Origin of the sequence: Glutamicibacter sp. FBE19 (assembly GCF_015524875.1) — a bacterium.
In the GTDB taxonomy this organism is placed as follows: Bacteria; Actinomycetota; Actinomycetes; order Actinomycetales; family Micrococcaceae; genus Glutamicibacter; species Glutamicibacter halophytocola.
Genome location: NZ_JACKQN010000003.1, coordinates 173,014 through 226,151 on the forward strand (window position 1 = coordinate 173,014; position 53,138 = coordinate 226,151).

The 53,138-nt window shown below is 58.0% G+C and carries 77 protein-coding genes, 1 tRNA gene and 1 pseudogene (2 of these 79 only partly in view); 68 read left to right on the top strand and 11 right to left on the bottom strand.

Annotated elements, in window-relative coordinates; translation table 11 throughout:
- On the bottom strand, nt 1-383 hold the 5' end (the start) of the coding sequence (gene efeU, locus H6F58_RS06560) for an iron uptake transporter permease EfeU (protein ID WP_171919177.1). It extends 457 nt beyond the left edge of the window; only the first 383 of its 840 coding nucleotides appear in the window; it begins with the start codon at nt 381-383; its stop codon lies off the left edge, out of view.
- A gap of 344 nt (nt 384-727) precedes the next feature.
- Nucleotides 728-1,354 (bottom strand): annotated as a pseudogene (locus H6F58_RS06565) (transposase); the annotation flags it as partial.
- Between the two features lie 372 nt (nt 1,355-1,726).
- On the opposite strand from H6F58_RS06565, the gene H6F58_RS06570 reads away from it, so the two are divergent.
- From H6F58_RS06570 to H6F58_RS06685, 25 genes are all read left to right on the top strand, one after another.
- Nucleotides 1,727-2,101 (top strand): hypothetical protein, encoded by a 375-nt coding sequence (locus H6F58_RS06570; protein WP_171919176.1) that lies wholly within the window; start codon nt 1,727-1,729, stop codon nt 2,099-2,101.
- 444 nt (nt 2,102-2,545) lie between these two features.
- Nucleotides 2,546-3,079, top strand: coding sequence for an HAD domain-containing protein (locus H6F58_RS06575; RefSeq protein ID WP_206693518.1), 534 nt, complete (start codon nt 2,546-2,548; stop codon nt 3,077-3,079).
- Between the two features lie 4 nt (nt 3,080-3,083).
- Nucleotides 3,084-3,284: a hypothetical protein gene (locus H6F58_RS06580; protein ID WP_195181388.1), complete on the top strand. Its 201-nt coding sequence runs from the start codon at nt 3,084-3,086 to the stop codon at nt 3,282-3,284.
- A gap of 96 nt (nt 3,285-3,380) precedes the next feature.
- Nucleotides 3,381-4,046, top strand: coding sequence for a hypothetical protein (locus H6F58_RS06585; protein WP_206693519.1), 666 nt, complete (start codon nt 3,381-3,383; stop codon nt 4,044-4,046).
- 63 nt (nt 4,047-4,109) lie between these two features.
- Complete coding sequence (locus tag H6F58_RS06590; RefSeq protein ID WP_146275041.1) at nt 4,110-4,502, top strand: hypothetical protein; 393 nt, start codon at nt 4,110-4,112, stop codon at nt 4,500-4,502.
- 236 nt (nt 4,503-4,738) lie between these two features.
- Nucleotides 4,739-4,894, top strand: a complete 156-nt coding sequence (locus H6F58_RS17945; RefSeq protein ID WP_146275042.1) for a DUF2797 domain-containing protein — start codon at nt 4,739-4,741, stop codon at nt 4,892-4,894.
- The gene (locus H6F58_RS06595) at nt 4,891-5,430 is read left to right on the top strand and encodes a DDE-type integrase/transposase/recombinase (protein ID WP_146275043.1); all 540 of its coding nucleotides are present in this window, start codon (nt 4,891-4,893) and stop codon (nt 5,428-5,430) included. Before H6F58_RS17945 ends, H6F58_RS06595 begins: the two co-directional genes overlap by 4 nt.
- A gap of 78 nt (nt 5,431-5,508) precedes the next feature.
- Nucleotides 5,509-5,907, top strand: coding sequence for a hypothetical protein (locus H6F58_RS06600; RefSeq protein ID WP_195181390.1), 399 nt, complete (start codon nt 5,509-5,511; stop codon nt 5,905-5,907).
- Nucleotides 5,908-6,242: 335 nt separating this feature from the next.
- Nucleotides 6,243-6,653, top strand: coding sequence for a 30S ribosomal protein S16 (gene rpsP / locus H6F58_RS06605; RefSeq protein WP_060701493.1), 411 nt, complete (start codon nt 6,243-6,245; stop codon nt 6,651-6,653).
- A gap of 2 nt (nt 6,654-6,655) precedes the next feature.
- A complete protein-coding gene (locus H6F58_RS06610; RefSeq protein WP_060701494.1) occupies nt 6,656-6,898 on the top strand; it encodes an RNA-binding protein in 243 nt (80 codons plus the stop codon).
- A 114-nt stretch (nt 6,899-7,012) separates the two neighbouring features.
- A complete protein-coding gene (rimM, locus tag H6F58_RS06615; RefSeq protein ID WP_060703369.1) occupies nt 7,013-7,546 on the top strand; it encodes a ribosome maturation factor RimM in 534 nt (177 codons plus the stop codon).
- Nucleotides 7,547-7,549: 3 nt separating this feature from the next.
- Complete coding sequence (gene trmD / locus H6F58_RS06620; protein WP_146275046.1) at nt 7,550-8,383, top strand: tRNA (guanosine(37)-N1)-methyltransferase TrmD; 834 nt, start codon at nt 7,550-7,552, stop codon at nt 8,381-8,383.
- A gap of 276 nt (nt 8,384-8,659) precedes the next feature.
- Nucleotides 8,660-9,019: a 50S ribosomal protein L19 gene (gene rplS / locus H6F58_RS06625; protein WP_060701496.1), complete on the top strand. Its 360-nt coding sequence runs from the start codon at nt 8,660-8,662 to the stop codon at nt 9,017-9,019.
- A gap of 13 nt (nt 9,020-9,032) precedes the next feature.
- Nucleotides 9,033-9,680, top strand: coding sequence for a signal peptidase I (gene lepB / locus H6F58_RS06630; RefSeq protein WP_195181563.1), 648 nt, complete (start codon nt 9,033-9,035; stop codon nt 9,678-9,680).
- A 423-nt stretch (nt 9,681-10,103) separates the two neighbouring features.
- Nucleotides 10,104-12,311, top strand: a complete 2,208-nt coding sequence (locus tag H6F58_RS06635; protein WP_195181391.1) for a S1 family peptidase — start codon at nt 10,104-10,106, stop codon at nt 12,309-12,311.
- Between the two features lie 171 nt (nt 12,312-12,482).
- A complete protein-coding gene (locus tag H6F58_RS06640; RefSeq protein ID WP_195181392.1) occupies nt 12,483-13,067 on the top strand; it encodes a hypothetical protein in 585 nt (194 codons plus the stop codon).
- Between the two features lie 185 nt (nt 13,068-13,252).
- Nucleotides 13,253-13,957 (top strand): signal peptidase I, encoded by a 705-nt coding sequence (lepB, locus tag H6F58_RS06645; protein ID WP_348536380.1) that lies wholly within the window; start codon nt 13,253-13,255, stop codon nt 13,955-13,957.
- A gap of 13 nt (nt 13,958-13,970) precedes the next feature.
- The gene (locus tag H6F58_RS06650; RefSeq protein WP_195181394.1) at nt 13,971-14,696 is read left to right on the top strand and encodes a ribonuclease HII; all 726 of its coding nucleotides are present in this window, start codon (nt 13,971-13,973) and stop codon (nt 14,694-14,696) included.
- Nucleotides 14,696-15,016: a DUF2469 domain-containing protein gene (locus H6F58_RS06655; protein ID WP_022876618.1), complete on the top strand. Its 321-nt coding sequence runs from the start codon at nt 14,696-14,698 to the stop codon at nt 15,014-15,016. Before H6F58_RS06650 ends, H6F58_RS06655 begins: the two co-directional genes overlap by 1 nt.
- Before the next feature lie 96 nt (nt 15,017-15,112).
- Nucleotides 15,113-15,475, top strand: coding sequence for a YraN family protein (locus H6F58_RS06660; protein WP_195181395.1), 363 nt, complete (start codon nt 15,113-15,115; stop codon nt 15,473-15,475).
- On the top strand, nt 15,472-17,025 hold the full coding sequence (locus H6F58_RS06665; RefSeq protein ID WP_195181396.1) for a YifB family Mg chelatase-like AAA ATPase: 1,554 nt from the start codon (nt 15,472-15,474) through the stop codon (nt 17,023-17,025). The genes H6F58_RS06660 and H6F58_RS06665 overlap by 4 nt, the downstream gene beginning before the upstream one ends.
- A 77-nt stretch (nt 17,026-17,102) precedes the next feature.
- Nucleotides 17,103-18,278 carry a DNA-processing protein DprA gene (gene dprA, locus H6F58_RS06670; RefSeq protein WP_195181397.1) on the top strand — a complete coding sequence of 392 codons (1,176 nt, stop codon included), beginning with the start codon at nt 17,103-17,105 and terminating at the stop codon, nt 18,276-18,278.
- 25 nt (nt 18,279-18,303) lie between these two features.
- Entirely contained in the window at nt 18,304-19,302 is a 999-nt protein-coding gene (locus H6F58_RS06675) for a tyrosine recombinase XerC (protein WP_206693520.1), read from the top strand.
- 142 nt (nt 19,303-19,444) lie between these two features.
- Nucleotides 19,445-19,948 carry a DUF3145 domain-containing protein gene (locus tag H6F58_RS06680; RefSeq protein WP_060701508.1) on the top strand — a complete coding sequence of 168 codons (504 nt, stop codon included), beginning with the start codon at nt 19,445-19,447 and terminating at the stop codon, nt 19,946-19,948.
- Nucleotides 19,949-20,242: 294 nt separating this feature from the next.
- On the top strand, nt 20,243-20,623 hold the full coding sequence (locus tag H6F58_RS06685) for a VOC family protein (RefSeq protein ID WP_195181398.1): 381 nt from the start codon (nt 20,243-20,245) through the stop codon (nt 20,621-20,623).
- Nucleotides 20,624-20,625: 2 nt separating this feature from the next.
- Here the strand turns inward: H6F58_RS06685 and H6F58_RS06690 are convergent, their stop codons facing one another.
- The 6 genes from H6F58_RS06690 to aceE form a co-directional block, all read right to left on the bottom strand.
- Nucleotides 20,626-21,201, bottom strand: a complete 576-nt coding sequence (locus H6F58_RS06690; RefSeq protein ID WP_102597712.1) for a dihydrofolate reductase family protein — start codon at nt 21,199-21,201, stop codon at nt 20,626-20,628.
- A 191-nt stretch (nt 21,202-21,392) separates the two neighbouring features.
- Nucleotides 21,393-22,640, bottom strand: coding sequence for a beta-ketoacyl-[acyl-carrier-protein] synthase II (locus tag H6F58_RS06695; protein WP_195181564.1), 1,248 nt, complete (start codon nt 22,638-22,640; stop codon nt 21,393-21,395).
- A 107-nt stretch (nt 22,641-22,747) separates the two neighbouring features.
- Nucleotides 22,748-22,993: an acyl carrier protein gene (locus H6F58_RS06700; protein ID WP_060701512.1), complete on the bottom strand. Its 246-nt coding sequence runs from the start codon at nt 22,991-22,993 to the stop codon at nt 22,748-22,750.
- A gap of 213 nt (nt 22,994-23,206) precedes the next feature.
- The gene (locus H6F58_RS06705; protein WP_146275056.1) at nt 23,207-24,130 is read right to left on the bottom strand and encodes an ACP S-malonyltransferase; all 924 of its coding nucleotides are present in this window, start codon (nt 24,128-24,130) and stop codon (nt 23,207-23,209) included.
- Between the two features lie 176 nt (nt 24,131-24,306).
- Complete coding sequence (locus H6F58_RS06710; RefSeq protein ID WP_060701514.1) at nt 24,307-25,515, bottom strand: helix-turn-helix domain-containing protein; 1,209 nt, start codon at nt 25,513-25,515, stop codon at nt 24,307-24,309.
- Between the two features lie 131 nt (nt 25,516-25,646).
- Nucleotides 25,647-28,391 carry a pyruvate dehydrogenase (acetyl-transferring), homodimeric type gene (gene aceE, locus H6F58_RS06715; protein WP_060703371.1) on the bottom strand — a complete coding sequence of 915 codons (2,745 nt, stop codon included), beginning with the start codon at nt 28,389-28,391 and terminating at the stop codon, nt 25,647-25,649.
- Nucleotides 28,392-28,795: 404 nt separating this feature from the next.
- Between aceE and H6F58_RS06720 the strand changes: the two genes are divergently transcribed.
- The 3 genes from H6F58_RS06720 to H6F58_RS06730 all read left to right on the top strand — a co-directional run bounded on the left by H6F58_RS06720 (nt 28,796) and on the right by H6F58_RS06730 (nt 29,811).
- Nucleotides 28,796-29,170 (top strand): DUF3052 domain-containing protein, encoded by a 375-nt coding sequence (locus H6F58_RS06720; RefSeq protein ID WP_098945548.1) that lies wholly within the window; start codon nt 28,796-28,798, stop codon nt 29,168-29,170.
- Complete coding sequence (locus H6F58_RS06725) at nt 29,170-29,619, top strand: redoxin domain-containing protein (RefSeq protein ID WP_195181399.1); 450 nt, start codon at nt 29,170-29,172, stop codon at nt 29,617-29,619. The genes H6F58_RS06720 and H6F58_RS06725 overlap by 1 nt, the downstream gene beginning before the upstream one ends.
- A 116-nt stretch (nt 29,620-29,735) precedes the next feature.
- Nucleotides 29,736-29,811 (top strand) — tRNA-Val (locus H6F58_RS06730).
- 170 nt (nt 29,812-29,981) lie between these two features.
- On the opposite strand, the gene H6F58_RS06735 is transcribed toward H6F58_RS06730, so the two are convergent.
- Both H6F58_RS06735 and H6F58_RS06745 read right to left on the bottom strand, forming a co-directional pair.
- Nucleotides 29,982-31,169, bottom strand: a complete 1,188-nt coding sequence (locus H6F58_RS06735; protein ID WP_195181400.1) for a site-specific integrase — start codon at nt 31,167-31,169, stop codon at nt 29,982-29,984.
- 441 nt (nt 31,170-31,610) lie between these two features.
- On the bottom strand, nt 31,611-32,114 hold the full coding sequence (locus H6F58_RS06745; RefSeq protein WP_195181402.1) for a hypothetical protein: 504 nt from the start codon (nt 32,112-32,114) through the stop codon (nt 31,611-31,613).
- A gap of 231 nt (nt 32,115-32,345) precedes the next feature.
- Between H6F58_RS06745 and H6F58_RS06750 the strand changes: the two genes are divergently transcribed.
- The 24 genes from H6F58_RS06750 to H6F58_RS06860 all read left to right on the top strand — a co-directional run bounded on the left by H6F58_RS06750 (nt 32,346) and on the right by H6F58_RS06860 (nt 46,588).
- Nucleotides 32,346-32,675 (top strand): helix-turn-helix transcriptional regulator, encoded by a 330-nt coding sequence (locus H6F58_RS06750; protein ID WP_195181403.1) that lies wholly within the window; start codon nt 32,346-32,348, stop codon nt 32,673-32,675.
- Between the two features lie 33 nt (nt 32,676-32,708).
- Nucleotides 32,709-32,894, top strand: a complete 186-nt coding sequence (locus H6F58_RS06755; protein WP_244652440.1) for a helix-turn-helix domain-containing protein — start codon at nt 32,709-32,711, stop codon at nt 32,892-32,894.
- 8 nt (nt 32,895-32,902) lie between these two features.
- Nucleotides 32,903-33,037, top strand: coding sequence for a hypothetical protein (locus H6F58_RS18315; protein WP_280521027.1), 135 nt, complete (start codon nt 32,903-32,905; stop codon nt 33,035-33,037).
- 2 nt (nt 33,038-33,039) lie between these two features.
- Nucleotides 33,040-33,885, top strand: a complete 846-nt coding sequence (locus tag H6F58_RS06760; RefSeq protein ID WP_195181405.1) for a hypothetical protein — start codon at nt 33,040-33,042, stop codon at nt 33,883-33,885.
- Nucleotides 33,882-34,121, top strand: a complete 240-nt coding sequence (locus H6F58_RS06765) for a hypothetical protein (protein ID WP_195181406.1) — start codon at nt 33,882-33,884, stop codon at nt 34,119-34,121. Before H6F58_RS06760 ends, H6F58_RS06765 begins: the two co-directional genes overlap by 4 nt.
- 18 nt (nt 34,122-34,139) lie before the next feature.
- Nucleotides 34,140-35,096: a hypothetical protein gene (locus tag H6F58_RS06770; protein ID WP_195181407.1), complete on the top strand. Its 957-nt coding sequence runs from the start codon at nt 34,140-34,142 to the stop codon at nt 35,094-35,096.
- 73 nt (nt 35,097-35,169) lie between these two features.
- Nucleotides 35,170-36,381 (top strand): AAA family ATPase, encoded by a 1,212-nt coding sequence (locus H6F58_RS06775; RefSeq protein ID WP_195181408.1) that lies wholly within the window; start codon nt 35,170-35,172, stop codon nt 36,379-36,381.
- A gap of 2 nt (nt 36,382-36,383) precedes the next feature.
- On the top strand, nt 36,384-36,641 hold the full coding sequence (locus H6F58_RS06780) for a hypothetical protein (protein WP_195181409.1): 258 nt from the start codon (nt 36,384-36,386) through the stop codon (nt 36,639-36,641).
- Nucleotides 36,642-36,643: 2 nt separating this feature from the next.
- Complete coding sequence (locus tag H6F58_RS06785; protein WP_195181410.1) at nt 36,644-37,138, top strand: single-stranded DNA-binding protein; 495 nt, start codon at nt 36,644-36,646, stop codon at nt 37,136-37,138.
- A 195-nt stretch (nt 37,139-37,333) separates the two neighbouring features.
- On the top strand, nt 37,334-37,627 hold the full coding sequence (locus H6F58_RS06790) for a glutaredoxin family protein (RefSeq protein WP_195181411.1): 294 nt from the start codon (nt 37,334-37,336) through the stop codon (nt 37,625-37,627).
- Nucleotides 37,624-38,049: a hypothetical protein gene (locus H6F58_RS06795; RefSeq protein ID WP_195181412.1), complete on the top strand. Its 426-nt coding sequence runs from the start codon at nt 37,624-37,626 to the stop codon at nt 38,047-38,049. The genes H6F58_RS06790 and H6F58_RS06795 overlap by 4 nt, the downstream gene beginning before the upstream one ends.
- A gap of 169 nt (nt 38,050-38,218) precedes the next feature.
- Nucleotides 38,219-39,790: a DNA cytosine methyltransferase gene (locus tag H6F58_RS06800; protein ID WP_348536381.1), complete on the top strand. Its 1,572-nt coding sequence runs from the start codon at nt 38,219-38,221 to the stop codon at nt 39,788-39,790.
- Nucleotides 39,787-40,398: a DUF6349 family protein gene (locus H6F58_RS06805; protein WP_195181413.1), complete on the top strand. Its 612-nt coding sequence runs from the start codon at nt 39,787-39,789 to the stop codon at nt 40,396-40,398. Before H6F58_RS06800 ends, H6F58_RS06805 begins: the two co-directional genes overlap by 4 nt.
- Before the next feature lie 537 nt (nt 40,399-40,935).
- Nucleotides 40,936-41,259, top strand: coding sequence for a hypothetical protein (locus H6F58_RS06810; protein ID WP_195181414.1), 324 nt, complete (start codon nt 40,936-40,938; stop codon nt 41,257-41,259).
- Nucleotides 41,259-41,552 (top strand): hypothetical protein, encoded by a 294-nt coding sequence (locus H6F58_RS06815; protein WP_195181415.1) that lies wholly within the window; start codon nt 41,259-41,261, stop codon nt 41,550-41,552. The genes H6F58_RS06810 and H6F58_RS06815 overlap by 1 nt, the downstream gene beginning before the upstream one ends.
- A 322-nt stretch (nt 41,553-41,874) precedes the next feature.
- Nucleotides 41,875-42,120: a hypothetical protein gene (locus H6F58_RS06820; RefSeq protein ID WP_195181416.1), complete on the top strand. Its 246-nt coding sequence runs from the start codon at nt 41,875-41,877 to the stop codon at nt 42,118-42,120.
- Nucleotides 42,117-42,455: a hypothetical protein gene (locus tag H6F58_RS06825; protein WP_195181417.1), complete on the top strand. Its 339-nt coding sequence runs from the start codon at nt 42,117-42,119 to the stop codon at nt 42,453-42,455. The genes H6F58_RS06820 and H6F58_RS06825 overlap by 4 nt, the downstream gene beginning before the upstream one ends.
- Before the next feature lie 235 nt (nt 42,456-42,690).
- Nucleotides 42,691-43,005, top strand: a complete 315-nt coding sequence (locus tag H6F58_RS06830; RefSeq protein WP_195181418.1) for a hypothetical protein — start codon at nt 42,691-42,693, stop codon at nt 43,003-43,005.
- A complete protein-coding gene (locus H6F58_RS06835; protein ID WP_195181419.1) occupies nt 43,002-43,655 on the top strand; it encodes a phosphoprotein phosphatase in 654 nt (217 codons plus the stop codon). Before H6F58_RS06830 ends, H6F58_RS06835 begins: the two co-directional genes overlap by 4 nt.
- Nucleotides 43,652-44,134, top strand: coding sequence for a 3'-5' exoribonuclease (locus H6F58_RS06840; RefSeq protein WP_195181420.1), 483 nt, complete (start codon nt 43,652-43,654; stop codon nt 44,132-44,134). The genes H6F58_RS06835 and H6F58_RS06840 overlap by 4 nt, the downstream gene beginning before the upstream one ends.
- Nucleotides 44,135-44,145: 11 nt before the next feature.
- On the top strand, nt 44,146-44,649 hold the full coding sequence (locus H6F58_RS06845) for a class I SAM-dependent methyltransferase (protein WP_195181421.1): 504 nt from the start codon (nt 44,146-44,148) through the stop codon (nt 44,647-44,649).
- A 2-nt stretch (nt 44,650-44,651) separates the two neighbouring features.
- On the top strand, nt 44,652-45,200 hold the full coding sequence (locus H6F58_RS06850) for a hypothetical protein (RefSeq protein ID WP_195181422.1): 549 nt from the start codon (nt 44,652-44,654) through the stop codon (nt 45,198-45,200).
- 292 nt (nt 45,201-45,492) lie between these two features.
- Nucleotides 45,493-45,915: a hypothetical protein gene (locus H6F58_RS06855; protein ID WP_195181423.1), complete on the top strand. Its 423-nt coding sequence runs from the start codon at nt 45,493-45,495 to the stop codon at nt 45,913-45,915.
- 49 nt (nt 45,916-45,964) lie between these two features.
- Nucleotides 45,965-46,588 (top strand): RusA family crossover junction endodeoxyribonuclease, encoded by a 624-nt coding sequence (locus H6F58_RS06860; protein ID WP_206693521.1) that lies wholly within the window; start codon nt 45,965-45,967, stop codon nt 46,586-46,588.
- 109 nt (nt 46,589-46,697) lie between these two features.
- Here the strand turns inward: H6F58_RS06860 and H6F58_RS06865 are convergent, their stop codons facing one another.
- Nucleotides 46,698-46,850, bottom strand: coding sequence for a hypothetical protein (locus H6F58_RS06865; RefSeq protein ID WP_195181425.1), 153 nt, complete (start codon nt 46,848-46,850; stop codon nt 46,698-46,700).
- Here H6F58_RS06865 and H6F58_RS06870 point away from each other — a divergent pair.
- The 16 genes from H6F58_RS06870 to H6F58_RS06935 form a co-directional block, all read left to right on the top strand.
- The gene (locus tag H6F58_RS06870) at nt 46,849-47,043 is read left to right on the top strand and encodes a hypothetical protein (RefSeq protein WP_195181426.1); all 195 of its coding nucleotides are present in this window, start codon (nt 46,849-46,851) and stop codon (nt 47,041-47,043) included. The two genes, H6F58_RS06865 and H6F58_RS06870, sit on opposite strands and share 2 nt — an antisense overlap.
- A complete protein-coding gene (locus H6F58_RS06875) occupies nt 47,040-47,420 on the top strand; it encodes a hypothetical protein (RefSeq protein WP_195181427.1) in 381 nt (126 codons plus the stop codon). The genes H6F58_RS06870 and H6F58_RS06875 overlap by 4 nt, the downstream gene beginning before the upstream one ends.
- Before the next feature lie 173 nt (nt 47,421-47,593).
- A complete protein-coding gene (locus H6F58_RS06880; RefSeq protein ID WP_195181428.1) occupies nt 47,594-47,857 on the top strand; it encodes a hypothetical protein in 264 nt (87 codons plus the stop codon).
- 97 nt (nt 47,858-47,954) lie between these two features.
- Nucleotides 47,955-48,329, top strand: a complete 375-nt coding sequence (locus tag H6F58_RS06885; protein ID WP_195181429.1) for a hypothetical protein — start codon at nt 47,955-47,957, stop codon at nt 48,327-48,329.
- On the top strand, nt 48,322-48,645 hold the full coding sequence (locus H6F58_RS06890) for a hypothetical protein (RefSeq protein WP_195181430.1): 324 nt from the start codon (nt 48,322-48,324) through the stop codon (nt 48,643-48,645). The genes H6F58_RS06885 and H6F58_RS06890 overlap by 8 nt, the downstream gene beginning before the upstream one ends.
- Nucleotides 48,642-48,944, top strand: a complete 303-nt coding sequence (locus H6F58_RS06895; protein ID WP_195181431.1) for a hypothetical protein — start codon at nt 48,642-48,644, stop codon at nt 48,942-48,944. Before H6F58_RS06890 ends, H6F58_RS06895 begins: the two co-directional genes overlap by 4 nt.
- 67 nt (nt 48,945-49,011) lie before the next feature.
- A complete protein-coding gene (locus H6F58_RS17950; protein ID WP_206693522.1) occupies nt 49,012-49,308 on the top strand; it encodes a hypothetical protein in 297 nt (98 codons plus the stop codon).
- Nucleotides 49,308-49,625, top strand: coding sequence for a hypothetical protein (locus H6F58_RS06900; protein ID WP_195181432.1), 318 nt, complete (start codon nt 49,308-49,310; stop codon nt 49,623-49,625). The genes H6F58_RS17950 and H6F58_RS06900 overlap by 1 nt, the downstream gene beginning before the upstream one ends.
- Entirely contained in the window at nt 49,622-50,089 is a 468-nt protein-coding gene (locus H6F58_RS06905) for a hypothetical protein (RefSeq protein WP_195181433.1), read from the top strand. The genes H6F58_RS06900 and H6F58_RS06905 overlap by 4 nt, the downstream gene beginning before the upstream one ends.
- Complete coding sequence (locus tag H6F58_RS06910; RefSeq protein WP_195181434.1) at nt 50,086-50,262, top strand: hypothetical protein; 177 nt, start codon at nt 50,086-50,088, stop codon at nt 50,260-50,262. The genes H6F58_RS06905 and H6F58_RS06910 overlap by 4 nt, the downstream gene beginning before the upstream one ends.
- Nucleotides 50,255-50,707 (top strand): hypothetical protein, encoded by a 453-nt coding sequence (locus tag H6F58_RS06915; protein ID WP_195181435.1) that lies wholly within the window; start codon nt 50,255-50,257, stop codon nt 50,705-50,707. Before H6F58_RS06910 ends, H6F58_RS06915 begins: the two co-directional genes overlap by 8 nt.
- A 189-nt stretch (nt 50,708-50,896) precedes the next feature.
- On the top strand, nt 50,897-51,202 hold the full coding sequence (locus H6F58_RS06920; RefSeq protein WP_195181436.1) for a hypothetical protein: 306 nt from the start codon (nt 50,897-50,899) through the stop codon (nt 51,200-51,202).
- A gap of 116 nt (nt 51,203-51,318) precedes the next feature.
- On the top strand, nt 51,319-51,687 hold the full coding sequence (locus H6F58_RS06925; RefSeq protein WP_195181437.1) for a hypothetical protein: 369 nt from the start codon (nt 51,319-51,321) through the stop codon (nt 51,685-51,687).
- Nucleotides 51,688-51,790: 103 nt separating this feature from the next.
- Complete coding sequence (locus H6F58_RS17955; RefSeq protein ID WP_206693523.1) at nt 51,791-51,997, top strand: hypothetical protein; 207 nt, start codon at nt 51,791-51,793, stop codon at nt 51,995-51,997.
- Nucleotides 51,998-52,409: 412 nt separating this feature from the next.
- On the top strand, nt 52,410-53,099 hold the full coding sequence (locus tag H6F58_RS06930) for a hypothetical protein (RefSeq protein WP_195181438.1): 690 nt from the start codon (nt 52,410-52,412) through the stop codon (nt 53,097-53,099).
- Nucleotides 53,100-53,102: 3 nt separating this feature from the next.
- Nucleotides 53,103-53,138 carry the beginning of a hypothetical protein gene (locus H6F58_RS06935; RefSeq protein WP_195181439.1) on the top strand. It continues 672 nt past the right edge of the window, so 36 of the gene's 708 nt are visible here — the first part of the coding sequence; it begins with the start codon at nt 53,103-53,105; its stop codon lies beyond the right edge, outside the window.

Here is a 53,138-nt window from a genome sequence, read left to right on the forward strand (position 1 = left end):
CCTTCGCGGCCGACCGACAGCGCGCCGACCATGACCAGTCCCCATGCTGAACCGGTCGCCGCCTTGTCGACCTGGTTTTTCAGATCCTGATTGAGCGTTTTAGAGGCGCCGGCCATCCAGAAGATCATCCAGGTCACCAGGCCGGCGGCGATAATCGACAACCCGCCGCCAATGATTTCCTGCGCCTGGAAGGTCAGTCCGCGAGGCCCGAACGTCAGCAATGCACCAAAGCCCAATGACACGATGACCGCAAACGCCACGCCAGCCCAAATACGCGGAAGCAGATTGCGCCGATCCGTTTTGGTCAGGTAGGCGATGAGCAGGACGACGATGAGGACGGCTTCAAGTCCCTCGCGCAGGCCGATCAGGAAGTTTCCGAGCATGGTGTGGTGCTTTCTCGAAAGTGTGGAGACCGCGAAGAGGCGTTCCCTTCATGGCAGTTCTTGCACTGCGCGCGCATCCCTTGATGATGCAGCGGGCACGCACTCGAACCTCAATAAGGTTAGCCTAAACCAACGCGTGTCAATACCGGCCTGTCGGTATTGGCTTAAGTATTTCGGGCTTGGTTAGCCTCGTCATACAGAGACTCCCTGCGGAGGACTAAAAAACAGCTAGACAAGTGCGATCTTTTTCCCACAAGCAGCTTGTGAAGAAGAAACGCGGTTACGCGAAATTTCCTGCCTCCGTGTTGCGGCGAACCCAAGTGGGGGTGCCCCTATGTTGTTTGTCAAGCATTCGCAGGCACCGGATCATCGTAAAAAGTTCCATCACGAAGCATCGCGAACAGGACCACTAATTGGCGGTGGGCCAACGCAATCAACGCCTGGTTATGCCGTTTGCCTTGGGCACATTTCCCGTCGTAATAAGCTCTGCTGACGGGGTCAAAACGAATCGAGGCGAATACTGAGAGGAATAGTGCCTGTTTCAGTCGTTTGTTGCCTGCACGACTGACTCGTTCAGACTTGATCGCGGTTCCTGACTGGCGCGTGGTTGGTGCTAATCCTGCGTAGGAAGCCAGCGCGGCAGCGCTGGTAAATCCCTTGCGGGAGATCTCGGCAATCACGATCGCGGCAGTCCTGACGGCGACCCCTGGCATTGATGTCAGGACTGGGAAAAGAGGGTGGGCCTCCACCAGATTTTCCAGATGACCGGCGACGTCCGCTCGTTGGGCGTGCAACGCGATCAGCTGCCGGGCAAGGTGAGGGATCACTAGGCCGGCGGCGTCAGTGCCGGCAACCAGCACGTGCTGGGTTGCCAGGGCGTCGAATAAAATGGCGGTCCAGGCGGTGTGGCGACGCGCCCCGTGCTTCTTCGGCTTGGCATCTACACGTGATTCGGCTGGTCTCAAGGTAGCGACACCGGCGGCTTTGAACTACGACATCTATTCGAAGTGGAAGGACAACAAAGCCAAGACGACAGTCATCAGGTGGGGGACGCCAACATGGGGTTGGCGCCATGTTCAGAAGCACAATGTGTCGCTCAGAAGGATTCGGAAAACGACTCAGTTTCCCCAATGACGTACGGTTACCGGAAACACCGTCGTTTACCGAACCCCGGCCAACAAATATACGTGCTGGGTTGTGTGCGTAATTGAGAAAACAATCATGGTTCGTGAAGTTGTCAGCAATAACAGATTGAACGATGGATATCACAGAGGCGTCATTACGACTTATTGTGAAGGTGTTTCTGTTTGTCCTAATTGGGTTCGAGAAGTCGCGTAGGAGACATGAAAGAATTCACAGATAAAGAACTGCAGCAACGCATCAACGAATTTCTGCAAAGTTCAGGAACTGCCGATGAGTTAGGTCCAATTACTGCAGAGGTTGATGGCCCTGTGCTAGTGGTCAGATACACAGGAACTGGCGAACGTACTGGAAAGTTCAAATCACTGGTCAAGATTCCATCGAAAATAGGTGACGACATCTGGAATGAGTACGTCGAAGAAAGCACCGAAATCGATTATTGGACGGAGTACGCGGTGATAGTTCCTGTCGTCGAAGCATACTGGACCAACGATCTCGACCGGCCTGCTGATTCCGATGGATTCACGTTGATGCCGGTTACAGAGGCACAGGTTCATAGAAGAGCACACTACAGATAAGGGTCGAAGGTGGAAGCTTTTCCAACGTTGTATGAACGGCTGAAATTTCATCTGAGTGGACTGGGACAACTGTCGGTTCATCCCTTCAATGAGCATGGCGCGGTTTTCCTGAAGTACGCGGAGACCGGAGTTCTTTTTGCATTCGACAGGGATTTTGCCGGTGTCATGGAAATGGTCATGGTCACAGACGGGGAAAGCCTTTGGCCCGACATGGATCCTCTCCGAGCCCAGATGTCATTGTTCTCTGTGCATGTCTTTGAAACTGTGGACTTGGCTGCTGACGGGGACTGCATCCTTTATTGGGGCACCAGGGGGTTGCGATCCAAACCGGGTAGTCTACCTCGCGCAGTGATATCTGAATCGACTGATGGGGAATGACCCTGGATAAAGGTTGAATAGCCCGGTTCCCACATGGGGGCAGGGCTTTCCTGCACCATACTTCCCATGACTCAGCCATCCGCGCATAGTGACGGCTCTTGCAACTTTCTATTCTTGGATATTGACGGCGTACTGAACGCCTGCGGGGCACTCCTGGGCGATGTGCGCAAACATCAGGCTTGGCCGGGCTACGAGTTGGTGGCAGGTGAGCGCTGGGGTGAGACAGTCTCGCCTCAGATGGTCACGGAACTCAACCAGATCCTCAACGACCATGACTTTCGTCTGGTTTGGCTCACGTCATGGGAGAGCGCTGTGCCGGCCTTCGGGCACAAGACAGGAATCGATAATGTTTTGCATGCTCCGTGGCTGTCAACTGAAGACGCCCATGGGGAGTGGGGCAAGCTCGTCAGTGTCCGGGCATTCCTTTCCCAGCATTCTAAGCTCGGTGACAAAGTGGCCTGGCTCGATGACGATCTGGCCAGCGAGCACGACGCCGCTTTATGGGCCGCACGACAAGGGGTGCTCGCGATCCCGCCAGCAGCTCGGCACGGCATCACACCGGCCCATCTCCACCAGCTATCAGAGCACTGCACCAGGTGACGTCATGGGCAAGTGGAGAAAAGGCAAGCAATGGGCCGCGAAAGAGCTAGCCTTCACCTTCGCCGGCACCTGCGAAGCAACAGGCAAGGTGATCTTCCCGAACCGTAAAGCGGCCAAGAAAAATCGGGAACATTATCGCGACGACTCGGCAGTTTACTCATGCGAACGCTGCGGCGGCATCCACCTTGGCCACGCTAACGGATAAGACCGGCAACAACATCGGGAATGGAACCAATCAGGGGTATGAATTGACAGCGGAACAATTTTTTCGAATTGTTCCGCTGTTCGTATCGTTTAGTGCATGTTCATCGCTGGCAAGTTCACTTGCACATTCCCGGAAACGGAAGACGTTCAGGTTATTTGTGAATCCTCATCGCAGTTCGACTGGATTGCGTTTGGATCAATGGTAGGCACCCTCTTGGCTGTTTTCGCGTCTGTTGCGACTGCAATGTATGCAGTTCGGCATTCAAGAATCGCGAGTGATAAAGCCATTGAGTTGGAACGAAAGAAGAGGTTTCAAGACGCCTTGTTTGAAGCGTCGGATTGTTTCGACAAACTGCGAGAGACGCTTCCCGAATTGGATGAGAAAGTATTATTCGATGCTGTTGGTTCAGTCAGAAAATTGGGGATCGATTCAAAAACTCTTGCTGAAACCAAGCTAATGGTAACTTTGTTCTCTCTGAGCGAAGAGCTCCTCAACGCCCACTACAGTGAACGCCTGTCGAGGATGGCAATTCAATTCAGACCCGGAAGTTCCTATGACCTAAGGCGCAAACCTTCTCAGCTTGAACCAGGCGCAACTCTCTACCAAGCAACCATCGAGGTATCTGACATTTTCAGATCAGCAAAATATAGGATTCCAGCTGCAAAAGACGAGGAAGGCCTAGTACCAGTGCTCGAAAGGATCGTCACTCAGTGCGACGAGGTCATCGAAGCACTTGCTGACGCTTACGAATCAGACGATTAGGCTCAAAGAATGAGATGGTCCGGTTCCCACATGGGGGCCGGGCTTTTCTGCATTCTCTGGGGTATGGCTGAAACAAAGATTGGTAAGGAAACCGGCTCTCCAGGTGGGATGGTTGTTGGCGAGAAAAAGGGGCAGTACATCGCCGAGTCGATCGAAACTAATGGCGAGTTGGCCTTCCCAAACTCTGTTGCCGTTTACGACCGGGTACGAACAGACGCGAAGGTTGAGTCTGTCCTCAATGCGCTGAGCTTGCCATTCCTGTCCGCCAACTGGGATCTGAAAACTGAAAATGTAGACGAAGACGTTGTGCAGCTAGTCCGCACCGAGCTTGGACTGCCCGAGCCAGGCAAGGCCATGCAAGGCCGGCTGCGCCGCCAAGGTATCTCGTGGTTCGAGTGCAGAATAGCGCCTCCGGGTACTTCTGTTCTTGCAAGTTGGTACCGCTGTTCTGCCTAGATGGTACTGATGGTCACCAAGCGCTGTTTTTCTAGTCATGGATATTCCCCGATGTGAACCACGCAAGGTTCCACGGAGTACCCCTGCCCCAAGGAGAACCCTAGAAAATGAATTATCGGCGCATCAAGCAAATGCTCTTCGATGGATACACGTACACGGAAATCACGGCCGCGGTTAACTGCTCTTGAACAGGCATTTCAGCAGCCAAGAAAGCCATCGACACCCACCAGATCACCGTGCAGAACCTCGCTGGCATCACCCACGCCAGGTTGGCGGAGATCTTCCCGGACCGGCGCAAAATGATCAGTTCGAACTATTCTGAACTGGACTTCGCCCTGGTTGCCGAGCAGCTGCAGCGCAATCGGTTCTTCACGCTGCAGCAACCTAGGTGAAATACACCGATCTGGATGATGGGCTGAAGAAATACAGCTATTCCCAGTTCTGTTCGAAGTTCCACCAGCACGCGGGGACCCATGATTTGGTGGCGACGCTGCATCATGACCCGGGCAAGGCCATGTTCGTTGACTGGGCTGGTCCGACCTTGACGGTGGTTGACGCGGTGACTGGCGAGCAGTTCAAAGCGTTCTTCTTCGTCGCCTCGTTGCCATTCTCGTCCATGGTGTTCTCCAAGGCGTTTGCGAACATGAGGCAGGATGCGTGGAATCAAGCCCATGCTGACGCGTTGGAGTTCTTCGGCGGCGTTCCGCAAATGATCGTTCCAGATAATGCGAAGACCGCCACCCACTTCCGGCAGGACCGACGCACCGTTGCCAAGGGCGGTGCCCTCGAAGTGGTGGCCACCAAGTCCTATGCTGCGTTGGCTAAACACTATGGGACAGCGATCGTGCCGGCACGGCCGGGCAAACCCCGTGACAAGGCCCATGTTGAGCGGATTGTGCAGGTCTTCGAAACAATGGTCCTGGGGTAACTGGCCGGCGGGGACTTCGGGAGCTTTGAGCAGCTCAACGAGGCAGTGCAAGACCGGCTGGAACATGTGGATTCCAAGGTGCACCGCACCAATGAGATCAGCCGGGCCGAACTGTTTGCCAGTTCAGAGAAATCCTTGCCCAGACCCTTGCCGCCGTACCGGTTCGAGCAAGTTGAATACAAGCAGTTGAAGGTGGGACCGAATTATCACGTTCATTGCGATTACCAGTATTACTCGCTGCCGTATCCGCTGGTCGGCCGCACGTTGAGCACGCAGCTGAACCAAACCAAGGTGACGGTGATCGACGGGACGCTCATGGTGGCCGAGCATCCGCGCCTGGAAGGACGCCGCGGCCAGCATTCCACGCTGGAAGCCCATATTCCGCCGCAGCACAAGGATGTTTCCGGTCTTTCGAGCCGGGACTGGTTGGCCGACAGCTCCTATCATCCTCTGAATGAGGAGCTATCAACAAGGTAACGGGCAAGGGCATTATGTACCCAGTCGCCGGAGCCCTTTTGCGCCGGGCAGCCGGCAACACCGGGGCGGCGAGTAGAATTGATTCACCACGGACTCGTGCGCGATCCAGCTCATCACGCGCCACGTGATCAAGCTCATGGGCACAGGTCGACTCGCCAGCAGAATAGAGTTGGCCAGCAACCAAGCTCTCTGGCATAATTGCAGGGTACTCGATTTGTTGTGGCCCCTCTCTCCGCTTCGAATCCTGTCCTTTTTAGAGCGCGAGAAGTAAGGCCTGCCCCACAGGTGCTAAAAATCGTGCTCGACCATGTTGAGAAACAGGAGTGACCACTACAGTGGCCGTTAAAATTCGTCTGAAGCGCTTCGGTAAGATGCGCGCACCTTTCTACCGCGTTGTTGTCATGGACTCCCGCGCCAAGCGCGATGGCCGTGCCATCGAGGAGATCGGTAAGTACCACCCAACCGAGAACCCTTCGATCATCGAGATCGATTCGGACCGTGCACAGTACTGGCTGTCCGTTGGCGCTCAGCCAACCGAGCAGGTACACGCACTGCTGAAGATCACCGGTGACTGGCAGAAGTTCAAGGGCATCGATGGCCAGGAAGGCACCTACAAGGTTGCCGAGCCTAAGCCAGCATTCGTTGCTCCTGAAAAGGGTTCGGTGATCCTTCCTGAGGCCATCACCAAGAAGGCTGAGAAGCCAGCTGCTGAAGAGGCAGAGGCCGAAGCAACCGAGGCTGAGTAACAGTGCTCGTTGATGCGCTGGATCATATGGTGCGCGGAATCGTCGAGGAGCCGGAAGACGTCAAGGTTGCCTTGAAGTCCACCCGCCGCGGCGATCTGCTCGAAGTTCGGGTCAACCCTGAGGATCTCGGTCGCGTGATCGGACGCCAGGGACGCACCGCACGAGCATTGCGTATCGTCATGGCAGCGCTGGCCAAGGAATCGGTTCGTGTTGATGTTATCGACACCGACCGCCGCCGCGGCTAAGCAACTGCAGCCCAACACTTCGTTGGCTTCATCTCGAAAGGAGTTTCCGTCCCACTGGTGACGGAAACTCCTTTCGTGTTTCACCCCCACACAATGCAGAAAGAGCAGCAGACTATGCGATTGCAGGTTGCCCGCATCGGCAAGCCCCACGGTATCCGTGGCGAAGTTACCGTTCAGGTCCAGACCGACACCCCCGAGGAGCGCTTCAGCGCAGGCGAGGAGCTGATCGTGATCGACGGTCCGGTCAAGAGCCTCACCGTGAAGAACGCCCGCTGGAACAAGACCATCCTGCTGCTTTCCTTCCAGGAGATCAACGACCGCAACCAGGCCGAAACCCTTCGCGGGGCCCGCCTTGAAATCGAGGTTTCCGACGAGCCCGAAGACGATTCGGATGAATGGTACGAGCACGAGCTGCTCGACCTGAAGGTCATGCTCGAGGGCGAGCAGGTCGGCGTCATCACTGCACTGCGCACCAACCCCGCACAGGATCTGCTGGTCTTCGAGGACACCGATGGCAACGAGGTGTACCTGCCTTTCGTGGACGAATTCGTGCCGGAGGTCGATCCGGAAGCTGGCATCGTGGTCATCACCCCGCCTGCCGGACTGCTGACCCTGAACAGCGACGACTCCACCGAGGAAGAGCACTAAACCATGCGCCTAGATGTCATCTCGATTTTCCCCGAGTATCTGCAGCCACTCTCGCTCTCGCTGATCGGCCGGGCCGCCGAAGACGGCATCCTGGATTTGAAGGTCACCAACCTGCGCGACTTCACCGAGGACAAGCACCGCAAGGTGGACGACACCCCGTACGGCGGCGGCGCCGGCATGGTGATGATGCCCGAGCCGTGGGGCCGGGCCTTGGACTCCGTGCGCCCTGCCGGTGCCCAGGGTCCCAAGCCGACCCTGATCGTCCCGTCGCCGGCCGGTGCGGTGTTCAACCAGCAGATGGCCTATGAGCTCGCGGAAGAAGAGCACCTGGTCTTCGCCTGCGGACGCTACGAAGGCATCGACGAACGCGTTGTCGACTACGCGCACGAGAACTTCAACGTCATTCCCGTTTCCATCGGCGACTACGTGCTCAATGGGGGAGAAGTAGCGGTCATGGTGATGGTCGAGGCCATCGCCCGGCTGATTCCCGGCGTCATTGGCAACCCGGAATCCCTGGTGGAGGAATCCCACTCGGATCTCCTGCTGGAATACCCGGTATACACCAAGCCCGCAGCATGGCGCGGCCGCGAAGTTCCCGAGGTCCTGCTTGGCGGAAACCACCAGCGAGTGGCCCGGTTCCGCCGCGACGAGCAGATCAAGCGCACGGCCGCCCGCCGGCCGGACCTGATCACCCAGATGGATGTCCAAAGCTTGAATCGCCGTGACCGCGATGCCCTGTGGCACAACGGATTTGCTGTGGTTGACGGGGCCATCACCCCGAAATCCGAACTGGATTGGGCCACTGGGGCAGGCACCGGGGAGAGCGGCGGCAGCTGAAGGATGCCTGGCCAAAGCCGGGCAAGAGGCCAACATCACGGCAGCAGGAATTTGGCTGGACTCGCGCGAACCCCAGCGATACGGCATAATTGTTTCTTGGCGTGTTTTTGTCTGGCTCCTGCCGCAGGGGGAAGACCGGATCTAAAAGAACCGCCGCATCGACTGCTAGAGCCAGTCGGTGGTAAACGTTCCGGGGAGTTCGCCAGGCCTGAGGCCGGCGATGGGCCCCGCTACGAGGATTCGGTGACCTGCGGCATTGATCCTAGGAGATGCAACATGCATATTCTTGACTCCGTCGATGCAGCTTCGCTGCGTTCAGACATCCCAGCTTTCGGTCCTGGCGACACCCTGAAGGTGCACGTCAACATCATCGAAGGCAAGAACTCGCGCGTCCAGGTTTTCCAGGGCTACGTTTTGGGCCGCCAGGGCCAGGGCGTTGGCGAAACCTTCACCGTCCGCAAGGTTTCCTTCGGCACCGGTGTTGAGCGTACCTTCCCGGTTCACTCCCCAATCATCGAAAAGATCGAGGTTGTGACCAAGGGCGACGTTCGTCGTGCAAAGCTGTACTACATGCGCGATCGTCACGGCAAGGCTGCTCGCATCCGCGAGAAGCGTGACTTCAACACAAAGAAGTAATCTGCGTTCTTCGATGAACCAGATTGCCCGCAGCGAGCGAGCAATGGTGAAGCGCCGGGCCTTTTCATGGGTCTGGCGCTTCGCTGTACTCGCCATCATTCTTGGCCTTTTGAGCACCATCATCTTCCGCGCGACGGTGATCGACCTCTATCATATCGACTCCAACTCCATGCAGCCGACCCTGAATCCGGGCCAGAGCATCGCCGTTGACCGCCGCGCCTACCAGGACGCGCCGCCGCAGCGCGGGGACGTGATCGTCTTCGACGGGCGCGGTTCCTTCCTGCCCTACGCCAGGGACGGTTTCGCCGACGATCTGCTCGGCGCCTTCAGCCTGGCAGGAACCGGAAGCAAGTACGTCAAACGCGTCATCGGCATTGGGGGAGACACCGTCGAATGCAAGGGGTCCAACTGCCAGATCACCGTTAACGGCCAGCCCATCAGCGAGCCCTATATCTTTGCCGGCAACGCACCGAGCGACCAGGAATTCTCGGTGAAGGTCCCCGAAGGACGCTTGTGGGTAATGGGCGATCACCGCTCCACGTCCAAGGACTCGCGGTCATTGCTCGGGGCCAGTGGCGGGGGAATGATCAGCGTTGACCGCGTCACCGGCAAGGCAACGAGCATTGCCTGGCCGCTGAGCCAGAAGGCAGCCATCAATTGATTTGCTGGATATGTACCTTTGATTAACCGTGCCGGATGGGGAGAACTCCCCATCCGGCACGGTTGTTTTTTTAATTATGCAAATATTCATGTCGGGTGTTGGCACCAAGCTGATTCTGTGAGTTTCGTATGCAATTTTTGCGCTTATTCACAGAATTGGCGACTCTGACTAGGGCGTAGAAAGATAATTCCAATATTAAACCAATGGGCCCTTCCGTTGGAATGTGATCTGGTCGAAGTTCGACCACGCCTATTGACTAGGTGATTTGGCTGGCGAGGTTTGTATTTTCGTTTGATTCGGCACTTGAAAACCATAGTGTCAAGCGGCTAGTGTTTCATTTTGGTAACAACACCTGTGCCTAGATGCGCGCCTAGAGGTAGGGGCCGCGAGGGCACTCGCACCATAAATGTGGGAGAAGCATTAATGCCAAATCCAAATAACAAGACTGCGCAACGTGGCCTCGTTGCTGCAGCCGCTACCGCTTTGGTAGTTGGCAGCAGCTTCATGCCGGCCGTTGCCGCGCAGGAGACGAAGGGTTCGCCTTCTCCGTCGGCCTCCTCAAGCGAGGCCAACAGCGCAAGCTCGTCCGCCACGGAAAATTCGGTGGATACCACCGGACTGCCGGAGGCCATCGAGCGCGACCTGGACAAGTCGGTTGACGAGTACCTGGAAGACTCTAAGTCCAGCGAGACCGCTGCAGCAGTTGACAAGAATCTTGAAGACGAAGGTATCGAAGCTCGTTCGTCTGTCGAGGGCGGCAAAGTTGAGATCGAGGTCAGCAAGAAGGACGCTGCCAAGGCCAAGGCAATCGTCGAAGCCTCCAAGGCTTCTGTTTCCCTGGAAATCAACAAGAACAACCTGTCTACTGCTGAGGGCGTCTACAAGGAGCTCGTCGACAATGTTGACAGCACCGAGTTGAGCCGCCTGACCGCGATCGTGGAAACCACGGTCAAGGGGCAGAAGGTCGTCAAGATCATCGCCTCGGGCCCTGGCTCGATCGAGGGACAGAAGCGCGAGATCACCAAGAAGGTTGTCGCTGACGGCGAATTGTCCTTGGAGCAGTTCGCAGAGCATGTGGCAGCCTCTGACGTCGTCTTTGCTCCATCGGAAAAGGACGGCAACGGTGCTGCCAAGCCCGGAGCCAATGAAGACATCTATGGCGGCATGGGCTACGCGATCGGCCAGAACGGCCAAGCTCCCGCTTCACGCTGCTCGATCGGCTTCAACGCCTGGGATGCCAGCGGCAAGAACGCCATCCTGAGCGCCGGTCACTGCACCGAAGACGGCTCCATGACCGACACCTATGTCCTGGAAGCAAACGCTCCGAACGATTTCCTCGGCTACACCGACGCGCTGGGCACATTCGGTTTCGCCCAGTTCGGCGGCCCTGGCAACTCGGGCTACCCGGTTGACGCGACCTGGGAAGACGTAGATACCGAGAACCCTGGCACCGACATTTCGGTGGTTGAATCGATCAACCCTGCGCTGAACCTTCACGCAGCCGTTTCGCAGTGGCCTGCAGGTGGCGACGAGCGCGACCAGGTTATCAAGGTTACCGATGTAGCTGCCGGCGCTGTTGGCGCTGAAGCCTGCTCTTCAGGTGCAACCACCGGGTGGAGCTGCTCGACCATCACCGGCGAGGGCATCTTCTTCGTCCAGGGCATGGACGGCACCTTGCGTGACGTCTGGGGATACACTGCAGATAACCCGGGCCAGGATGTCCTGGACCAGGGTGACTCGGGCGGTGCCGTATTGATCGGCAACAAGGCCATCGGCATTAACTCCGCTAACGGTCCTGGCGAAGACGGCGCAGAGGACACTTCGGATGACATCGCCATGTACACCGGCCTGAAGGACGCGCTGACTCGTATTGATGGAGTCAAGGACTACCAGGTCAAGCTCTTCATCAATGCTCCTGCCATCACCACTGAAAATGGTTCAGAGGTGGAAGCTGGAAGCGACATCTCCGGTAACGTCAAGGACGCGTCAGAAGGCACCCAGGTTGACGTAATCGTCAACGGCGAAGTCGTGGACACCGTGACCGTTGACTCCAACGGAGACTTCACGTTCTCTGCACCAGAACAGACTGGCGCATACGAGTTCACCTTGCAGGCGCACAAGGGCTTCGACAAGTCGGCAACCACGAACGGCAACGTCATCGTTGTAGCCGTTCCAACGCCAACTCCGACTCCTACGCCAACCCCGACTCCAACTCCAACTCCTACTGAGGAGCCTTCGGAGTCGGCAACGCCTACCGAGACAGCTACTGAGGAGCCTTCGGAGTCGGCAACGCCTACCGAGACTGCTACTGAGGAGCCTTCGGAGTCGGCAACGCCAACTGAGACTGCTACTGAGGAGCCTTCGGAGTCGGCATCGCCTACCGAGACTGCTACTGAGACCGCTTCTGAGGAGCCTTCCGAGTCCGAGACCGAAGAGTCTTCGGAAGCTCCACAGGACGACGAGTCCAACCAGCCAACCAAGTCGGCAACGCCAAAGGAAACTCCTAAGAAGGACGATCCACTGGCCGACACCGGTTCGAGCAGCGCTCCTTTGATCGCTGCAGGTGGCGCCTTGGCTCTGGTCGGTGCAACCTTCCTCCTGTTCCGCCGCGGCAACCGCCGCCACGGCTAAGGAATGAATTACCCATAGGTTCTAGGAACCTCTGAAAGTGTCCCGCTACTTCACCACAGGTAGCGGGACACTTTTTAGTTAGTGCACATGTGGCTCACTGACTGTTTTACGAAAAGGCCTATAGCCTCGAAGTCAAGAAGGCTATGGGTACGCAAAAACCGAGGTGCAATTATGAATTTCAACTCCAGAACATCCCGCACTCCATTGGCGCTGGCCTCAACGGCCCTCATGGCGAGCTTGCTGCTGACCGGTTGCGGGCAAGGAACGGACCCAGGAACCAAAGAGTCCTCGGGCTCCGCGACCTCTGCTCCCACCGCGTCCTCCGAGAACCAAAGCGAGAATTCCGTGGACCAAAACGCGCTGCTGAAGATCAACGACAAGCTTTCCGCAGACCTCGGCGAAAACTATGTCCAGGGCTGGATCAAGAACGGCAAGCTGCACGTGTCGACAACTGATGAAGGCCAGCTTGCTGCGATCGAAGAAGCCGGTGCCGTCGGGCATATCGTGAAGCACAGCAGCCAGGAACTGCGCCAGGCCATCGAAAAGATCATGACGTGGCAGGGCAAGCAGGAGAACCCGATCCGCAATTCGATCCACGCCTATTCGTTGAATCCTGAAACCGGCGGCATTACGCTCTCGGTGGACAAGAGCCAGATCGAAGCGATCACCAAGCTGATCGAAGCTGATCAGCCAGTCGGCGATATCCCCGTGGATTTCAAGTCCAGCGGCGGTATAGGCTCGCCCGCCAACTCGTAGCTGGTTTCCTCTCCAATGACCCGACCGCGCGGGAGCAGAACACTATTTCGCAACGGCCAGCCCGCAAAGGGCTGGCCGTTGTTGCGTCCCACACCGTTCAGGCGAAGCCGATAATGAACGATTCGCCACCGGCTGGCACGTAAGATGGGGTGTGTTACGCGATATTGGAAGGTACTAATCGAACTGTGAGCGCCGCACCAGCTGAAAATCCCCAGGACAAGGGACCGCTATACAAGATATGGCGCTTCATCCGTGAAATCGCCATCATCGTGGTTATAGCCTTGGCGCTCTCCTTCGTGATCAAGACCTTCTTCTTCCGCGCTTATTACATTCCTTCGGGCTCCATGGAGCACACCTTGGAAGTCAACGACCGCATCTTCGCGAACTTGATGGTCCCCGGCCCCTTTGAACTGAACCGCGGCGATGTGGTGGTTTTCCGTGACGACCTGGGCTGGCTGCCGCCATTGGCGCAGTCGCCCACGGCGTTTGAAAACGTGCTCTCCTTCGTGGGAATCCTTCCGGCCGCCGACGAGCAGTACCTGGTCAAGCGCATCATCGGCATGCCAGGAGACACTGTCGAATACGATGCGGCCGTCGGCAAGATCATGATCAATGGCGAAGCGATCGACGAACCCTACATCTACACCGGGAACCAGCCATCGGACATGGAATTCTCGGTCACCGTGCCAGAAGGCAAGATCTGGGTCATGGGCGATCATCGTGCAGCCAGCGCCGACTCGCGCTTCCACACCGATATCGAAGGCGGATTTGTGGACATGGACTCCGTACAGGGCCGGACCTCCATCATTTCGTGGCCAACCTCGCGCTGGGGCACCATCGACTCCCACGATGAAGTCTTCGCCAACGTCCCGGCCCCGGCCAGCAACTAGCCTGCCAGCGATCATGACAGCCACCAAGAACCAGCCAACCACCCTCGACCACGAACGCGCCCTGGCGGCGCGCCACGGCGTGCGCTTTATTGGCGCGGTCGACGAGGTAGGCCGCGGCGCTTTGGCCGGGCCAATTACCGTGGGCATTACCGTGATCGACATCGAGAGCGTGCGCGAATTCCCGGAACTGCGCGACTCGAAGCTCTTGCGCCCGGAAACGCGCGTAGAGCTGGTGCCCAAGGTGCGCGACTGGGCCGTGGGCCACGGCGTCGGCCATGCCTCAGCCCAGGAGATCGATGCCCTGGGCGTCACCGCCGCCTTGCGCCTGGCCGGAACCCGCGCCGTGGAGCAATGCGCCGTCGCGCCCCAAGCCATCCTGCTGGACGGAAGCTACGACTGGCTGACCGCCCCGGAACCGGACCTTTTTGATATGCTCGCCGACGAGCGCGAACCGGTGGGCCTGCACCTTCCGCTGGCCACCATCATCAAGGGCGATATGACCTGCCAGGCGATTGCTGGGGCCTCTATCCTGGCCAAGGTGGAACGCGATGGCATCATGACCGATCTGGCCGTGTCCCACCCCGACTTCGGCTGGGAAATCAACAAGGGCTACGCAACCGCCGCGCATCGTGCGGCAATCAGTGCACAGGGCCCCTGCGATTACCACCGCAAAAGCTGGAACTTGACTTCGCAGGCCGACTCGGCCCATGGTGAAGCCACAACAAAGAAAGCAAAGTGATGGCTGGCGACGATCTGGAAAACTACGAGTCCGACATGGAACTGCAGCTGTACCGCGAGTACAAAACCGTGGTGGGGCTTTTCAATTACGTGGTCGAGACCGAACGGCGGTTCTACCTGGCCAACCAGGTAGACGTCAAAACGCTGAGCAACGCCGGCGAAGTCTACTTCGAGCTGAACCTCACCGACGCGTGGGTGTGGGACATCTACCGGCAAGGGCGTTTTGTGAAGTCCGTGAAGGTGCTGACGTTCAAGGACGTCAACGTCGAGGAACTGAATCGTGACGAGCTGCAGATCCCCAAGGAGGGGCTGGACTCCTAGCGCCGGTTTTCCACACTCCGCTTGCCTGCGGCGCACGCGCGGGGATGAAGCTCCGAAAATGTTGAGGACCAATAGTCCAAACATTCAGGAGCCATTATGCGCACCGCGGCACAACGATTGGGCGCGGCCGGGGAACTGGCCGCCGCCAATTACCTCAGCGACCACCAGTATGAAATCCTCGACCGGAACTGGCGCTGCTCCGCTGGGGAGCTGGATTCCGTGGCTCGCGCCGGCAACGGCCAGATTGTGGCCGTCGAGGTTAAAACGCGGTCCTCAACCCGCTTTGGCACCGGCTTTGATGCCATCACCGCGCAGAAGTACCGCAGGCTTCACAGGCTGCTGATACTTTGGGCCCAAGCCCACCGGACATTCATCGCCGAACCCCGCGTTGATATTCTCGAGGTCTACCCCCAAGGCCCGGGGTACACCTTCCTTCTGCATCAATCGGTGCAAGCATGAGCACTGCACGAACCAGCGCTGCGGCCATCCACGGGGTCAGCGTGTCGCTGATAGAAGTGGAAGCCGATCTCGGAAACGGCATCCCTGGCTTCATCATCCTGGGATTGCCCGATGCCTCGCTGAATGAGGCACGGGAACGTATCAAGGCGGCGGCGCGGAACACCGGCATTCCGCTGGCCAACCGCAAACTGACGGTCAATCTGTCCCCGGCGACCCTGCCCAAATACGGTTCCGGCTTTGATCTGGCAATTCTTGTCGCCGCGCTGGCTGCCGATCACCAGTTGCTTGCCAGCCCCTCCACGTTGTACCTGGCCGAGCTTGGCCTGGAGGGCACTTTGCGTGCAGTTCCCGGTGTTCTGCCCGCAGTTCAACTGGCCAAGGAACACGGATTAGATCGTGTCATTGTGGCTGAAGCCAATGGCAATGAGGCACGGCTGGTTGAGGGAATCGAGGTGAAGTCCGCCCGGCATCTGGGGCAAGTGCTGGAATTCTGTGGCGCGCAGAAGGAACTGATCACTATGCATTTGCACCACCCGGGCCCTGCCGTCGCTCCGGCGCTATCCACTCTGGCCAGCGCCAGCCATGACGAGGCAGACCTGCAGCTGGTCAACGGCCAGCAGGAAGCGCGCCTGGCGCTGGAACTCGCAGCTGCCGGGGGACACCACCTGATCATGGTCGGTCCGGCAGGCGCCGGGAAAACCATGCTGGCCAAATGCCTGCCCACGATCATTCCCCCGCTGGATGACAGCCAGGCCCTTGAGGCCACGGCAGTGCATTCCATTACCAGCGGTGCAATGCACGAGGTCAACCAGCTGCAGCGCACCCCGCCCTTCGTCGCACCACACCACACGTCTTCGCTGTCCGCGCTGATTGGCGGTGGAACTGCGCAGCTGATCCCCGGGGCGATAACGCGGGCCCATCACGGGATCCTGTTTTTGGATGAAGCCGCCCAGTTTAATACCGGCGTTCTTGACGCGCTTCGCCAACCCATCGAGGAAGGCTATATAAACCTGGCCCGGGCCAGAAGCCATCAGCGATTGCCCGCCCGATTCCAGCTCATCCTCGCCTCCAATCCCTGCCCTTGCGGGAGGAACTTCGGGACGGGAACCGGCTGCACGTGCACGCCCATGGCCCGCCGGCGCTACTTCGCCAGGCTATCCGGGCCCATTCTGGATCGCGTTGACCTGCAAGTTCGAGTGAATCCGGTACACCAATCGCAGCTGTTGAGTACCACGCAGAATGAATCCAGCGCCATAGTTCGAGAACGAGTCCGCACAACAAGGGAGCGCAGCCAGGAGCGGCTTCGCCCCTTCGCCATTAGCTGCAATGCCCAAATTCCAACGCAAATACTGCGCCATGAGCTGAGATACCCGGCAAAAACCAAGGCCGCTTTGGAACAACTTGCTGCTCGCCGCGGGCTTTCGGCCCGAGGAATCCACCGTCTGCTGCGGGTGGCCTGGACAGTCGCCGACCAACAACAGCACGCAGCTCCCACCGAAGACGACTTGGCCGTTGCAGCGCATCTGCGCCAAAGTCTTGAGAATAGTTAGGCCATCGAATGTCCATCAATTCAAATCCTGTTCCAGTGGACGATCGCACGAATCAGGAACGGCTGACATATGCGCACTTGAACCAACTGATTGAGCCCAACGACTACACCGCGAGTGCCCTGCTGGAACTCATGAGCCCCCAGGAACTGATTGCACTGATTCGAAGAGCAGACTTCGTGCCATGGGGGCTCAAGTCCCAGGTCGACGACATCCTCGGGGTGAAGACCACCTCGAATATGGCGCAGGACCTGAAAGCCGCACTGACGCGTTGGCGCAAGAGGCTGCCGCTGAGCAACCCCGTGGCCGCACTGGATACCGCGGCCCGGCATAATGGAGGGCTGCTGATCCCAACGGACGCAATGTGGCCAACTCAGCTTGACGACCTCAACCTGGGACGACCCCTGTGCCTATGGTGGCGGGCCAGTGAACCGCAACTTCTTGCCGGAGCACAGGTAGCGACGAATGTAGCGATCGTCGGCTCTCGAGATGCCAGTGACTATGGCGACCAGGTGACCTTCGACCTTGGCAGGACCCTTGCCACGCGTGGGTACACCATCGTCTCCGGGGGAGCCTACGGCATCGATGCCAGCGCCCACCGGGCAGCGCTGACAGTTGAAGACTGGGCCTACCCGAACCCGCCGACCATTACCGTGATGGCCGGCGGTATCGATCGGCTCTATCCATCAGGCAATAGCAACTTGCTCAACCAAATTGTCGCGCGGGGCGTCCTGCTGTCGGAAGTCCCGCCGGGGACCACATCAGCTCGTTTTCGATTCTTGAACCGCAACCGGATCATTGCCGCCTTGAGCAGGTTGGTTATCGTCGCGGAGGCACGACACCGCTCTGGAGCACTGAATACAGCCAGCCATGCGGTTGAGCTAGGCCGCGATGTCGCAGCCGTCCCCGGAAGCGTGTTCGCTCCGAATTCCGCCGGCTGCCACCGGCTGATCGCCGAGGGAAGCGCCGCGCTGCTTGCTTCACCGCAAGATGCCCTCGCTCTCGTCGGCGCCGACCGCAGCACCCAGGCTTCACGCGTGGATCAGGTGCCCCAGAGACCAACAGATCAGCTGGGCCGCGATGAAGGCATGGTCTACGACGTCATGTCGTTTTCCAAGTCGCTGCTGGTTGATGAAATTTCAGCGCGCAGTGGTGTGCCGATGATTCAAACGCTGCAGGCGGTAGCCCGCCTGGAGGCACTCGGGCTGGCCAGCACCGATGGCCTATCGTGGAAACTGGTCTACCAGGGCAACTAACTGCCTTCGGGTAAGCTCGGTGGTGATGAAGCACGATCCTGCCTCGAAGCGCTCCACCGGCCCGTCGGCAAAATTCTCCGAACCCGTGGCCGACTATTTGGAGTACCTGCAGCGCGAACGCGGCCGCAGCGAAAATACCCTGCGCGCCTACGACGTAGATCTCCGAAACCTCGGACAGTTCCTCAACGAACACGCCGGGGATCCGGCATTGAAGCAGATTTCTGTCCAAATGCTTCGAGACTGGCTGGCATACCTGCATGAGTCCGCAGTTTCTCGGACAACATTGGCCCGCCGCATCTCCGCGGTGAAAAACTTCTTCGCTTGGGCATTGAAGAACCATCTGGTTGAGAATGATCCGGCCTTGCGATTGGCAGCACCGAAAAAAGAGCGGCGGCTGCCGCACATACTTCAGCCCAGCCAGATCGACAGGCTCCTGTCGGAACATGCTGGTCCTACAGAAGAAAACGAGGCAGCCAGGCAGAAAGGCGATGGAATCGACCAGGATCCCAAAGCCAGGGCGATCCAGTGTCGAGACAGGGTCATTGCAGAATTGCTCTACGCTTCGGGACTGCGTATCAGTGAGCTGGTTGCCTTGGATCTCTCAGACATCGATTTTGAGCGAAGGACGTTGAGAGTCCTTGGCAAAGGCAACAAGGAGCGGATGGTGCCTTTCGGCAAACCTGCCGAGCGGGTGATTATTGAATGGATACGCTCCTACCGACGAGTCGTGGCCGCAGAGCAGGCGGGGGACGCCTTGCTGGTGGGAGTTCGCGGTTCCAGGTTGAATGTTCGGCAGGCGCGTGAAGTCATTGCCAGCGCCCTGCGCTCACTTGGCGACACCTCCGCCAGCGGGCCACACGCCTTACGCCATACAGTCGCCACCCATTTGCTCGATGGAGGCGCTGACCTGCGTGCGGTGCAAGAGTTCCTCGGGCACGCATCACTTGCCACTACCCAGCTCTATACGCATGTTTCCGTGGATCGATTGCGGCAAAGTTACCGCCAAGCACACCCTCGGGCCTGAAGATTTTCGTCCAATCTGTGAATTTAGCCCGCCTGGGTGGCGAAAAGTGCTGTTCATCGGGCAAAATAGAACTATCGGCGGCGATAGCACCAGTTCGATGTTGACGTAGGGGAAGACGATCAACACCGCAACGGAGGATGGCATGTCTGCACCGATGACCAGAGGCGTGATATTTGTACATTCCGCCCCTGCTGCACTATGCCCGCACCTGGAATGGGCAATTGGGTCCGTGCTCGGAACTCCAGTCAAGATGGACTGGACCGAACAGCACGTCGCACCCGGATTTTGTCGCGCCGAAATTGAGTGGGTTGGCCCTCAGGGAACTGGCGCACTGCTCACCAGTGAAATGCATGGATGGCAGCATCTGCGTTTCGAAATCACAGAGGATCCAAGCCCTGGCGCCGACGGCAGCCGTTGGTCCGTAACTCCAGACTTGGGGATCTTCCACGCGACCGTTGATGTTGCTGGCAACATCATGGTCGGCGAAGAAAGAATCCGCTGGGCCTATGAAAAGGGCGATGGAAACCCGTCAATTTTCTATCAAGAAATGTCCATCGCATTGGGCGAAGCCTGGGACGAGGAACTCGAGCCTTTCCGCCATTCAGGCGATGAAGCACCTGTACGATGGCTCAACCAGGTGGTTTAGCAACTGGTTTTAATGTCTCTGGGTGAGTTTACAACTGCACTCAGTTAGACCCCGGTGGTGCGGGGTTGTTACCACGAGAAGTGGGGTTCCATTTTGGGATCCCACTTCTTGGTTTTACCCTGAAGACATAGTCAGGCGCGCGCCCAGGATGCTAGACTCATTGGCGATGAAGACCAGTCAGGCTCTAGGCAGCCACTCCCGGAACGGCTATCTGGTCGTTCCCTGATCCGCGGACCACCCTTTCACCGGAAGATTCAAGCTACAGAATTTTCGGACATATTTTGAAAGGGACAGATGACCGCGCATTTCAACCACACAATTATCGCTTCAACGGATCCACAGCGCATGGCAGAGTTTTACACTGACTTGCTCGAAGCGAAGCCCGCCCCCAGTTGGGGGCCATTCTGCAACATCAGCCTTGACGGTGGGGTGTTGCTGCAGTTTGCGACGCCACCGATTGATTTTCCGCCTCAGCACTATGCGTTCCTGCTCAACGAAGCGCATTTTGACCGCGCTTACCAAAAAATTTGCGCAGCGGAGCACGAGCATTGGGCCGACCCGCAACGCCAGCACCCCGGAGCAATCAATCATGAGCACGGTGGCAGGGGAGTCTATTTGCTAGACCCATCGGGACATTATCTGGAACTGATCACGAAGGAATACATCCCGCGATGAGGTCACCGGACGACGTCGAAAACATTCTTCTGGATACCATTCGAATATGTTTGTGAATCCACGAGCTTGAGCTTTTGCGCGTCCATGCTTTCCTGGCTGAACAAGCGCTTGCCTGCACCGAGAAGGACCGGGAAAACCAGGAGGTTGTACCGGTCAATAAGCTGGTGCTCTTGGAGGGAACGAACCAAGGTTGCCGAACCATGGATGCTGATGGGTCCACCCTCGCCCGCGCGGAGGCGTGCGACGTCGGAGATCGAACGCAGGATGGTTGTCTCGCCCCAGTTGTCTACGAGGTCCTTCTCGGCCAGCGTTGTGGAAAGCACGTATTTCGGCATGGCGTTATAGTGCGGAAATTCCTCGGTCATCGATGGCCAGATGGGGGAGAAGGCCTGGTAGCTGATCCTGCCCAGCAACATGGCTGAAGCTTCAGCCTGTTCGGTGCCTTTCAGCTCGTATGCGGCTGGATCGAACTCGACACTATTCATGGTCCAGCCGGAATTGCGGTATTCGGGTTCGCCGCCCGGAGCTTCAACGACTCCGTCGAGCGAGACAAATGCGGTTGCGATGAGTGTGCGCACGAGGATGGCTCCTGAGCTGATCGAAGTAACAAATTCCCACGCCAGGTGGGCGGATCTTGAGCGTAACAAGCACAGGTGCGATCAGACAACGATTTGCCGAAGAAGCCAGATAATTAAAGCAGGATGGGCTGGTCCAAGGAATCCCTTGGACCAGCCCATCGGCTATTCGGTTGCACGCAACCGGGATATTGCTAGACGCTGCGGATAGCGACAACTGCGTTGTGGCCACCGAAACCGAATGAGTTGTTCAGCGCCACGATGGTGCCCTCGGCTGGAAGTGTTTCCGGCTGGCCGGTGACTACCTTCAGCGGGATCGCTGGATCCTGGTTATCCAAGTTGATCGTCACAGGGGTGGTGCGGTGGTAGACAGCCAGCGCGCACAGGACCGATTCAACGGCACCGGAGGCGCCAAGCAGGTGGCCCATCTGCGACTTGGTCGCCGAGACCCAGACATTGTCCAGCTGATCGCCCAGGGCGTTCTTCAAGGCGGTGTATTCCGGAGCGTCGCCCACCGGGGTGGAGGTTGCGTGCGCGTTGACGTGCACAACGTCCTCTGGCTGGATGCGGCCGTCGAACATGGCGGCCTTCAGCGCGCGGGTAGCACCCGAGCCATCTGGATCCGGAGCGGTGATGTGGTGTGCATCAGAGGTGACCGACGATCCGGCCAGCTCGGCGTAGATGCGGGCGCCACGAGCCAATGCGTGCTCTTCGGCTTCCAGCACCAAGGCGCCAGCGCCTTCACCCATCACGAAGCCATCACGATCGATGTCGTACGGGCGGGAGGCCTTGGCAGGATCGTCATTGCGGCGCGAGAGCGCATGCATCGAGGAGAAAGCAGCCATTGGCATGGGGTGGATGGCTGCTTCAGCGCCACCAACCATCACGACATCGGCCTTGCCCGAGCGGATCAGTTCCAGGCCAACGTGCATGGCCTCGGTGCCCGAAGCGCAAGCGGAGACCGGGGTGTGGGCGCCACCGGCGGCACCCAGGTCCAGGGACACCGCAGCTGCTGGGCCGTTGGGCATCAGCATCGGGACAGTCATTGGCAAAACGCGGCGGGGGCCCTTTTCGCGCAGGGTGTCCCAGGCGTTCAGCAGGGTCCAGACACCGCCGATGCCGGTAGCGAAGGCCACGGCAAGCTTGTTCTGGTCGATGTCTTCCTTGCTCAGGCCTGAGTCGGCCCATGCTTCGCGCGAGGCAACGACAGCGAACTGCGTGGAAGGATCCATGCGCTTGGTTTCCGGGCGGGTGAGAACCTCGGTTGGCTGAACGGAAGCGCGCGCAGCGAAGGTGACCGGAAGGTCGTATTCCTTCACCCAGGCATCATCCAGGGTTGCGGCGCCGGAGACGCCCTTCAAAGCGTTGGCCCAGAGGGTGGGGACGTCCCCGCCGATTGGGGTGGTGGCTCCGAGACCGGTGATCACTACTTTGCGCGCCATCATCAAACTCTCTACTGTGCGATTAAGAAATTTAGGGGGCCGGCTTGACGTACCGGCCGATGCGCACGGCTTGCCCGCGCAACGGTGTGGCGATTAACGCCGAAAGCTTAGGCCTGAACCGAAGCGATGAAGCTGACAGCGTCGCCTACGGTCTTCAGGTTCTTGACTTCCTCGTCCGGAATCTTTACGTCGAACTTCTCTTCTGCCTCTACGACGATGGTCATCATCGAGATCGAGTCGATGTCCAGGTCCTCGGTGAAGGACTTGTCCAGCTGCACGTCTGCTTCGTCCAGGCCGGTCTCGGAGTTGACGATTTCGGCGAGGCCCGCCAGGATTTCTTCGTTGCTAGCCATGGATGGCTCCTTTTCTTCAGTTGCCGGAGGACTCCGGTGTTCTTTGTGGCTGAAACAGATCCCTGCGGACAGGTTCCCGTCGCGAGCCGATGTGCTGAAACGATGGTGCATGAATCACGCACCGCAGTTTCGTCGGTTTAAAGCTTAGGCCAGAGATGAGCCCGCCGGTGGCATCATGACTGGTTCGGCGCGCAAATCTTTGAGTTCTGCCGGTTAGCTGGCAGTGTGCTCGGCGATGAAGGCCTGGGCAGCTTCAAGGTCGGCAGGCGACTTGACCGCGAGGGTCTTCACGCCCTTCAGCCCGCGGCGGGCCAAGCCCACCAGGGTGCCAGCTGGTGCCAGTTCCAAGACTCCGGTGACGCCGGCTTCGGCCAGGGTCTCCATGCACAGATCCCAGCGCACCGGGCGGGAGACCTGGGCTACCAGGGAGTCGAGGTTGGCCTGGCCGTCAGCGACCGGCTGGCCATCGAAGTTCGAGAGCAGGCGCACGCTCGGGTCAGCGGGCGTGAGGGTATCGGCCAATTCCTTCAAGGTGCCCACCGCTGGCTGCATGTGCGAGGTGTGGAATGCGCCGGCAACCTTCAAGGGGATCACACGGGCCTTGGCTGGTGGATTCTCGACCAGTTCGGCCAGCTGTTCGGTGGTTCCCGCGGCAACGATCTGCCCGCCGCCATTGGCGTTGGCCGGGGTGAGCCCGAAACCGTCCAAGGCCGCGAGGACCTCTTCAGGATCGCCACCGAGCACGGCGGCCATGCCGGTCGGGGTGGCTGCGGCCGCTTCGGCCATGGCATTGGCGCGGACCTTGACGAAGTTCATTGCATCGGATTCAGCCAAGGCGCCAGCCAGTGCCGAAGCGGTGATTTCGCCGACCGAGTGGCCGGCAACGATGCTGCCTGCTGGCAAGTGATCGCCGAACAGCGCACGGGCGGTCACCAGGCCTGCGGCGACAATCAGCGGCTGCGCGACGGCGGTGTCCTTGATGGTCTCTTCGTCGGAGACGGTTCCGTGGGCGGTGAGGTCGCGCTCGGTAATGGCGCTCAGGGCTGCCAGATGATCGGCAACACCCTCAACTTCGAGCCATTCGGCGAGGAAACCTGGGGTCTGGGAGCCCTGTCCGGGGCAAACGATTGCTAACACTCTTACAGCTTTCCAAATTCTAGGAGCTTTTCGCGCTTCATTTCGGTACCAAGCTCAAGGTGGCTATTTGTAGGAACTCTACAAAACAGTATCCCATGCCCCACCGGAATTCCCACGTAATGCGCTATGAGCGAGCAAAATGGTGTTGTGCGCCATGCCCATTCTTTGGGTGAAGCCTACAAGTTGAACTCGTGGAGCCGGCCGTAGAGCAATGCGGACTGGAGCACAAAAGCGTCACGCGGCACCAGCGGGTCCCAGCCGCTGACCTCGCTGACCCGCTTGAGCCGATAACGCACGGTATTGGCATGGACAAAGAGCTCGCGCGCGGTGCCTTCCAGCGAATGCCCCAGCGCCAGATAGCTGGAGAGGGTTTCAAGCAGACCGTTGGAGGCTTGCTGCAGCGGCTGATACACCTGTTCGATCAGCGCCGTGCGTGCCAGCTGATCGCCATTGCACGCGCGTTCGGGCCACAAATCATCGGTGCTGACCGGATTGGGCGCCTGCGGCCAGGCGCGTGCCGCGCTGTAGCCGGCGACCGCGGCCACCGCGGCATGGTGCATGTCCTTGACGGTGGCGGCCAGCGGCGAGTACACCACCGGGCCCGGGCCGAAGAACCGGGTGAAGCGGGTGAGGTCGACGTCGTCGAATTTGGTATCCGAGAGCATCAGCACCGAGCGGTCGCCGAGCACCCCCACCAGCGAATCGCGCGAATAGCGGGTGGCGACCCGGCGCAAGGTCGTGACGAAGGTGGCCGAATTGGCTGCCGGGGTGGTGCCCACCAAGATGCGGATGTCCTTTTGCGACTTCCAGCCGATGGCGGCAATCCGCGAAGCCAGCGAGTCATGGGGCTCGCCGTGGAGCACCGCATCCACCACGTGGGCTTCCAGCCGGGAGTCCCAAGCGCCACGGGTTTCGGCAGCACGCGCGTACACGTCGGCGGCGGCAAAGGCCACCTCGCGGGAGTAGCGCAGCACCGCCTCGCGCAGGGCGGCCTGCTCGGACTCCGTGGCGATATCCGGAACCTGGGATTCGACGACCTCCACGATGGTGCGCAGCAGCCCCAAGGCCTTTTGCAGCGAGATCGAACGGGTCAATTCGGTGGGAGCTGCCCCAAAGACGTCGGTGACCACCCATGATGGGGTGGAGGACGGATCCTCGTACCAGGTGACAAAAGTGGAGATGCCCTTTTGGGCGATCAGGCCCAGGGCCGCGCGCTCGTTCGGATCCAGCGAGCGGTACCAGGGCAGCTGCTGGTCAAGATACTTCAGGGCGGTGGTGGACAGGACCCCGATATGGCTTTGGAGCCGCTTGAGCGTTTGCGGGCTCGGCGGCTGTGGCTGGCTGGATCGGTTTTTCGGCGTGGCGGCTTCGAGTTCGGGACTCATGCTTTCAAGCTTAGTGATTTTTCCTCCGCCATGCCCATGCCAAGAAGGGTGATTAAAAAGCTCCTGCCCCGCAGCGGAAAATCCGTTGCGGGGCAGGAGCCGATCTGGCACAAGTGCCGACCCGTGGGTGCTTAGGCGTCGCCGCCAGCGTTGCCGGACTTGCCGGCGTTCGGGTTGTTCAGATCGTACTTGGCGTGGGCCTTCACTGCGGTGTCCGCAGGGATTTCGCCGCGCTCAACCAGCGACTGCAAGGTCTGGACCACCAGCGAGTGGGCATCGATCTTGAAGAAGCGGCGGGCCGCTGCACGGGTGTCCGAGAAGCCGAAGCCGTCCGCGCCCAGGGTGTGGAATTCACCTGGCACGTAGGGGCGGATCTGCTCAGGCACGGCGCGCATGTAGTCGGTGGTCGCGATGACCGGGCCCGGGGTGGACTCCAGCTTGCTGGTCACGTACGGGGTGCGGCGAGCCTTGGAAGGATCGATGAGCACCTCGGCGTCGGCGTTCTGGCCGTCGCGGGCCAGTTCGTTCCACGAAGTCACCGACCAGACATCGGCGGAAACGCCCCACTCTTCGGCGAGGATTTCCTGTGCTTCCAGCGCCCATGGCACGGCCACGCCGGAGGCCAGCAGCTGTGCGCGCGGGCCGTCGGTGGTGGCTTCCTTGAGCAGGTGGATGCCCTTGATGATGCCCTCGACGTCGACGTTTTCCGGCTCAGCTGGCTGGCTGATCGGCTCGTTGTACACGGTCAGGTAGTACATGACGTTTGGATCCTGGTGGGTCCCGCCGTACATGCGGTCCAGGCCGGAGCGCATGATGTGGCCGATTTCGTAACCATAGGCAGGATCGTAGGTGATCACGGCCGGGTTGGTCGAAGCCAGGATCGGCGAGTGGCCGTCGGCGTGCTGCAGGCCTTCACCGGTCAGGGTGGTGCGGCCGGCGGTAGCGCCGATGATGAAGCCACGGGTCATCTGGTCGCCGGCGGCCCAGAACTGGTCGCCGGTGCGCTGGAAGCCGAACATCGAGTAGAACACGTAGATCGGGATCAGCGGTTCGTCGTGGGTCGAGTAGCTGGTGCCGGCAGCGGTGAATGCTGCGACGGCGCCGGCCTCGTTGATGCCCGGGTGGATCAGCTGGCCCTGAGGGGATTCCTTGTAGGCCAGAACCAGGTCGCGGTCCACGGACAGGTAGTTCTGGCCACCTGGGTTGTAGATCTTCGCGGTCGGGAAGAACGAGTCCATGCCGAAGGTGCGGGACTCATCAGGAACGATCGGCACGATGCGGTGGCCGAATTCCTTGTCGCGCATCAGGTCCTTGAGCAGGCGGACGAAGGCCATGGTGGTGGCTGCCTGCTGCTTGCCCGAGCCGCGCTTGGCGATGGCGTATGCCTTGTCGCCTGGCAGCGGGAGCTTGACCGAGGTTTCCTTGCGGCGGGTTGGCACCGAGCCGCCCAGGGCCGCGCGGCGTTCCATCATGTACTTGAACTCCGGCGAATCCTCGGATGGGCGGAAGTACGGTGGCGAGTACAGATCGGCTTCGAGCTGCTCGTCGGTGATCGGGATGCGCAGGTGATCGCGGAAGCCCTTGAGGTCTTCCATGGTCAGCTTCTTCATCTGGTGGGTCGCGTTGCGAGCCTCGAAGTGCGAACCCAGGCCGTAGCCCTTGACGGTCTTGGCCAGGATGACGGTTGGCTTGCCCTTGAACTCGACGGCAGCCTTGTAGGCGGCGTAGACCTTGTGGTAGTCGTGGCCACCGCGCTTGAGGTTCCAGATCTCGTCGTCGGTCATGTCGGCAACCAATTCCTTGGTTTCCGGACGCTGGCCGAAGAAGTGCTCGCGCACGAAGGCGCCGGACTCCGCCTTGTAGGTCTGGTAGTCGCCATCCGGGGTCTGGTTCATGATGTCGACCAAGGCATTGGTCTTGTCGGCTTCGAGCAGGGCATCCCACTCGCGGCCCCAGGTGACCTTGATGACGTTCCAGCCAGCACCGCGGAAGAAGGCTTCCAGTTCCTGCATGATCTTGCCGTTACCGCGAACCGGGCCGTCCAGGCGCTGCAGGTTGCAGTTGATGACGAAGTTCAGGTTGTCCAGCTTTTCGTTGGCAGCCAGCTGCAGGAACCCGCGCGACTCCGGCTCGTCCATTTCGCCGTCGCCAAGGAAGGCCCAGACCTGCTGGTCGGAGGTGTCCTTGATGCCGCGGTTTTGCAGGTAGCGGTTCAGCTGTGCCTGGTAGATGGCGTTAGCTGGGCCGATGCCCATCGACACGGTCGGGAATTCCCAGAAGTCGGGAAGCGAACGCGGGTGCGGGTAGGAAGGAAGCGCGTGGCCTTCCTTGGAGTGCTCCTGGCGGAAGCCGTCCATGTCCTCTTCGGACAAGCGGCCTTCGAGGAAGGCGCGGGCGTACATGCCCGGCGAGGCGTGGCCCTGGAAGAAGACCTGGTCGCCGCCGCCTGGGTGGTTCTTGCCACGGAAGAAGTGGTTGAAGCCCACTTCGTAGAGGGTGGCTGCACCAGCGTAGGTGGAGATGTGGCCGCCAACGCCGATGGCCGGGTTCTGGGCGCGGTGCACCATGATGGCTGCATTCCAGCGCATGAAGGCGCGGTAGCGGCGTTCGATGGCTTCATCGCCCGGGAAGTCTGGTTCCTGGTCCACAGGAATAGTGTTCACGTAGTCGGTGGTGGTCACATGGGGGACACCCACGGACTTTGCACCTGCACGCTGCAATAGCGAGCGGATAATGAACTGAGCACGCTCGGTGCCCTGGGATTCTACGAGAGAATCAAACGAGTCCATCCATTCCTGAGTTTCCTCAGGATCCCGATCTGAAAGCTGGTAAGTCAACCCGCTACGGATCTGGGAGATGTGTTCCTCTACAGCCACGGAAGCTCCTTGATTGAATTGCGGCTCCGCTGCGTTGCAGTTTTCCACTGCGATGCGACGGTTTTGGGACAACGGGTGCAGTAACACTGGAGTGATGTGCACTGTCGGTTCATATGCAACTCTAATGTCCTTTTTGCGGGCTTGGGAGCACAATTCTGAGCCAAATAGCGCTTAAATAAGACTTTTCAAGTGACTTGGGCAACACGGTATAGGTGCTATCGGCCTGACGCTCCTGTCGATATGATGTGGACCACTGTATCGTGGGTTATATTTGTTCGGCGTGTTATTGCTGCAGCGCTTGAATGGAACAGGAAAACCGTGTTTCGTTGGTAGTAACGCTTTGCACCAGCAGGAGGAATGAAGTGAGCGACGCCGTATCGGCAAATCTGGAGCCCGCCAAAAAAATGGGGTTCCAAAATGAAGACCTTATTCAGGAACTGGGTTACGACGATGACGTGGATTACGATCTGCGCGACTCGATCGAGGATCTGATTGGTTCAGAGCTGCTCACCGAAGAGGATCATGACGTTGTCGACGCAGTTATCTTCTGGTGGCGCGATGGCGATGGAGACCTTGTTGATTCGTTGATGGACGCGTTGAACTGCCTGGAGGAAAGCGGCATTGTTTGGCTGCTGACCCCGAAGCAGGGCCGCGAAGGTCACGTATCCCCAGCACTAATCCAGCAGGAGGCACCGAGTGCCGGCCTGCACGTGACTACAAGTGAAGGTGTTTCGGAGGACTGGTCTGCAGTCCGCCTGGCCCCACGTAAGAAGAACTAATGATTCAAGCAGGTTCGCGCCTGTTCGATTTCTCGCTGCAAAATCAATACGGTGAGTCGATAACCAGCACCGGGCTTTCCCAAGGCCGGGTGCTGGTTGTCTTTTTCCCCTGGGCATTTTCCAGGGTTTGCGGTTCGGAGTTGGCGGCGCTTAATAAAGAGCATGAGTACTTTGCTGAACGCGGGGTGCGCATCGTGGGCGTATCGGTTGACCATAAATTCACCCTGCGCAGCTATGCGGAATCGCTAGATCTTGAATTCGAGCTTCTTGCCGACTTCTGGCCCCACGGGGAAGTTGCACGGCAAGCCGGTGCGTTTGACGAGCTTCAAGGTGTCGCTACGCGCGTTTCCTTGCTCGTCGTTGACGGCCAGGTGCAGAAGATTTTCCGCAGCGCGATGGCAGAAGCTCGAGCGATTCAAGACTATATGGATGCTATCGAAGGCTTGTAGTACCGGGGAGCAGGCACTGTGCTCCAGTTCACGCGAAAAGCCTCCGCCTCGATTTGCGCGTTGGGAAATATCTCGGTAAAGTTATTCCTCGTTGGCTTCCAAAGCGAACATGGTTAGGGCCTTTAGCTCAGCTGGTAGAGCGTCACGTTTACACCGTGAATGTCATCGGTTCGATCCCGGTAGGGCCCACCAAATAGAATCCCGCTCCGACTAGCCTAAACAGGCTGGTTAGGGCGGGATTTCTTGTGTTTCAGGCCTGTTTTCAAGGTCACGTGCTTACGCGTATTTGAGACTCTTTCGCATCCTTTCTCCGAACTAAACACGTAAGCGAAACGTAAGCAAAACGTAAGAAACACGTAAGGCTATGCAGCATCCGCAACAGGCACAGGACGGATCATCAATTCCAAACGCGAACTAAGATCATCCAAATCCTGATCGAACAGGCCGGCATAAGTGTCCAGAGTGATCGATGCTGTCGCGTGACCCAACTGCCGTTGCACCGCCTTCACGGACGCGCCGGACCTAACCAGCCACGACGCCGCGGTATGCCTCAAATCATGAACCCACAGGCCCTCGGGCACAGTAACCGGTTTCTTCACCCCTAGGCCCCGTGCCGCCCCGGCGGCAGCATTCACCTTGGTAACGGCATTGTCGAACTGACGGCGCTTGAAATTGTTGGGCCGAATCTGGAAACCGCGAACAGTAGTGAACACCAGATCGTTGCCCCGCCGGTGCTGTACTAGTTCTTGAAGCATCTTTGCCACGAACGGTGCAACCGACACAGTGCGAGCCTTACCGCTCTTAGGCGGGCCAACTATCGGTGGTCCACCTTTCACGAACACCACTGATCGTTCGATTCGGATGCGCCCTCGATCCAACTGCAGATCCTTCACCCGTAGTTCTACGGCCTCGCCAATACGCAAGCCACACGTTGCCAGTAACCAAATCAGTGGCCTGAAATGTTCATCAATCGCATCCGCCAATGCTGTAACTTGTTGCACTGAAAGGAAAAGGTGTTCGCGTGCGCGCCCTTTAGGGAGTCGAACTTTTGCGGCCGGATTTTTGCCGATCAGTCGTTCTTCCACGCACCAGGACATGAAAGTTAGAAATCGTCCGTGGATCGTTCCAACCGTTCGTGGCGCCAAGTCAATTCTGCCAACCCAGTCTTGAACATCGCGCTTTCGAACGGCACCGACAGTCCAGTCTTTCCATTGCGGTTTCAGGTGCGCACGTATGTCTGACTCGGCTGCATTGCGCGTCGATGCTTTCCAATGGACTGATGCGGAAAACCATTGGTCCAGGAGGTCGCCGATGAATTTCTCGCCGGCGCGTGCGTCTACGTAGGTTCCGGTCTTCTTGTCGGCTGTTACGTCGTCCAGGAATGCTTGTGCTTGCTCTTGGGTGGGGAACTTCTTTGTTCTCGCGATACCGTCTAGGTCATCCCAGATTGCCATCCAGCGGTTTCCGACACCGTAGGTGCTCTTGCGTTTGCGTTTTCCGTCGCTGTCCTTCTTTTTTGAGAGCCAGCGGTCTTCTACTCTGGCGACCATGATTGTGTCTCCTGTTTTTGGGTGCGCTGAAGTAGGCGCATGTATGCGTGGATGTCTCGGGGGAGCACTTCGAGCTCCGCGGCGAGGGAGGTTGCGGTTCCGTATATTTTGGATGCCACCGCGAACTGGTTAGGGCAAATCAGCCACGATGCTGCCAGTTCTTCAGCTGCGCGTTCTTGCCTGGGGTGGTGACCAGAGTGCTTTAGAACGGCGTGTGCTATTTCGTGGTGCAACGTTGAGTTGCGTTGAATCGGGGCAAGCCTGGGGCGCAGGTAGACCGTGTTTGTGGATAGGTCGTAGACTCCCCACCAGTTGTCGGGAAGCTCGGAATCCACAATCCGGGGTCGTATGCGAGATAAGATTTCTTCGAACATGCATTCGAAGATACAGTTAGGCTACGACAAATAAGCCAACGGTTGGATAGTTGCCTGAACCCTAAGGCTAGACGGTGTCCTCTGGGCGCTCGGGATCAATTTCTCCCTCGGCGCGAGAAGATGCAGAACTATCTGCAGCCACTTGGGACCAGTCAGGAGTCGACTCCTTCACGGCGCGTAGAGGGGTCACATTGTCCGGTTCCGGTTCGGCGGAATCTACTTGTTCGGCCCACCAGCGCAAGTGCTCAGCCATGTCCAGGAGCATTCGCTGAGACTCCTTGTGAAGGTTCTTTCCACCATAGATGACCAGATCCCGGCCCCACTCAGGGGTGATGCCGACAGTTACGCCGGCCGCAGCCAGGACCCGCGATTCGGGCACTACGAGAACCTTGGCTAGTGCGCGGATGACCTTTACGGTGGGCAGGTCTGTCAGTTGCTGGGTTGCCATTCTTTGGAGGTTGCTACGGGTTAGGACTCCGTTGCTTTGGCTTGCGAGTCCTTCGTAGGAGTTGTCTCGCTTGCGGTTTGCGATGAGCTCGGCAAGCGTTTCGTCTTTAGGTGTTTTGTTCATGTTTCCTAATCTGCTCCCGAGCCCGAAGTTCTGCAATCCAGTTGAAATGGACGTCTTTACTTCCTATTCTGTCCCATTTCGCCCTACCTGTTTACTGATTTTCTGCGGGTTTTCAACCAACTCACGCGAATTCAAGCAAAAAAGCGTCCATTCAGACTTGACACGTCTTTACTGAGAATGGATGATGGATCTATCGAAACAAGCGCAAACATCTTTACAGAAAGGCTCGACATGAGTTCACCATTCCGCACCGCAAACCCATGGAAAGGGGTTGGATACATGCAGCTCATATCAAACGAAGCATTCAAAACCTTCGTCTTCACCAAGGAGGACAAGCAGGCGGTCTTGGCCGGAAAACCTCTTGATGGCAAGAAGATGCGACAGTGCAAACTCGCAGAAAGAGCCGGGGTGTCGCCAGCATTTATCGCCCACTTGGTCTCCGGGTATCGCACCACCTGCAAGCCAGAAACAGCGCAAGCAATCGCGGATGCACTAGGTGTAAATCTCCTGCTCATTTTTTCGCCCAAAACGTCTAGTTCCACTGGACGCATAGCCAGTTGAAAATGTTTCAAGAAAGGAATCAGCGTGTCTGACATGACAGTCGAACAAGCTGCTGAAGAGCTTCAGCAGAGCCCAACGATGATTCGCAAACTCGCCAACCGTGGAAAGTTCCCCGGAGCCTACAAATCCGGCATGGGCGGACGCACATCACCATGGCGCATCCCGCATAGCGCACTAGACCGCTTCCGCAAGGGCCAGCCCCAGGGGTACCGGTCATGAGCCGGTGGATGGAACGTAAGCGTTTGAAGCTCACCAGTCTCGGCGAGCGGGTCATGGTCTCCCTCATTGGGGCCAGCATCGCCACCGTATGTGGCGCCGCATTCCTACTCGAAGCATTCATCAACTCAAGGATCGGAAATTAGCCATGTCGCTTGAATTCAAAGAATCCAGCCACCGTTACAAGCTGGATGGGAAACCAGTCACGGGTGTCACGACCATCTTGAACGGTGGCATCCCGAAGCCGGCACTGATCTGGTGGGCACCGGGCGTTGTCGCCAAATGGGTCACGGACCCAGCCAACGCGGACAAGCTTGCCGAACTGCTCGCAGGCGACGTAGATCAGTCAGTGAATTTCCTTCAGTTGCTTCCGAACAAGGAACGTGACGCTGCAGGGGAGCGCGGCACCGAAGTTCACGACCTCGCTGAAACGTTGGCGACGACTGGTGAAGTCGAGGCACCCCAAGACCTGGTCGGTTTCATCGAAGGCTACTTGGACTTCCTGGATACGTGGCAGATCACCCCCGTGTTGGTCGAAGTGGTTCTGGCGAATCGTGAGCACTGGTATTCCGGCAAGGTCGACTTGCTCGCCACCTCACCGCTGCTCATGTCCCAGGCGGATATCGACGCTGGCAAGGTCATCCAGATCGACCTGAAGACCAGCAAGGGCGTGTACTTCGAAACCGCCCTGCAGACCGCAGCATATTCCCGCGCCGAGTTCTACATGCACGGGGACAAGGAGGTCCCCATGCCTGACGTGGTGAAGACGTTCGTCGCCCACGTAACTCCGTTGGACCGCGAGGGTATCAACGCCCGCTATGAGGGTTCACCTCTAGGCACCAGCCTCTACCCGCTGGCCACGTCCCCTGCGGAGATCGACGAACACTTCCAGATGTTCCTCCATGCCAAGGCTGTCCACGAGGACGCGAAAGCCCGCGGCAAGAAGAAGCTCGAACCAATCCACCCACCAACCGAAATGCAGGTCGCAGCATGAGTGCCTACAAGTTCCAGTGCGAGATCCAGAAAAGCGAGCTCGAACTCTACTACGAGGACGAAGCTATCGCAGTTGACATGGGCCCGACCGATGAACACCGGGTGTGGGGGAAGATCCCGAAGCTGGAACGCCCCAGCTTCGAAGTCATCATGCCTGTCGAGAACGCCGAAACCCTGGTCAAAGTCCTGCAGGACATGATCACCGAAATCCGGGCACGCCAACAGCGTGCAGCCTAACCACGAAGAGGAGTCACCATGAACAACACCCCAGCAGTACACAAAGATGGCGCGGACATCCAGCCACTCGGCACCGGAGCCGCTGCTCCCATCATCGCTACCCCTGGAACCGTACAGCTCGCAGAATGGGCCGCCGAACTCGACTACGCCCACAAGATGGGTACCGCCATGGCCCATTCCAGCTTCCTACCCAAAGCACTACGGGAGAAAGGCCGCGGTGTGGTGAAGCCACTGGACGAAATGGCGAATGACGCTGCGGTTGTCATCCTTGCCGGAAAGTCCCTTGGTCTAGATCCTCTGCAGTCTGTCCAGAATATTTTCCCGGTTCACGGTCAGCCGTCGATGTATGCCCGGACTATGAGCGCACTCGTCGTAGCGCAGGGGCATGGCGTGAAGCGTGTCTCTGCAACTGACGAAGCTGTCACCTACGCGGTGCGACGCAAGGGAAACACCGAGTGGGAGGAATTCACGTGGACTATCCAGCGTGCTCAAAAGGCCGGGTACACAAGCAATAGCAAGTATTCGAGCGACCCGATCGCAATGCTTGGCGCCAAGGCGCTGGCTGAAGCATGCCGCACTGTGTTCCCTGATGTTCTTCTTGGCATGGCGTACAGCGTCGAAGATTTGGAGCTGGAAGACATGGGGGAGCGGAAGCCGGCGGCCGCAGATGCGCCAGTGCCTACTACCAAGCTGACGCGCAAGCCTGCTGAGAAGAAGGCGGAGGCCGCGGAGCGCCCGGCGCGTCCCGCCCCAGAACCGGAACCGCAGGGACACCCGGCAGAGATCGTGGATGCCGAAACCGGAGAAATTCAGGAACCTGCCGACGAACCCGCACCGGTCGACTTCCTCGCTGAATGCGAACGGATCCTGGGCGACAAGAAAGCCCTCGGAGAACTGGGAAAGCAAGCCCGCGCTGCCGGGGCCAACGAAGAGGTCATCGGCATCATCACCGAAGCGTGGAAAGCCGCAGCCTAACCCACCCCAAAAAACCGGTGTCCGCCCTGCCTTGGGGGACGGGTGGACACCACCAACTTTTTAGGAGTCACCAATGAACATCATCAAGCTCACCACCAACAATTTCAAGAACGCCCGCCGAGTTGAGATCGTCCCGGATCAGTCCGGAAACTTGGTCTTCGTCGCCGGGAACAACGGCGCCGGCAAGTCTAGCGTGTTGGACAGCATCGCCGCCGCGCTGGGCGGAGTGAACAGCAAGACCACGCCGAAGCCGATCCGCGACGGGGAAGACCGCGCAGAAATCATCCTCGAAACTGACGAACTGACTGTCACCCGGGTATTCACCGCTTCCGGTTCGCGCATCACCCTCACCAACCGTGATGGGGCGAAGTACCCGAAGGCGCAGGCGAAGCTGGACGAGCTCGTCGGCAAGCTGTCGATGGATCCGTTTGCTTTCACCCAGTTGGACGCGAAGAAGCAGTTGGCACAGTTGCTTGAACTGGTCGACCTGCCGTTCGATCCAGACGTACTGGATGCGGAACGAAAGGCCTTGTTTGACGAGCGCACCGCCGTGAACCGCCAGGCGAAGGAACTCGAATCAGCACTCGCACAGTATGGCGAACTGCCGGAGGGGGTGCCGGCAATCGAAGTCAGCGTTGCCGAACTACTAGGGAAGTACCGGAAGCTCGAACAGGTGAAGCAGGAAAACGACCGATACCTGACTGATCTGAACGAGTCCCAGTACAAAGTTCAGGAACTTGAGCGCCAACTAGAAGCAGCCAAGGATCACCTGGCCAAGGTGACCGAAGTGGTGGGCAACCTGTCGGATTACACGGCGGACCTGGAACAATTGCGGGCACAGATCGACGGCGCCGAGGAAACTAACCGGCTCGTGCGCAAGGCGCAGGAACGTGCATCGTTGTCGGAGCGCCACGCGTCGACATTCGACCATGCCAGCAAGCTCACCGAGAAGATCAGCAAGATCGACACCGAGAAAGCGGAAATGCTCGCATCTGCTTCATTCCCAGTCGACGGGCTCGGATTCGACGAAGAAGGCGTCACCTACAACGGCGTCCCATTCAAGCAAGCATCCACCGCAGAACAGATCCGCGTCAGCATGGCCATGGCTATCGCACTCAACCCTGAACTGCGAGTCATCCGGATCACCGACGGCAGCCTACTAGACGCAAACAGCCTGGCACTCGTCGAGGAAATGGCCCGAGAGAACGACTACCAAGTCTGGATCGAGGTCGTAGGTGAAGGCCCAGAAGGCGCCTACACCATCGTCGACGGCGAGGTCGCATAACCATGCCGAACTCCATCACCACACAGCGCGGAACCACAGTATTCCTCGGAAGCCACGGCACCAACTGCCACAGCGACCTCGTAGTCATCGACCACCCCGATGCACCAGCGGACCTGCGAAACCTCGAAATCGGACGGCTGGCCGGCGGCGGATACCAACCGGTAGGGGCGGACTACGCGCTCAGCCCCGAGGTACTGCGCGCTATCGCCAACCTGGCTGAGACGAACCCATCATTCACATTCGAAAACAAGGAGGCCTAACCATGGCCGGAGAAACTCAAATCACTGTAATCGGCAATCTGACCGCGGATCCGGAACTCAGGTTCTCACCATCCGGTTCAGCCGTAGCGAACTTCACGATCGCTTCGACCCCTCGCACGTTCGATAAGCAGTCGAACGAGTGGAAAGACGGAGAAGGTCTGTTCCTCCGCTCGGCGGTCTGGAAGGAAGCAGCGGAGAACGTCGCAGAGACCCTAACCAAGGGAATGCGCGTGATCGCCCAGGGCCGGTTGAAAGCCCGCTCCTATGACACCAAGGAAGGTGAACGTCGCACGGTAATGGAGTTGGAGATCGATGAGATCGGCCCATCGCTCCGCTTCGCGTCGGCGAAGGTCACCCGCACTCAACGCTCCGGCGGTTCCGGTGGCGGTTTCAACAACCCGCCACAGAACAGCACCCCACAGGGCGGCGGGTGGAACGCACCAGCAGCTGACCCATGGAGCACCGGCGGGGTTACCAGTGAAGAACCGCCTTTCTAGGCAGGAGTTCCGCAAAGCGCAGGTGCTGATCCGGCAGCTTGACAGGCTCCGCGCTGACATTGCCCGCCGTGACCGGATCGGGTACGGGTCCCGGACTCGTACCCGCACGGCGGACGTACGCCGTCGGAACCTCAATACCCAAATAATCCGCCACCTGCACCAAGCAAGGTTGGCCCAACAAGAGGAGAACACCCAGTGACTCGGAAAACCACCGTCTACAGCAAGCCGTCGTGCGGTCAGTGCAATATGACCAAGATCGAACTCAATAAGAAGGGTGTGGAGTTCGATGAGATCAATGCACTCGCACCAGGCAACGAAGAACTAGCCGAATCCATCCGGGATCGTGCTGTTGAGAAGGGAATCCAAGGCTCGTTCCCGTACGTCACGGTCTACGACGAAACCAATGAGCTGATCGCTGATTGGTTTGGGTTCATCCCAGACAACATCAACGCTTACGCGGCGGTGCGTGACGAAGAAGAAGCGGCATGAGCACCACCGACTACGGACTGAGCCACTACGTGGGCCGTCGTAGGGCCAGGCTTTCAACACCTGCCCAGTTGGAATTGAAGGAAGCGCGGGACGAAGCGTATCGGATGATCCGCGAAGCTCACGAAACCGTTGCAGACATCAAGAAGGAAGCTCACGAGACCGCTGCCGGCATCAAAAAAGAAGCTCAAGAGCAAATCCGTGAAGCTAGGGAGGACCTCCGCGCAATACGGATCCGGGTTGGCAGGCAGCGGAACGTCTTGTCGAAAGTTCAGGATCAGATCGCTAAAGCCAAAGAAGAGTTGGAAGCACTGAACCGGGAGAAGCTTTCATCCCTGAATGACCGGGAGCGTAACGAGGGGCTGGAACGGTTGCGGCTGATCACTAGTGAGGTTTACCGGCCTGCCCATGGGTTGGCATCATGACGGCCGTGTCGGGTAGTGAATGCAAGCGTTCGTGTTGCTGGACACCGTTCCAGGTATGCGGGTTGAAGCACCAATGCGGTTGCCACGCGAACCCCAATGGGCACCGCACATTGATCCGGGCCCAGTTGTACATGTTCGAGACCCTCAAAGAAGAAACGAGAAAAACCAAGTGAGCCATAACGTTACTTTCACCGACATGTTCTGCGGTGCTGGCGGTTCATCTACCGGGCTTCTGGAGATTCCTGGTGTGAAGGTCAAGACCGCCATGAACCACTGGGCAAGGGCTATTGAGACACACAATACGAATCACCCTGACACCGACCACGTGTGCGCTGATATTCAGGTAACTGATCCTCGGTACATTCCTAGCTCAGATATCCTGTGGGCTTCACCAGAGTGCACGAATCACTCTGTCGCCAAGGGGCGGAAGCGCATCACGAACCAACCTGACTTGTTCGGTGACAGCATCGCTGACGAAGCCGCGGAACGTTCCCGCGCGACCATGTGGGACGTGCCCAGGTTTGCGGAGATCCACAAGTACAAGTTGATCATCACCGAGAACGTGGTTGACGCTGCGAAGTGGGTGATGTTCGATGCGTGGCTTCACTCGATGGACTTGCTCGGGTACGAGCACCACATCGTTTACATGAATTCGATGCACGCCCAGCTTGGTGGTCTGCCGGCCCCGCAGTCTCGTGATCGCATGTACGTGATGTTCTGGCTCAAGGGAAACCGTCGCCCGGATTTCAGCAAGCTGCGCCCGTTGGCGTACTGCCCAACGTGCGACGAAACCGTGCGAACGATGCAGGTGTTCAAGAACGGCAAGGAATGGGGGCGATATCGGGCCCAGTATCACTACCGCTGCCCGAATACGAAGTGCCGTAACCAGATTGTCGAACCTGCTTGGTTGCCTGCAGCTCACGCCATTGACTGGTCCATCCGTGGGCAGAAGATCGGCGACCGCACTAAGCCTTTGGCTGACAAGACCATGGCACGAATCAGGGCCGGGTTGGAAAAGTACGGACAATCGGAGCCGTTCCTGTCTCTTATGCGGTCAGGGCGTGCACGAAATTACTCAACCAGTGACACCTTGCAGACGCTCACAACTGAGGGAGCGGGTCACTGCATGGTTGATCCAGTAGGGCTTTCGATTGATGCCGTTCGCGGTTCCAACATCATCACAAGGACAGACGAACCATTCGCGACTCAGACCACCAGCTACACCCGTGGACTGCTGGTTCCCGTTGAGGGACGTACTGGGAAGTGGGCTCAGCCATCTGACGAGGTGATGCGCACGCAGACTACCCGGAACGAGACGGGTTTGCTGACGACTCCTGGGCATCACATGCTGATGGAGTACTACGGCAACGGGGTCACTCACCCGGTGTCGAAGGCCATCCCGACGATTCCGACTGTGGATCGTTTCGCGATGGTCACCACGATGCGCGGGACCGCGGAGAACCAGCTGCAGAACAGTTCCCGACCAGCCTCGGATCCGCTTGGCACACTAACGGCCGGCGGCAACCACCACGGGCTGACCGAGTGGACGGTGGATGACATCAACGAATGTGAGTTCCGCATGTTGGAACCGCACGAAATCAGCCGTGGCATGGCGTTCCCGAAGGAATACATCATGACCGGAAACAAGCGCGAGCAGGTCAAGCAAGCTGGCAACGCAGTAACCCCGCCAGCCGCGCGAGACCTGGGTATCATCGCGGTCGAAAGCCTTGTGGCGGCATGACCATCATCGATGGGCAGATGAATCTGTTCGAATTGCTTAACGATGATCCTGCACCGGTCGCTTTGAATCCGGGCAACATCAAACTGCTATGGAACCCCAAAGGCCTAGACCGAATGATCCGGGCACGCGAAGCACACTTCGAAGAGTTCAACGTTCGCAAGGGCAACTGGAAACCGTATCGAGGGCTCTCGCCCGTGAGCTCAACGGGTCAAGACTCCGATCATTACGCGACATCATTCGACTCGGATCTTCGTTGCTTCCACTACAGTGGCGGATGCTCTTGTGTCGGAACGCTCGTCTACCGGGTGTACTGCCACAACTGTGAACACTGGACAGGCATCCACTCCAACGAGAACGGCGCATGGGAAGAACATCTAGACCACTGCTGGACTGGCTGGCGCAACCTGCCGGTGCTCTGCGGAATTCAGAAGGGCTACGGGTACTGGTTCAAATACCCGGACGACTACCCGGAAGAGTTCAAGCAACCTGGTTCACCGATCCGAGATTGCCGCGGAAACGGTACCAGCGGTACACGGCACGTGCCCTCTGGGAATGATTTCGGCGGTGTCAAAGTCGGCGTAGTCCAAGAGTGCAAGAAGAAACACTAGGGAGGCGAAGATCCATGACTGAGCAGCCAGCTTTGTTTGGTGAACTATTGCCGACGCTCCCGGGATGCGTGTCTGGGATCGTTGGTCAGGATGACAGCGGGAAGCGGACAGTGTGGACGCTGCAGTGCGCAGAATGCTTCGCCCTTGAAGAGACCGCCCATCTCGTGTTGATGAAAACCAAGTTCATCCGATGTCGGAACGTTCCAACGGAACACCGCATGTGCCAGAACTGCAGGGAAAAACATTACCGAGACTGCGACAAGACGCATCGTTAGAAAGGCGTAATTGCGCCATGACATCAATATTCGAGTCACGGCACCCCAGGTGCGCTTATTGCGGGGCGTGGGGCAAGCGGTACGGCGACAGGATCCAATGCAACAACCCCGCCTGCGCACGCACCAGCACCTACACAGGCCCAGAAACGCCGCTCATCCCAGATATCGGATACCGGCTGCAACCACACCGAAAACCCAACCCGCCCAAACCCCGGCAGTACGCGCCGGATCAAGACCAACTCGATTTTGAAGGAGATGAACAATGCGACTCGTAATCATTGAATCCCCGTACGCAGGCGACATTGAACGCAACGAACAGTACGCCCGCCGAGCATTGGCGGACAGCCTGGCACGTGGTGAAGCGCCCATCGCATCCCACCTGCTTTACACGCAACCCGGCGTACTGGATGACACCATCCCGGGAGAACGTGCGAAAGGGATCAGCGCCGGCCTCGCATGGGGCAAGCACGCTGCAGCGACCGTCGTCTACACCAACTACGGCATCACCGACGGCATGGTCGAAGGAATCCTGGACGCACAAAACCACGGCCGACCTATCGAATTCCGTGGGATCGGAACAAACTGATGAAGCCGCGCAAAGTCACTCTGCATAGCGATAAAGGCAAGGATCTCTACCCTTCCGGCACGAGAATCCACTACGGGCAACGATTCAGTGGTGCGATTTTTGATCATGTCGCCATTGTTGATCTGCCGTCTGAACCATCTGATTTTGAATGGATGGCTGTGCACCTCATGCCAAGGCTCGCGCCTAGTGCCACGATTCAGATGCCTGGTGCTGCGGTTGGGCGAAGGCCAGATCTTGCCGGACCGCTTGAAGGGCAGTCTGAGATTTTTGACGTGATCGGCGATGAGTCATGAGTCAGACCCAGTATTTCAAGCGGAGTCCGCGTCCTGCTTGCCCTGATGAGTATTGTTTGAAGGTTTGGGCGCCGGACAAAGGTACGATCCGGCAGTTGTATCGGGAGATTGTTGCTGAGACCCGCCATGAGAACCCGGTTCGGTTCTATGAGCATTGTGGTGGGTGGCATTGGACTTCTGATGTTGAGGGTTTCCGCAAACCGGCGGGATCCTAGTTATTTGTTGTGGGCGTGGGGATACTTGCGCCCACAATATCCAGTTCAACTAAAGCTTTGTCTAGTTTAAATTGCTAAGATTGAGACAGGACGGAAAGGAAACGAACGTGAGCGTCTACGAATACCGATCAGCACCCACAAAAATCAAGTACCTCGACATCGCAAACCACATGCGACAAAACCCAAACACCTGGATCAAGGTACGAACCGCACCAACCCTCAACGCAGCAAGCGCCGCATCACAACAAATCAAGAACGGTGTGCGAGCAGCATTCCGACCCGCAGGAGCATTCGACTCCTACACCCAAGGACTCGACGTCATCGCCGCCTACGTAGGAGGAACGGAACAGTGAGCAACTGGAAACTCGGCGACCGCGTCGAAATCAGCCACCGCCTGAACAAGCAAACCTGGGACCCAGAAACGTACAAGAAGTTCACGGTCAAGCCACACGTAACCTTCGAATCGTCCAACGTGACCATCACGGAGAAGCGTTGGGTGCCGTTACCCGAGAAGCTTGAAGGCGTGATTGTTGGCCGGCGCACCGTGCAAAACAACTGGGTCGACTATTGCTACGACGAACAAGCCTTAGCAGTACCCACCAAGTACATCAACGCCTACCTCGTCGCCTACGACCTCAACAAAAACCCCGTCCACGTGCTACCTGAACACATGGTTCGAATCCCATGAGTGCCCCACATCTGTGCCGCGGTTATCTGCGAATCCGAGGAAACACCGTATACATCGGAGTAGCCCGAGCCAGCGACGGACAAACACTGTGGGAGGACAACACCGGGGTCAAAGCGTGGGCGATGATGCTCGAAACCGTCCGCGAAGAAGTCAGAAACCATGAACGGATGCTCCGCAACGGACAACCACTCAAAACCTGGGCCCAACTATGCCAACAAGCAAGAAGGGAACGGAAGTGACCCGCATCTATTTCATCCCGGTCGGAAAGGCTCCGGAACCACCAACAACCGCAGAGCTCGCCGACGCTGTAGACCTTACCGACTACGTCACCACCACCGGCGTCGAAGTCACCCCAGACGACGTATTGAGAACCCAGGTCCGCCGAATCGCTGACCAACTGAGAATCATCGGGTTAACCGCCGAAGACCTGGGAAAACTAGCCCAAGCATTCGCCACAGAAACCAAAACAGAAACCACCACCCGACGGCAGATGAACACCAACATGAAATACCCAACCAGCACCCCACCCTGGGCAAGGAGAAGAAAATGAGCCGCATCCACTACTGGTCAGACCTCCACCTCGGGCATGAATTCGTAGCGAAGCTGCGCGAATTCAAGGACGGCCCTGCGATGAAGTTCTGCGCAGACCAGCCGGATCCGAAGTCGTATGGTGCTTCAACGTGGCACGACCACCACATCCAGGAAGTCTGGATGGAAAACGTCAAGCCAAAGGATCACATCTGGATCCTTGGTGACATTAGCGGCGGCCGCAACGAGGACTACGCACTCGACTTCATCGGCCACATGCCGGGCATCAAGCACCTCATCGCCGGGAACCATGACTCGGTATCCAGCATCCATCGCAACGCATGGAAACGCCAGGGGAAGTTCCTGAAGGTGTTCGCCAGCGTGCAGGACTTCGCGCGGCATAAGGTGATGGGCCAGGACTTCATGCTCAGCCACTACCCGTACATCTACAACGGTGATCACGGCGATCGCGATGAACGGTACTCCCAATACCGTCTTGCTGACTATGGCATCCCACTGGTACACGGACACGTGCATGACGAGTGGGACCAGAAGCTGAGTCGCGGTTTCGAAACCCCAATGCTGAACGTCGGAGTGGACCACCGATTCGACCGACCGGCGAACACTGAGGACATCATCGATTGGCTGCGAAGTGAGGAGGTAATCAAGTGAAGTACTTCTATGACACTGAATTCCACGACAACGGGCGCACCGTAGACCTGATCAGCATCGGCATCGTCGCCGAAGACGGCCGCGAATACTACGCCGTCAACAAAGACATGGACATGTGGACCATCAGCCGGAACGTCTGGCTCATGAAAAACATCTTCACCCAACTGCCCAACTCCACCACATGGAAGCCACGACACCAGATCCGCGACGAGGTCTACGCATTCCTCACCGCCGGCGCCACGAAGCCCGAACTCTGGGCCTGGTTCGCAGCCTACGACCACCTATGCCTATCGCAACTATGGGGGCGCATGATCGACGTTCCAGCACCGATCCCGCAGTTCACCAACGATGTACGAGCACTCGTGAATTGGACCGGAACAACCCGGCTCCCAGCCCAACCTGCCGGACAACACAACGCACTGCAAGACGCACACCACGTCAAACGAATGCACGACCACATCACGAACCCGCACGGATAGGAAGAACAAAGATGGACGTTCCAATTCGAAACAGTGGCACTCAAAAGATCGTGCTAGATCCTGCGTCAGGATCTCGAATGTTCTATTTTGACCAGCAGGATGACCGGGTCCTATTCGGGGACATCCGTACTGAAGAACATGTACTGTGTGACGGTCGGGCGCTGAACATCAGCCCGGATGCCTACACGGATTTTCGAGACCTGCCGTTCCCCGATGAATCATTCCGTGTAGTTGTATTCGACCCGCCACACCTGGAGAACGCCGGACCGAAATCGTGGCTCGCAGCCAAGTACGGACGCCTCAACAAGGAAACCTGGCGCGACGACCTGCGAGCAGGATTCTCAGAGTGCTTCCGTGTGTTGAAGACGGAAGGAATTCTGATCTTCAAATGGAACGAAACACAGATCAAGGTCCGGGAGATCCTGGCGCTCACTGATCAGAAACCACTAATCGGGCACATGTCTGGCAAGGCGATGAACACTCACTGGATCACATTCATGAAAGGCGAACGATAACCGTGGCCCGCAACTTCGCCCAGATCCAAACGGACATCTGGGTAGACGACAACTTCCTAGACCTCACCCTCACAGAACAATGGGTCTACATCCACCTCGCAACCCACGGAAAACTCACCTACTGCGGAACCATGGACTGGCGACCAAAACGCATAGTCCCCATGGCCCACGGACTCACCCTCGGCGAAGTCACCGACGCAGCAGAAATACTCCGCGCCAAGAAATACATCATCGTCGACGACGACACCGAAGAAGTCCTAATCCGATCCTTCATCCGCAACGACGGCCTGCTCAAACAAAAAAACATGGGCGGCGCCGTAGCCAACGCGTTCAAAGACGTCGGATCACGAGACCTCAAAGGCGTGATCGTTCACGAACTGCGACGGCTGCACAAGGAAAACCCCGATTGGAAGTCATGGGAGTACCTGGGGGAGCACCTGCAAATGCGATCCGTAGACCCATGGGAAAACCACGCCGGGGAAGACCAGCTGGAGCGTGTCAGTGTCCCTGACTCGCCCATCGGTTTACCCATCGAGGAACCCCCGTTTTAGGCATCCGGTAGGCCATCGGTTAGGGCATCGGTTTACCCATCCCTTTGCCCATCGAAAAGGCATCCACAAACCCATCGGTTTACCCCAACATTTCAAAAACTAGGGCATCGGTTTACACATCGCCCACACCTTAACACCTAACACCACTCACCATTCACCTAGCACCAGCCAATCGTTACGTAAGTAACGCGGGCGCGTTTCAAAGCAGAACAAGCCCAAACCGGAAAGCCCAAACAACCCCACACCCAAACGCCTGGCTGCCCCAACCCTCCCCAAAGGAAAAACAAAACCAATGCCAGAACTCAACGAACGCCAAGCAACCATGCTCGCCCACATCCTCAACAACATCCGCCCCGACTGGACCATCAACAGCATCATCACCCTCCTCAGCAAAAACCGAACCATCCCATCATTCGCCGACCTCACCATCGCAGCCATCACCAAAGCCAAAGACCCCACCTGCAAAACCCCAGCACCCATCATGCTCCCCGGCAAACACTGGCCCGAAACCACCCGAAACCAAATCCCCACCGGCCCAGAATGCCCCGACCACACCGGACACCCAGCCAACACCTGCGGCCCCTGCACCATCGACATCCAACTCGGAGACCGACCCCCACACCTCCACGGCAAAAAACTCCACCAACACAAACGAAACCCACCCCACCCAGGATGGCGAAACAACCCAACCCCTACGGGGTCAACCACAAACTAGTGAGGTAACCACACTAAATTAGAGCGAAACACCACCACCAATCACCAACTTGCAATCCACCATCGACCAATACAACTGGACACCTCACAGGAGCGACAAAACAGTGGCTAGAAACGACGAACACCCTGCGGTGGCGGTAAGTGCCCACCCCGCCCAATTTGAGGCCCGCAAATCGACGCACAGTACCCCGGGTGCGCGGGAGCTCTCATTCGACGTTCATGGCACCCCGACACCCCAGGGTACCAAGAAGGCTTTTGCCCGCACCAACAAAGCCACCGGGAAAACCTCGGTGAGCCTGGTCGAGTCGGCCGGCGACAGGCTGAAGGAGTGGCGCGAAGAAGTGAAAGTCGCTGCCATGGTTGCCAAGGTTGAGGCGGAGATTCCGCGGTTTGACGGGCCTGTGTGTGTTGATGTGACGTTCTTCCTCCCGCGCCCGAAAGGTCATTACGGTACGGGCCGGAATGCTGGCTTGCTCAAGGATTGGGCGCCGCTGGTGCCGGTGACGAAACCTGATGGGGACAAGTTGTTGCGGGCGGTGTGTGATGCGTTGACGAGTGCGTCGGTGTATCTGGATGATTCGCAGATTGTGGAGCATCGTTCGCGTAAGCGGTTCGCTGATGACCGCGCCCCGGGGGCGAGGATTCTAGTCTTCGAGGGAAATATTTTTGTCTGAAATATCCAATATGAGTGGTTGTGTATCCAGTTGAACTGGCTTATGCTTGTGCGTAAGCAGTCGAAACCGCGACCGGTCAGGGTTGGCGGGGAACCCCCGGAAAGGGGCATCACACATGTTCGGGATCATCATCACCGCGATTATTTGCATCGCCACTGGTGCCATGTTCTTCGCCGGAAACACCCTCGGTCGAGCGCACCGCCGGCACATGGAAGCCATCGAACGGTGCAAACAGAATCACCCTGCAGGGCGTGGACGCCATGACCGCTAACCCAATCCTCACCGAGCACCACCTAACCCACCTGGAACACCGGGCGAAGGGGTGGGAGTACCCGCAACTCACACACGATGAGGCAGCGGAGATCATCATCAGCCTGACGGGCACGGTCCGCAGGCAGCAATCCGAAATCAATACGCTCCTGTCGGAGCTCACCGAATTGAGGAAAACCAAATGAAACCGTCTGACCTCGCAGTGAAACCCATTCGTGACACGCATGTGGAATTGGATGTGGATATCGAATTCGCCATCCCCGAAACCCTGACCCTGTTGGATCGTTGCGACCAGTGCGGGGCACAAGCGTTGCATGTGTTCGCGTACCGGATCCTCGGGGGAGTGTCGTTGCTGATGTTCTGCAACCACCACGCCCGCAACCTCTGGAACGCCGGCGCACGCCCCACACACCACCGGGACTACCGCATGAACCACACCGACTGGGAAGCACAAGCCACAGCCCAAGCAGCGAAAGCAAAAGCTGACGCGAAAGGCACCATCGACCCGGCCCCACCAACACCAATCCACTTATCCATGTGGGATTTAGACCGCTGGGCCTAACCCCACCAAGCAGGAGTCAAACAAATGAGCAAGCGACCAGGCACCCAACGCGCAGCGAAACGCCGCGCAGCACGGGAACACAGCAAGTCCGATGTGTGTCCGACCCATGGGGACAAGACCAGCCGCAACTACCAGTTCTACCGGTGTGGTTGCCAACGTGAGCGGGTGACCTCATGAACCAGCACATCACCACGGAACTCGTGGAAACCATCGCCAGTCGCGAGGTCAACCGGCTACACGCCACCGGCAACCACCCATACATGCAATCATGGGACGAAACACCACCCACCGAAAAGCACAGGATCCGCGAAGCAGTACACGCCAACCTCAACGCCATCATCCCGATCCTCATTACCGAAGGATGGGCCACCCCGGAACATGTCCGCGAATACCGGGGCATCGGCAACCAGCACGCACCCACAGGAGACGCAGCATGACCATCTTCATGTTCTTCACTGGGTGGCTCGCCCTCTCCGCATTCCTCGCCTACACGCTAGGCCGAGTCATCCGCATTGCAAACGAAAAGGAAAACCAATGACCCAGGAACTAGACCTGAAGGCGCTGCGCGCCAAGGCTCAGGCGTTGTGCGACTTGGACACGGATTCGGTTGCTGAGTATGTGCCCGTGTGGAATGAATACATTCAGGCGGCCAATCCAGGCGCTGTCCTCGCGCTCCTCACCCAACTTGAACAGGCCGAGATGACGGTGGAGCGCGCAAAGGCGGTAGTTGCGTTGGAGAAACGAAACAAAGGAATCTTTGCTGCCCGAGCTATCGAGGCTGAGGCGCAGATAGCACGGGTGAGGGCGGTGGCTGAGTCTATGCGGGATCATTCTGGCGACTTCCTGACCCGACGTGACGATGCTGCATGGCGCATCCTCCGCGCCCTGGACGGTGAGCCGAATGAGTGACCCGGTTGTTCGCTATGAGACTGCTCCAAAGCTTTCCATCAATTATCCGGATTGTTCAGCTTGCAGCACCGAGGTCGAGCACGACGGCGACAGTTGGTACTGCGCACGTTGTGGAACGACCTGGGACATCGATGCTGGCGATGGTGACGAAGGCATGCTGTACGAGGACTGGAACGGGGAGCCAAACCCTGGTGAACTTCGCACCCACGATAACGGGTACGAACTAACCCAGTACGAGCGAGATAACCCAAAGCCGAGCATCTGGGGCGACTTCGGCACCCAACTCGGCAAGATCATCGCAGGAGGAACCCAATGAGTGAGAACGGACTTCACAAGATCCCCGTCATGAAGCAAGCGTTAGAAGCGATCCAAGAACTGCACAGGCCGGAGTCTCGCTGGTCTGCCGTGAGCTACCCCGAAGTTTCGTATGAGTACAAATCGGACGCGCTCGAAGCTGCTGACGGCGGCGAGATACACGAGTTCAAGGTGTGCGTTCACTGCTCAGACATCGATGACATGCGCACTTACAACGAGGGGCTAGATTACCGGGATTCACTTTATCCCTGCGAAACCCGCGTACTGGCCGACAAGGGATTGGAAGGCGACCGTGGGTGAGTGCATCTGCTATCCACTGCCATTCGAAGACTGCACCACCCACTATGGAGCGGTAGAGCCTGGCTCGATGTATGAGCCTAACCCGCTCTGCCCGGAACATTTCAGGCAGCGCCCACCGCATCGGCTCGCTGACGGCACATGGTCAGACGGCGTGGATCGCAGTAAACGAATAGTCCACCAGACGAGCCATGAATGCCACCAAAACCGCGTGTTCGTTTGGCGGTACTACGACCGAATCAAAATGAAGGACTTGTGGGTAGCAGAACGACAGGATCCGTGGTTCGACAAAGAGTTCGATTCATTCGCCGAGGCGATCGCCTACGCCGACCGTACGGCACGCACCACTACGAACGGAGAAATGTGATGGGACTCTGGCTAGGTTTTCAAACCCCATCGCCGTTCGAAAAGATCCAGCATCACAACTATCCGGACGAAGCGTGGACGGTCAGCATCAGGAAACGCGGAGGAATGACCGTGTATTCATCAACTGATGCACGTGCACTCTTTGGTCAAGATTCCAAGCGAGGCGTTATCGACGCGAGCGACTACATCGACCATCCTGGCGAAATATCCATTTTCGCCCGTTTGCATCTAGCCCTGATCGAACTTGGTGACGTTCTCGTAGCAGATCAGGTTCTGACCACAAAGCAAGTACAAGAACTACTGGGAGAAAACAAATGACCACTAAATCTTTCAAGGGCCTACTGTCCGCAAATGAACTCAACGTAGTTGGGTACGGTGACAACTCGCAGGTTGATTTGCTTATTAGGCGGAGCGATCGCGCTATCACTTCCACCGGGATCGCTATCGCCCCATCTGATGCCCCTGCGCTTGCCCTCGCAATCCTGGAGGCGGCGGGGATCGAAGAAGACATGGTGAAGTTTCATTCGGGAACGCCCGAGTATCACTTCGCGTACGCCATGCACCACCTGTGCCAAGGTATCCAAGCCCAGGCCAAGGCCGTCGCCGAAGCTAAGGATCGCGAAGAGTTGGAGGCTGAGGCGTTGGAACTGTTCAACGCGTGGACCGGAACCACCAAGTACACCTCATGGAATGAAGTGGCCGTATTTCCAGACGGCGATAAGCGTGAGTGGCTCGCTGTGGCACGCAAGGCACGTGAACTGGCGAAGGAGGCAGGGGAATGAGTGGTTTTCAGCAGAGGATTGACCGGATCGTCGAGGATGCACTCGACCGGGCAATGGAACGTATCGAAGACTTGAACGCTACGACCAACGGTGGCACCATTCGCGAAACCTCGGACGCTCTTGCCTACTACGAAGATTTTCAGAACGCATGGGAGGACTACACAAATGACTAGCACCCCGCTAAACCCGGACTCGCAGGTAAGCAAGGATCAGACGATCTTTGCTTACAAGGCCGCCGAGCGTGATTTCCCGCAGCACGGTTCAATCATGATCAAGCTCCATCACAACAATTTCCAATCTTCACTTTTGCAGATCTCGAAGAAGACGGCAGAAAGCCTGCGAGACCAGCTGAATGACCTCCTCGCTGTCCCCGCTGACACCATAGCGACCTCAAAACCAAACCAAAATTTGGAGTTGGTGAACAGTGTGGAATCGTTCATCAACCAGCGTCCGGAGTACATCACCGCGCTGAAGAACACACGGGGCACTGATGACCAAACGGATTACCACCGTTGGCAAGGTGGCGCCGAAGCACGCCGCCAACTCGCCGAAACGCTCGGCTGGACAGTACCGCACAACCCAGGCGAAACAACACGCCCAGAGGTGGAAGATGCCTAGGAAGACTCGCTGGCACCAAGCCCGATACCTCCTGAAGAACCGTGCCAAGAGCTTTGTCCGAAACGACATAATCAGGGGCCTAAAGAACTCTCCGGTAGACGGGGAGCGCTACTGCGATTGCCAATCACATGCAGGATTCTACATCCGCAACATAAACATGAGACCGCTAATCAAGAAGGGAGGCAAGCCATGACCCCGTTGGAGATCCTAGAAGCGCACAAGGTTTCAGCTTTCGCCGGGAGCGACACAGCTTGCTCATGCGACCGCACATGGCGGACTAACGTTGAGTATCGCGCTCATGTCGCCCAGGTACTCGACCAGAACATGCGGGAAGCGAAAGCAGAAGCGCTGCGGGAAGCCGCAGAATATGCCGTCGAATGGGTTGGAGTGGTCGGAGATGGTCGGCTTGTGGATCTGAAAACCGAAACCGAGTATGACGACACCGCCGAATGGCTCCGTGATCGGGCAAACCAATATTCAGTCGGCTCCGAATGAACAACTACCTCGGCCTCACCAGCGCCATAACCATCGCAGCAGTCGTCACGTTCCCATACTGGGCACGCAGAATCCTCACCAACATCGAACACCACACCTTCGAGGACTGAACGACCATGGAAACCAAACACCACCGCGTCAGAGTGTTCAAAGACCCATATAACTGGCCATCATGGCAGGTCTACTACGCAGACACCTGGATCGGATCCGCGCACACACTACCAGTCGCGCAGGCTGCTGCCGTGTTGGCGGTGAAGTATGCGGGGAGCATGTGCGAACAGAACCTCAGCCCGCTAAGAATCATCCAAGAAGTCAACCACGCGTTCATGGGCCAACCCCAGTGGATGAACATGTGGAAACCCGGGATACTCCACATCACCCACACCGAACAACGTGAACTCGCGAGAGCTGGCGCCGGCCGGACCCTCTACGGTGTAGACCTAACCGGCGAGGTGATCTGGTCATGGCAACCACTAGCAGCCTAACCACAGCCGAACAACCCCACCAATGCCGAACCTGCGGACGCATCCACTACGTCCCATCACTCGCCAGAGACTGCGAACAACAACACCAGAAAGACAACAAAAAATGAGCACCGACACCGAATACAGCAACTACAAACCAACCTACGCACGAGCCCTCACCACCCAAGAATCCCACCGCCACACAGGAACCTTCAAACCCTACAAATACCGCGGCACCGGACACGACACCATCAGCAACAACGACTTCCGACCCGGAACCCCACACCCCACCTACTGCGGATGCAAAAAACACGGAGGCCCAAAACAATGACCACTGACCCAGTCGACCAGGCCGCGGAAATCCTCAACAAAGAAGCCCTTCATCTTGCTCGAATCAGCTATTTGAATCGGATATATAACCAGTTAGAATGGAAACAGATAGAACCAGACGACGTCGTATTCCACGAGATCCCCGGCAAACCCGGAATCCTCCACTACGAATACACCAACAACACCCCCACACCAGTGCACGCAGCACACGTCGTAGGGCCAAAACCAATCCCCAAACTCACACGCCGTGAGAAATGGGGGTTATACGCAGGGTCCGTCATCGCGGACATTCTAGAAAAGGTCAGGTGGTCACGGTGAAGAAACTCAACGCAGGGGACAGGTGCCAAGTTGAATCAGCAGACACGTGGATCCCTGCAACTATTCTCACTGTTTATCCTGGGCACGCTGGTGCGATGGTCCTACCTGATGATTGGGCGACTTCGGTATGGGCGAAAGCGGACCAGATCCGGCCAATCCAGGTGAACCCTGAGAGCGCCAAGCGCGGCGACTACCTGCACGGGCAGACCGTGGAAGTTCAAACCCTGGGCGGGCGGTGGGTGCGAGGGCGTTTCGACCGGTGGTCTGATGAAACGCATGAACGCGCCTACATCTTCACCGGATCATCCCAAGCGGGGCGCTATCACTTCACGAACATCCGGCCCGCCCGCGTCGCCCCAGACCCGCACGACGTGGCGTATCAAGGCGAAGTCGGCGACCACCAACCACAGGACCCGCCGAACCCAGTAATCAGCCTCGCGGCCATCCGCCCAACGATGCCAACCCGGTTCGGCAAGCTCCGCCCAAACGTCGTGCCCCTCGACAGCCGGCGCCACCAGACCGAACCAACTGACTTCCAAAAGCGTATGGCATATGTCGGTGTTGAAGGCGAGGAGCGTGACGCGTACCTCGAAGTGATCGTTGAGTTCGCCAAAGCCGGTATCACTGCCAAGCAGATCATGCCGTACGTGGCCGTACTCGGTCGCATCATCGTCCAGGGTTTCACCCCAGACGAAGTGGACAACAACACAACCCGCGCACTGCGCGCCCGCTACACACCACCACAGGCAAACCTGCACCACATCAGCGCAGAATACCGAGACTAACCCTTGACCGCGAAGATCAACCCCGAACAACTCGCCACC

Excerpts from the sequence above, each read along its gene's own strand:
- H6F58_RS06570 (WP_171919176.1), top strand. The coding sequence starts at position 1,727 with ATGAAAGAATTCACAGATAAAGAACTGCAGCAACGCATCAACGAATTT.
- H6F58_RS06575 (WP_206693518.1), top strand. The coding sequence starts at position 2,546 with ATGACTCAGCCATCCGCGCATAGTGACGGCTCTTGCAACTTTCTATTC.
- H6F58_RS06580 (WP_195181388.1), top strand. The coding sequence starts at position 3,084 with ATGGGCAAGTGGAGAAAAGGCAAGCAATGGGCCGCGAAAGAGCTAGCC.
- H6F58_RS06585 (WP_206693519.1), top strand. The coding sequence starts at position 3,381 with ATGTTCATCGCTGGCAAGTTCACTTGCACATTCCCGGAAACGGAAGAC.
- H6F58_RS06590 (WP_146275041.1), top strand. The coding sequence starts at position 4,110 with ATGGCTGAAACAAAGATTGGTAAGGAAACCGGCTCTCCAGGTGGGATG.
- rimM (WP_060703369.1), top strand. The coding sequence starts at position 7,013 with ATGCGATTGCAGGTTGCCCGCATCGGCAAGCCCCACGGTATCCGTGGC.
- trmD (WP_146275046.1), top strand. The coding sequence starts at position 7,550 with ATGCGCCTAGATGTCATCTCGATTTTCCCCGAGTATCTGCAGCCACTC.
- rplS (WP_060701496.1), top strand. The coding sequence starts at position 8,660 with ATGCATATTCTTGACTCCGTCGATGCAGCTTCGCTGCGTTCAGACATC.
- lepB (WP_195181563.1), top strand. The coding sequence starts at position 9,033 with ATGAACCAGATTGCCCGCAGCGAGCGAGCAATGGTGAAGCGCCGGGCC.
- H6F58_RS06635 (WP_195181391.1), top strand. The coding sequence starts at position 10,104 with ATGCCAAATCCAAATAACAAGACTGCGCAACGTGGCCTCGTTGCTGCA.
- H6F58_RS06640 (WP_195181392.1), top strand. The coding sequence starts at position 12,483 with ATGAATTTCAACTCCAGAACATCCCGCACTCCATTGGCGCTGGCCTCA.
- H6F58_RS06650 (WP_195181394.1), top strand. The coding sequence starts at position 13,971 with ATGACAGCCACCAAGAACCAGCCAACCACCCTCGACCACGAACGCGCC.
- H6F58_RS06655 (WP_022876618.1), top strand. The coding sequence starts at position 14,696 with ATGGCTGGCGACGATCTGGAAAACTACGAGTCCGACATGGAACTGCAG.
- H6F58_RS06660 (WP_195181395.1), top strand. The coding sequence starts at position 15,113 with ATGCGCACCGCGGCACAACGATTGGGCGCGGCCGGGGAACTGGCCGCC.
- H6F58_RS06665 (WP_195181396.1), top strand. The coding sequence starts at position 15,472 with ATGAGCACTGCACGAACCAGCGCTGCGGCCATCCACGGGGTCAGCGTG.
- H6F58_RS06675 (WP_206693520.1), top strand. The coding sequence starts at position 18,304 with ATGAAGCACGATCCTGCCTCGAAGCGCTCCACCGGCCCGTCGGCAAAA.
- H6F58_RS06680 (WP_060701508.1), top strand. The coding sequence starts at position 19,445 with ATGTCTGCACCGATGACCAGAGGCGTGATATTTGTACATTCCGCCCCT.
- H6F58_RS06685 (WP_195181398.1), top strand. The coding sequence starts at position 20,243 with ATGACCGCGCATTTCAACCACACAATTATCGCTTCAACGGATCCACAG.
- H6F58_RS06695 (WP_195181564.1), bottom strand. The coding sequence starts at position 22,640 with ATGGCGCGCAAAGTAGTGATCACCGGTCTCGGAGCCACCACCCCAATC.
- H6F58_RS06700 (WP_060701512.1), bottom strand. The coding sequence starts at position 22,993 with ATGGCTAGCAACGAAGAAATCCTGGCGGGCCTCGCCGAAATCGTCAAC.
- H6F58_RS06710 (WP_060701514.1), bottom strand. The coding sequence starts at position 25,515 with ATGAGTCCCGAACTCGAAGCCGCCACGCCGAAAAACCGATCCAGCCAG.
- H6F58_RS06720 (WP_098945548.1), top strand. The coding sequence starts at position 28,796 with ATGGGGTTCCAAAATGAAGACCTTATTCAGGAACTGGGTTACGACGAT.
- H6F58_RS06725 (WP_195181399.1), top strand. The coding sequence starts at position 29,170 with ATGATTCAAGCAGGTTCGCGCCTGTTCGATTTCTCGCTGCAAAATCAA.
- H6F58_RS06735 (WP_195181400.1), bottom strand. The coding sequence starts at position 31,169 with ATGGTCGCCAGAGTAGAAGACCGCTGGCTCTCAAAAAAGAAGGACAGC.
- H6F58_RS06745 (WP_195181402.1), bottom strand. The coding sequence starts at position 32,114 with ATGAACAAAACACCTAAAGACGAAACGCTTGCCGAGCTCATCGCAAAC.
- H6F58_RS06750 (WP_195181403.1), top strand. The coding sequence starts at position 32,346 with ATGAGTTCACCATTCCGCACCGCAAACCCATGGAAAGGGGTTGGATAC.
- H6F58_RS06755 (WP_244652440.1), top strand. The coding sequence starts at position 32,709 with ATGACAGTCGAACAAGCTGCTGAAGAGCTTCAGCAGAGCCCAACGATG.
- H6F58_RS18315 (WP_280521027.1), top strand. The coding sequence starts at position 32,903 with ATGGAACGTAAGCGTTTGAAGCTCACCAGTCTCGGCGAGCGGGTCATG.
- H6F58_RS06760 (WP_195181405.1), top strand. The coding sequence starts at position 33,040 with ATGTCGCTTGAATTCAAAGAATCCAGCCACCGTTACAAGCTGGATGGG.
- H6F58_RS06765 (WP_195181406.1), top strand. The coding sequence starts at position 33,882 with ATGAGTGCCTACAAGTTCCAGTGCGAGATCCAGAAAAGCGAGCTCGAA.
- H6F58_RS06770 (WP_195181407.1), top strand. The coding sequence starts at position 34,140 with ATGAACAACACCCCAGCAGTACACAAAGATGGCGCGGACATCCAGCCA.
- H6F58_RS06775 (WP_195181408.1), top strand. The coding sequence starts at position 35,170 with ATGAACATCATCAAGCTCACCACCAACAATTTCAAGAACGCCCGCCGA.
- H6F58_RS06780 (WP_195181409.1), top strand. The coding sequence starts at position 36,384 with ATGCCGAACTCCATCACCACACAGCGCGGAACCACAGTATTCCTCGGA.
- H6F58_RS06785 (WP_195181410.1), top strand. The coding sequence starts at position 36,644 with ATGGCCGGAGAAACTCAAATCACTGTAATCGGCAATCTGACCGCGGAT.
- H6F58_RS06795 (WP_195181412.1), top strand. The coding sequence starts at position 37,624 with ATGAGCACCACCGACTACGGACTGAGCCACTACGTGGGCCGTCGTAGG.
- H6F58_RS06805 (WP_195181413.1), top strand. The coding sequence starts at position 39,787 with ATGACCATCATCGATGGGCAGATGAATCTGTTCGAATTGCTTAACGAT.
- H6F58_RS06810 (WP_195181414.1), top strand. The coding sequence starts at position 40,936 with ATGCGACTCGTAATCATTGAATCCCCGTACGCAGGCGACATTGAACGC.
- H6F58_RS06815 (WP_195181415.1), top strand. The coding sequence starts at position 41,259 with ATGAAGCCGCGCAAAGTCACTCTGCATAGCGATAAAGGCAAGGATCTC.
- H6F58_RS06835 (WP_195181419.1), top strand. The coding sequence starts at position 43,002 with ATGAGCCGCATCCACTACTGGTCAGACCTCCACCTCGGGCATGAATTC.
- H6F58_RS06845 (WP_195181421.1), top strand. The coding sequence starts at position 44,146 with ATGGACGTTCCAATTCGAAACAGTGGCACTCAAAAGATCGTGCTAGAT.
- H6F58_RS06855 (WP_195181423.1), top strand. The coding sequence starts at position 45,493 with ATGCCAGAACTCAACGAACGCCAAGCAACCATGCTCGCCCACATCCTC.
- H6F58_RS06870 (WP_195181426.1), top strand. The coding sequence starts at position 46,849 with ATGACCGCTAACCCAATCCTCACCGAGCACCACCTAACCCACCTGGAA.
- H6F58_RS06865 (WP_195181425.1), bottom strand. The coding sequence starts at position 46,850 with ATGGCGTCCACGCCCTGCAGGGTGATTCTGTTTGCACCGTTCGATGGC.
- H6F58_RS06875 (WP_195181427.1), top strand. The coding sequence starts at position 47,040 with ATGAAACCGTCTGACCTCGCAGTGAAACCCATTCGTGACACGCATGTG.
- H6F58_RS06880 (WP_195181428.1), top strand. The coding sequence starts at position 47,594 with ATGAACCAGCACATCACCACGGAACTCGTGGAAACCATCGCCAGTCGC.
- H6F58_RS06885 (WP_195181429.1), top strand. The coding sequence starts at position 47,955 with ATGACCCAGGAACTAGACCTGAAGGCGCTGCGCGCCAAGGCTCAGGCG.
- H6F58_RS06890 (WP_195181430.1), top strand. The coding sequence starts at position 48,322 with ATGAGTGACCCGGTTGTTCGCTATGAGACTGCTCCAAAGCTTTCCATC.
- H6F58_RS06895 (WP_195181431.1), top strand. The coding sequence starts at position 48,642 with ATGAGTGAGAACGGACTTCACAAGATCCCCGTCATGAAGCAAGCGTTA.
- H6F58_RS17950 (WP_206693522.1), top strand. The coding sequence starts at position 49,012 with ATGTATGAGCCTAACCCGCTCTGCCCGGAACATTTCAGGCAGCGCCCA.
- H6F58_RS06900 (WP_195181432.1), top strand. The coding sequence starts at position 49,308 with ATGGGACTCTGGCTAGGTTTTCAAACCCCATCGCCGTTCGAAAAGATC.
- H6F58_RS06905 (WP_195181433.1), top strand. The coding sequence starts at position 49,622 with ATGACCACTAAATCTTTCAAGGGCCTACTGTCCGCAAATGAACTCAAC.
- H6F58_RS06910 (WP_195181434.1), top strand. The coding sequence starts at position 50,086 with ATGAGTGGTTTTCAGCAGAGGATTGACCGGATCGTCGAGGATGCACTC.
- H6F58_RS06915 (WP_195181435.1), top strand. The coding sequence starts at position 50,255 with ATGACTAGCACCCCGCTAAACCCGGACTCGCAGGTAAGCAAGGATCAG.
- H6F58_RS06920 (WP_195181436.1), top strand. The coding sequence starts at position 50,897 with ATGACCCCGTTGGAGATCCTAGAAGCGCACAAGGTTTCAGCTTTCGCC.
- H6F58_RS06925 (WP_195181437.1), top strand. The coding sequence starts at position 51,319 with ATGGAAACCAAACACCACCGCGTCAGAGTGTTCAAAGACCCATATAAC.
- H6F58_RS17955 (WP_206693523.1), top strand. The coding sequence starts at position 51,791 with ATGAGCACCGACACCGAATACAGCAACTACAAACCAACCTACGCACGA.
- H6F58_RS06930 (WP_195181438.1), top strand. The coding sequence starts at position 52,410 with ATGGTCCTACCTGATGATTGGGCGACTTCGGTATGGGCGAAAGCGGAC.